Here is a 57,671-nt window from a genome sequence, read left to right on the forward strand (position 1 = left end):
GGGCTGGCGGGTGTGACCGCAGCCCAAGCGCCGACGGTGCGCGAAGCGGCGCGCACGTTAATCCGCTTTGAGCCGTTGTATGGCTCAAACTATCGCGGCCAATCGAGCCTGCACGAAGACGCTCAGGGCGCCTGGCTGCGTTTTTACTCCATTAGCCCGTACAACGCCTTCAACCGGTTTGTGGTGGACTCCATCATTGCTGGCTGGCTGCAACAGTTGTCGTCAGTCGCCGCCCGCCCCTTGCACTGTGAACAGATCGACATCGAGTTCAGTGAGCCGGAGTATGGCGAGCACTACAGCGCGCTGAGCCACGCTCTGATCAATTTCCGGGCAGAGACTAACCAGTTGCGCCTCACCCACGCGACGCTGGATCTGCGCAACCCCGTGCACTGCCCAAGCACGTGGGCGTACCTGCTGCACATGTGCGAACGCGAACTGGAACAACTGACACGCACCCGCAGCCTGCGCGAACGCATTACGCAATTGTTGGGGCCATTGCTCAATGGCGGTCGAGAGCCCGACCTGGAAGAAGTGGCGGCACGTCTGAAATTGCCGACCTGGACGTTGCGTCGCAAGCTGGCGGAAGAAGGCACGCAGTTCCGCGCAATTCTCAATGACACGCGGCGAGACCTCGCCATGACCTATATCCGTGATACGGAATTGGCCTTTGGCGAGATTGCTTATTTGTTGGGGTTTGCCTCAGCAGAGGCGTTTCAGAGGGCCTTTAAGCGCTGGAACGCGCAGACTCCAGGAGAGTTCCGTCGTCGCCAGCGTCAATTGGCCTGAATCAAAGCTCAGTCGCGTCGTCAGCAGGTTCTAGAGGGTCTAACTCCGATGCCTGATACTCCAGCAGTTCTTCTTGATAGTCATCCATGGCTGCATCCTCTTTAGGTCTGTTCGTTCACGTCATGCCTGAGTGGCGCTGGGTATGAGCTTAAGGTGCCCACATGAAGGTTAAATGACACCTTCGCGGGCACGTCTAGCACTGACTTTTAAACGTAGCAGACGGCAGAAATTTAGCACACCCCTTTATTTTGGTGAGACAGGCTCTACAACGGCCGGTACAGGGGTAATTGCCGAGTCAGTCGCCGGGGTCGTGGCCGGTTCTGTCTCAGGCATTGCCGCTTCAGGTTTCTTCTCGGCAGTAGGCGAAGTAGGCGTCGGTGCAGTCGCGGGCGTAGCGACGGGTGTTGTAACCGATGGCACAGCAGGCGTAACGGGCACGGCGGGCGACACAATGGGCGTCGGGGCCGTCTGAACGTCAATCGGCATGATGGCTGGCGCTTCGGCTGGCGGCACGACCGGCTTGGACACTTCGTGCTCTGTGGAGGTCGGCGCAACGGCTGGCGTCGCAGCGGAGGCAGGCGTAACCGGAACGACTGCAGGCGCTACCTGAGGTTTGACTGCGGCCGCCTCTGGCACACCCAGGTCAGCCTTGGGCTTTTCTACGATGTGGGCGTCTTTTTTCACTTCTTTGGGCAGGAACACTTCGACCAGAGAAAAAAAGCGATCGTAGAACTCGGGCGACGACACGGTTTCGCTGGCCACCTTGACCATCGAATCGTCAGAGGAACCAATTGGCATCGAGACCGAGCCCAGCACACCGACCCCAAGACTTGCCGAGTTATTGACCTTCTTCAGTGCGTAACGGTCCTGCAGCGCATTGGCAAACATGGTCGCGTGGTGCGCTGAACCGCCGTCATCGGCGCACACCACGTTAAAACTGATCTCCAAATGATTCTCGCCGGTTTGCTGGAAGCTCTTATGGCCGCTGATCAGTTTGGGGTCGTTGCTGGTGATGATGTAGCCCTGACTGAGCAATGCCCGACGCGCAGCTTCGCAAGAAGTCTTATCGGTAACCGGGTAGTTACGCGAGAACGTGCCTGAATCGTCGAAGTTTTCATGTTCGTAAATCGCTGTCTTCTTCGACGAACAACCTGCGAGGCCGGCGAGCAAAAGGGCCACTACCACGGTACGCAAGGGGAATGACTTGGGCATTGAAAATCCTGAAGAGAACGGAACGGGGCGTATTGTGCATCAGTTCGTGATTTATGCGCGCAGTTTGATTGGATGAAAGCTCTGGCAGGCTCGTCGACCGCGCCGCGCGCAACCACACACAGGGACCAGACCTATTTCAATCCGCCATCGAATAGACAGTAATAGCCATATCAATCCCTAATGCCTGCATGCGCGCAAGGGTACAAACAGAAATCGCAGACACCACATGAGCCGGTGCAGAGCCACTCCTGTAGCCAATATCGACAGTCCTCCGGGAGCAAGCCTGCCAGACAGCTCGCAATGACTCAGGAAGCTTCTCAATGGCATCCAGCAGTGCATTTATGCTTTCTTCAGGCGTTTCGTAATGCCCAACAGGGCCAAACGCTTCAAAATTCGCGTAGTGCTCCAGGGTTTCACTACGGCCAACGGACAGACAACTGATCGGAGCATCCTGAACATGCTCAGGCGCCATAATCCGCGCCAGCGAGGTCAGCTCGATGGGAGCTGAGAGCAAAAGATCGGTGTTGATGTAATGAGTGTTTTTTTCAAAATCCATCTGCATCGACTCAAAAAGCAGGAACGGCCAAAGGTAATACCCGTCATTTAACGCAGAAACCGGTGAGAGCGGGCTTGCCCGAGATGGCATCGGCGCGATTTAACAGGGAAACCGCATCGCCTGTATCGCTGGCAAGCCGGGCTTACACAGGTTCCTCGCTGGATTTGGTTCACATGACCGGCCAGCGTTAGGCTGCCGAGGGTGTTATGGCGCCCCATTTTCGTCAAGACGTGCTGGTGTAACCCTATGTGTGCCTGCAGGGAATCGCAGGCACAAAAAAAGCGACCCAAGGGTCGCTTTTTTTGTAGTTTCAGAGAGTTCAAGGGCTCTGAAGCAAATATGGCGCAGCGGACGGGACTCGAACCCGCGACCCCCGGCGTGACAGGCCGGTATTCTAACCGACTGAACTACCGCTGCGTATCGCTCGGACTTGCGTCCGTTTGAATCTTTTAAAACCGTGATCGAAGAGCTTCGGTGCTTTTCAATCGCAAGCCAAGCTAGCCTGACTTGTACAAATATGGCGCAGCGGACGGGACTCGAACCCGCGACCCCCGGCGTGACAGGCCGGTATTCTAACCGACTGAACTACCGCTGCGCGTCGGTTGGTTGCTTCATTAAAAGCGACCTTCTCTTTCGAGAAACTCAAGAAGTGGTGGGTGATGACGGGATCGAACCGCCGACCCTCTGCTTGTAAGGCAGATGCTCTCCCAGCTGAGCTAATCACCCTTTGCTTCGTTGAGGCCGCGAAATTTACGCACCTATCGAAGCTAAGTCAAGGGGATTATTGAGTTTTTTCAAAAACAGAGGAAAACAGTTGCAAGCTTCAAGCTGCAAGTCAGGGCAAAAGCAACCAAAGACCGACGCTTACTTGCCGCTTAAAGCTTGAAGCGTGCAGCTGCCTCATTCCCCATAAACCATTTTTTTGCTCATGCCACCGTCGACAACAAACTCCTGCCCTGTCACAAATCCGGCATTACGTGACAGCAGCCACGCGACCATGGAGGCAACGTCTTCCACGGTGCCCACACGGCCTGTGGGATGCTGCGCGTGATCAGCGTCTGTTAATGGCTCTGCACGCCTGACAGAGGGGTCACGCGCATCAATCCAACCCGGACTGACGGCATTGACCCTAATCTCCGGCCCAAGGCTAATTGCCAATGCATGGGTCAGCGCCAGCAAACCACCCTTGCTCGCCACATACGCCTCAGTATCAGGCTCTGATTGGCGGGCACGGGTAGACGCCAGATTAACGATCGAACCGCAGTGGGCACGTAAATAAGGCGCGCAGTGCTTGGCCAACAGCATCGGCCCCGTCAGGTTGACCGCCAGCACGCGATTCCAGTGCGTCAGGTCGAGACTTTCGAGGGTCATGTTGTGCGGATCGGCAATCGCGGCATTGGACACCAGAGCGTCCAGTCGACCGAATTGACCCAGCACTTGTGCCACGCACTGGATCACGTCCGTCTCGACCGACACATCCATGGCCACAAACCAGGCGCTATCCCCCAGCGCCTTGACCACTTTAGAGCCTCGCGCACGGTCAATGTCGGTCAGCACCACTTGCCAGCCTTCGCTGATCAGCCATGCTGCAATCCCTAGGCCAATACCCCGCGCAGCGCCTGTTACCAGGGCTACACGGCCATTGCCTTCAATCGGTGCTTGAGGAGCCCATTCGGTCACAGTGCGGCCAAGCCTCGCGCCAGGTCTGCTTGCAGGTCAACCACATCTTCCAGACCGACCGCGATGCGGATCAGGCTGTCACGAATGCCTGCGGCTTCACGCTCTTGCGGCGCCAAACGACCATGGGAAGTGGTCCCCGGGTGGGTGATGGTAGTTTTGCTGTCGCCCAAGTTGGCTGTGATCGAGATCAGGCGCGTGGCATCGATAAAGCGCCAAGCGCCTTCTTTGCCGCCTTTAACCTCAAAACTGACCACTGCACCAAACCCGCGCTGCTGGCGTTGGGCCAAGGCATGCTGCGGATGGCTCTTTAGGCCTGCGTAATGGACTTTTTCGACGCCGTCCTGCTGCTCCAGCCACTCAGCCAGGGCTTGAGCGCTGGCGCAGTGAGCGCGCATGCGCAGGTTCAAGGTTTCCAGCCCCTTGAGGAAGATCCACGCGTTGAACGGGCTGAGGGTTGGCCCGGCTGTACGCAGAAAACCGACGACTTCTTTCATCTGCTCGTTGCGACCGGCAACCACGCCGCCCATGCAACGACCCTGGCCGTCGATGAACTTGGTGGCCGAGTGCACAACGATGTCGGCGCCCAACTTGACTGGCTGCTGCAACGCAGGCGTGCAAAAGCAGTTGTCGACCACCAGTAGGGCACCTTTGGCGTGGGCGATTTCGGCCAACGCACTGATGTCTACCAGCTCAGCCAACGGATTGGATGGAGACTCGACAAACAGCAATTTGGTGTTGGGCTTGATCGCCGAATCCCAGCCCGCTAGTTCGGCCAGAGGAACGTAATCGACCTCGACGCCGAAACGCTTGAAGTACTTTTCAAACAGGCTGATGGTCGAACCAAAGACGCTGCGCGAGACCAGAATGTGGTCACCGGCGCTGCACAGGCTCATCACCACCGACAAAATAGCGGCCATGCCTGTTGCCGTGGCAACAGCCTGCTCTGCCCCTTCCAGTGCCGCGATGCGCTCTTCGAACGCACGCACGGTGGGGTTGGTGTAACGCGAATAAACGTTGCCTGCCACCTCACCCGAGAACCGCGCAGCTGCATCGCCAGCTGTGCGGAACACGTAGCTTGAGGTCAGGAACATTGCATCACCGTGTTCGCCTTCTGGCGTACGGTGCTGGCCGGCACGCACAGCCAAGGTGTCGAACGCTACGCCCTCAAGGTCGCTATCCAGCCGACCGGCATCCCAATCCTGACTCATGCTGCCTTCTCCTTGCCTTGTATTGATGACGTTGTATCAGCTTGCTTTTGATAAGAGCAATGCAAACCGGCCCATCAGGGCCGGTTTGTTAAACGCTTAGTTGTTGTACAGGCCTATCGTTGCGCCGACACCCTGAGCAACCACCTTGGAGGCATCGTTGCGCGCACGCTCGATACGGTCCAGGTAGTTCTCGTCGATGTCACCCGTCACGTACTTGCCGTCGAACACTGCGCAATCGAACTTCTCGATCTTGATCTTGCCACCACCGACCGCTTCGATCAGGTCTGGCAGGTCTTGGTAGATCAGCCAATCAGCGCCGATCAAGTCAGCCACGTCCTGGGTCGTACGGTTGTGTGCGATCAGTTCGTGGGCGCTTGGCATGTCGATGCCATATACGTTCGGGTAACGCACAGCCGGGGCTGCCGAGCAGAAGTACACATTCTTGGCACCCGCTTCGCGAGCCATTTGAATAATCTGCTTGCAGGTGGTGCCCCGTACGATCGAGTCATCGACCAGCATCACGTTCTTGCCACGGAACTCCAGTTCGATGGCATTGAGCTTCTGGCGCACGGATTTTTTACGTGCAGCCTGGCCCGGCATGATGAAGGTACGGCCGATGTAGCGATTTTTTACGAAGCCCTCGCGGAACTTGACGCCCAAGTGGTTCGCCAGTTCCAGCGCCGCAGTCCGGCTGGTGTCAGGAATCGGGATAACCACGTCGATGTCGTGATCCGGGCGCTCGCGCAGGATCTTATCAGCGAGTTTCTCGCCCATACGCAGACGCGCTTTGTAGACCGAAACGCCATCAATGATCGAGTCCGGGCGCGCCAGGTACACGTGCTCGAAGATGCACGGAGTCAGTTGCGGGTTTACTGCGCACTGACGGGTGTGCAGTTTGCCGTCTTCGGTGATGTAAACCGCTTCACCCGGTGCCAAGTCGCGAATCAGGGTGAAGCCCAGTACGTCGAGCGAAACGCTTTCGGAAGCAATCATGTACTCAACGCCTTCGTCGGTATGACGCTGGCCGAACACGATCGGACGGATGCCGTTTGGATCGCGGAAACCGACGATGCCGTAACCGGTGATCATCGCTACCACGGCATAACCGCCACGGCAGCGGTTGTGCACGTCAGTGACCGCAGCGAATACATCTTCCTCGGTCGGCTGCAATTTGCCGCGCTGCGCCAATTCATGGGCGAAGACGTTCAGCAGCACTTCCGAATCAGAGTTGGTGTTGACGTGACGCAAGTCAGATTCGTAAATCTCCTTGGCCAGTTGTTCAACGTTGGTCAGGTTGCCGTTGTGCGCCAGGGTGATGCCATACGGCGAGTTGACGTAAAACGGTTGAGCCTCAGCTGAAGTCGAGCTACCAGCAGTCGGGTAGCGCACGTGGCCAATGCCCACGTGTCCGACCAGACGCTGCATGTGACGCTGATGAAACACATCACGCACTAACCCGTTGTCCTTGCGCAGAAATAACCGGCCGTTATGGCTGGTTACAATACCGGCAGCATCCTGGCCGCGGTGCTGGAGGACGGTTAGCGCGTCATACAGCGCCTGATTGACGTTCGACTTACCGACGATACCGACGATGCCACACATGCGACGCAACCCCTACTTAATGGATCTGAACTGAACACCACTCACTTGGGCTGGGTAGCCGGCAAGAGATGCTCCTTGAACGGAATATCAGCGGGTACGCTGATACCGCTGGCCAACCATTGACTACTCCACCCCAAAATGAGGTTTTTCGACCAATCGGCAACCAATAGAAATTGTGGCATGAGCCTCGACTCTTGCCACCACGAGTCTTGCTGTACCGGCCCAAGGCTCAAGAGCCCGACTGCCACGACCACCAGCAGCGCGCCACGCGCAGCGCCGAAGACCATGCCAAGAAAACGATCGGTACCGGACAGGCCAGTCACGCGAATCAGTTCGCCGATAAGAAAGTTGATCATTGCGCCGACCAGCAAGGTGGCGACAAACATGATGGTGCACCCGGCGATAACACGGGCGGAAGGTGTTTCGATGTATCCGGCGAGGTATTGGGACAGTGAACCGCCGAACATCCAGGCGACGACTCCAGCAATGATCCAGGTGCACAGCGACAGCGCTTCTTTTACGAAGCCGCGCTTTAAACTGATCAAAGCGGAAATGGCGATAATTGCAACGATCGCCCAGTCAACCCAGGTAAATGGCACAGTTCAGCCTACAGACGGATAAGGCGGCGCATTTTAGCAGAGCGCCGCCTCTCAAGTCAGGCGATTTATCAGCGCTTTGGCGATCAACTATCACCTTTTTATGCGCTTAACCGCGTTCAGGCTGGAAGCGCACCACAAAACCTTTGAGATTCTGCTGTTTATCGAGCACGTCACGTAGACGATCGGCCTCGGCGCGCTCAAGCAGTGGACCCACGAAAACCCGATTCATTCCGCCCGACGATCGGACGTAAGCGTTATAACCTTGATTACGAAGGGTTTTTTGCAAGGTGTCAGCGCTGGCGCGATTGGACAGGCTCACCAACTGGATCGACCAACTGATGGGCAAACCGTTAGGGTCTACCCGCTTTTGCGTGGTATCCAGCTTGGCCGGAGCCTGCGCAACGGCTTGCGCAGGCGTGACAGCCGGCGGCTTGGTCGCCGCGACTGCAGGCTTGCTCACCACAGGAGCAACTGGCGCTGTTGCCGGTTTGTGCGGCGCCACCACTTCAGGCTCAACCGGTGGCACCGGTTCTTCGGCAATTACTTGCGGCTCAGGCACAGGGACGGGCTCAACCTTGACCTCAGGCATTACCGGCATCTGTGGCGCCGTGGGCACATCGACCTGAATCTGGCGTTCTTCGTCCTGACGCGAAAACAGCATTGGCAGAAAGATCACCGCCAATGCGATTAACACCAGCGCACCGACCATTCGCTGCTTGAATACTTTATCCAGCAATGCCATTTGCAGACTCCTCCGTGGCACGCCGCTCCAGCCACTCTAGCGCCTGGGCGACACAAAAAAACGATCCAAACAACAGAATTTCATCGTGCGCCGTAGCGCGCTCGCACTGCGCCTCAAGCGCTGCATCAAGGCTGTCGTAAGACGTAACAGAAGCGTTCAAACGTTGCAACGCGGCCTGCAACTCAGCCACCGGACGCGTACGCCCGGTGTTCAGCGGCGCTACAGCCCAGTGATCAATAACGTCGGCAAACGGTGATACCACACCGTCCAAATCTTTGTCTGCCAACAGGCTAAACACCGCCAGGCGCTTGCCAGCCGCCGGACGCTGCTGCAGACGCTTCAGCAAATATTCGGCTGCATGGGGGTTATGGCCCACATCAAGCAGCAAGTTCACGGCTTTGCCGCGCCAGTTAATCTGGCGACGATCCAGGCGACCGGTAATTTTAGTCGCCAGTAACGCCTCGACAATCTGCTCAGGTTGCCATGGCAATTCAGTCAGCGCATAAGCCTGCAGGGCCAGCGCTGCGTTCTCCATCGGCAAATCCAGCAACGGCAGGTCACGTAATTCAAGCGCCTGCCCTTTTGCGTCCCGCCCCTGCCAATGCCAAACCGAACCGGCAAGGCTCAAATTGAAATCGCGCCCGCGAACAAAAAGCGGGCAGCCTAATTCATGAGCCTTGTCGAGCAAGGGCTGGGGTGGATTCAGATCACCACACAGGGCAGGTTTGCCTGCGCGGAAAATTCCGGCCTTTTCATAGGCCACGGATTCACGGGTATTACCTAGGTACTCCACGTGATCCACGCCAATGCTGGTGACCAGCGCCAGATCAGCATCGACCAAGTTGACCGCATCTAGCCGCCCACCCAATCCAACTTCCAGCACGACAACATCGAGTTGCGCACGCTCAAACAGCCAAAACGCCGCCAGTGTGCCCATTTCAAAATAAGTCAGCGAAGTGTCGCCACGCTCTGCATCCAAGGCCGCGAAAGCCTCGCAGAGCCGCTCGTCCGACACTTCGGCACCGTCGATCTGCACACGCTCGTTGTAGCGCAGCAGGTGCGGCGAGCTATAAACCCCAACCTTGAGACCCTGCGCCCGCAGCATGGATGCCACAAACGCACAGGTAGAACCTTTGCCGTTGGTGCCCGTCACCGTCACCACCCGAGGCGCGGGCTTTTGCAAGCCCATGCGGTTCGTTACCTCTCGTGCGCGATCCAGCCCCATGTCGATGGCAGATGGATGCAACTGTTCAAGATAGGCGAGCCACTCGCCAAGGGTGCGCGGGGTCATAGGTTCACAGGAGCCGGTGGAACAACAATGGCCTCAACAGGCGCAGCAACAAACACCGGTGTCGGCAAGTTCATCATTTGTGCAAGTAGGTTACCCAGACGCGGACGCAGCTCCTGACGGGAGATGATCAGATCGATGGCGCCATGCTCCAGCAGGAACTCGCTGCGCTGAAAGCCTTCTGGCAACTTTTCACGAACGGTCTGCTCGATGACACGTGGACCGGCGAAACCGATCAGCGCCTTTGGCTCAGCCACGATCACGTCGCCAAGCATAGCCAAACTGGCCGAAACGCCGCCGTAGACCGGATCGGTCAACACGGAGATAAACGGAATGCCTTCTTCACGCAGACGCGCCAATACGGCAGAGGTCTTGGCCATTTGCATCAGCGAGATCAGCGCTTCTTGCATGCGAGCACCGCCGGAAGCGGCGAAGCAGATCATCGGGCAGCGGTGTTCGAGGGCGTAGTTGGCGGCACGTACAAAACGCTCACCGACGATGGCACCCATCGACCCACCCATAAAGGAGAACTCAAACGCCGAGACCACAACCGGCATGCCCAGCAGAGTGCCGCTCATGGAAATCAGTGCGTCTTTCTCGCCGGTTTGCTTTTGCGCGCCGACCAGACGGTCCTTGTACTTCTTGCTGTCGCGGAATTTAAGACGGTCAACGGGCTCCAGATCAGCGCCCAACTCGTTACGACCGTCAACATCTAGGAAGATATTGATGCGAGCACGTGCACCAATACGCATGTGGTGATTGCACTTCGGGCAAACGTCCAGGGTTTTTTCCAGCTCTGGGCGATAAAGCACAGCGTCGCAAGACGGGCATTTGTGCCACAGGCCTTCAGGTACCGAACTCTTTTTGACCTCGGAACGCATGATCGAAGGAATCAGTTTGTCTACCAACCAGTTGCTCATGCTTTCTTTCTCCAGTACCGGTGACCTAAACACTGACGTTCAGGCCCCGTGTATGCCCTTGAGCTAAATTCATTAGGTGTGCGGCGATGATTAGGGGAGCAGCGGTCTGCACAGAGCAAACCAGCGTAAATCCCGAAACCCTCAGCCCTCCCGGCAACACGCTGCATAGCGCTTGCCGCTTTAATTTCTGCCCGTCAAACCACCGGGCCCGCATGCTTCACACAGCGGTAAAGATGGACGGTGGCAGGCTGCCAACCGTCACATCCAGCATCAGTTTGTTGCGCGTACTGCCTGCATAAAGGTCCGAATCTTATCGTGATCCTTGATGCCTTTGCTCTTTTCTACACCGCCACTCACATCAACGGCGTAAGGCTGCACCTGAGCAATGGCCTGCGCCACGTTCTCGGCGCACAAGCCGCCAGCCAAAATAATCGGTTTGCTCAGCCCCTGAGGTATCAATGACCAGTCAAATGCCTGGCCAGTTCCACCCGGCACACCTTCAACGTAGGTATCGAGCAAAATCCCGCTCGCACTGGCGTAGGCGTCACATGCTGCTGCTATGTCATCGCCGGCCTTTACTCGTAGCGCCTTGATGTAGGGCCGGTGATAACCTTCGCATTGCTCCGGCGTTTCATCGCCGTGAAATTGCAATAAGTCGAGCGGCACGGCGTCCAGCGTTTCGTTCAGTTCACAAGCGCTGGCATTCACAAACAAGCCAACGGTAGTCACAAACGGCGGCAAAGCCGCAATGATTGCTCGCGCCTGCGCGGCGGTTACTGCACGCGGGCTTTTTGCATAAAACACAAAGCCAATCGCATCTGCTCCGGCCTCAACTGCTGCCAGTGCATCATCTATGCGGGTAATACCGCAGATCTTGCTGCGAACGGCTGACATGTCAACTACACCCCAAGGCTAGCGTGTGAAAGTTCAGGATGGTAACAAATGCTTGTCGGGGCGTCAGCCGTCGAGTTCGCTAAACCCGGTCAAGAAATGTGGCCCGATATAACGCTGCGGCAGCGCAAACTCGTCGCGGTATTCAACCTGCACCAGATACAAGCCATATGGATGGGCGGTCACGCCCCCTGAGCGGCGCTCACGGCTTTGCAGCACTTCCTTGATCCATTCAACTGGACGCTCGCCCGAACCGATGGTCATCAGTACACCGGCGATGTTTCGCACCATGTGGTGCAAAAACGCACTGGCGCGAATATCCAGCACGATCATTTGGCCATGCCGCGTGACGCGCAGGTGGTGCATTTCTTTGATTGGAGACTTGGCCTGGCATTGCCCGGCCCGGAACGCGCTAAAGTCATGCACACCCAGCAAATATTGGGCGGCCTCGGCCATGCGCTCGACGTCCAGCGGGCGATGGTTCCAGGTGATTTCCTGATTCAGGTGGGCTGGGCGAATCGGATCGTTATAGATCACATAGCGGTAACGCCGGGCAATAGCCTTGAAGCGCGCATGAAAATCCGCGGGCATGACCTTGGCCCACGTGACGCTGATGTCATGGGGCAGATTGATATTAGCGCCCATGACCCAAGCTTTAAGTGAGCGCTCGGCCTGCGTATCAAAGTGCACCACTTGCCCGCAGGCGTGAACACCCGCGTCAGTACGCCCGGCACACATCAATGAAACGGGTGAATCGGCTACTTTTGAGAGCGCGTTTTCCAGGGTTTCCTGAACGGTCAGCACGCCATTGGCCTGACGTTGCCAGCCGCTGTAGCGCGAACCTTTGTATTCCACGCCCAGCGCGATTCGGAAAAAGCCTTCGGCGGCCATTTCGGCTGCGGGGTTATCTATATTTGCCAAGGAGTTACAGCCTGATGATGAGCGCAAAAGCGGCCATTATAAGGCGCACCGGCCAAGACGCCATGCATCAATGGGCTTCATGCGCAAATTGCAGGTGCCGTTTAGGAGCGAGCTGGCTCGCGATCTTTTAAAGATCAAAAGATCGCGAGGTTAAGTGTGAGCGCGGGTATCACGCCAGACGCGTGATCATTTCCAGCGCTTCAGCCTGTTGCTCTGGGCTGCCCTCGCCCATGACTTCGGTCAGGATATCGCGGGCGCCTTCGTCGTCACCCATGTCGATGTAGGCTTGGGCCAGGTCAAGCTTGGTCGCTGCTTCGTCCGTACCCGACAAGAAGTCGAACTCCGGCTCGTCGTCAGCTTGCGCAAATGGCTCGGCCATCGCTGGCTCTTCTAGGCTCTGCGACAAGCGCTGCAACTCGGCATTGACCTTGTCCAACTCTACCGAAAAGCTGTCCGGCGCCTCCGGTGCAGGTGCCTCTTGCGCCAGAGACAAGTCAAAGTCGGCTGGCAAGTCCAAGTCCAAATCAAAGGCATCTTCGAGCGCTGATTGTGTTTCAGCTTGCTGCTCGAGCACCGCCTCAAAGCTTTGTTCATTCTCGCGAGCCAGTTTATCGACGCTCTGCTCAGACGACACCACGGTCGGTGACGCGGCTTCGAGGTCATCAAGGCTCAAATCAAAATCGTGATCGAACGCTTCAGCCGCAGGCGTCACGACCGGCTCTGGCTTCACTTCAGGCTGCGGCGTCACCACACGGTCGTCACGCATCATTTCCTTGACGAAGTCAGCCTGAAATTGAGAGGCCACCGCGGCGGTCACAATCCCGGCCGCAACCGCCACCATAGCTGGATAACGAAGTTTGAGCTGCGCCACCTCGGAGTAGTTTTTGCCATTAGCTATCAGTTGGCGCTCTTGAGCGATAAAGGCATCGCGCTCGCCCAGCTCGCCGTACACCTGCATCAACTTCAAACGCAAATCGCTGCGCTGTGGCGACTGGCGAACCGCACCCTCAAGTAAGCCGGCCGCTTCATGAAATTGCTGTTGTTCGATCAGTTGCTCGGCTTCGACCAGCACCTCGGCACCAGACCTGGCTACCGACACCGGGGCTGCCGGAGCAACCAACGGCGCAGGGGTCGGAGCGGTGTCGAGCTTGACACTCGGCGGCGGTACTTCAAGGCCCTCAAAGCTGCTGTCCGGCATGTCCAGATCAGCCGAAAACTCTGGCTCTTCTTCAAGCGCCCGCGCCATGCGTGCGTGTCGCTCAGCGGCTTGCTGCGCCTTGCGCCGACGAAGCAGCAGCAACAAAAGCAACAGCAACAACACCGCAGCGCCGCCCACCAACGCGGTCATTAGCGGACTGCCCAGCAAGTCCTGAATTCTGCGCTCGTCACTGGGTGTTGCGCCGCCTTCAGGTGTCGGCGGGATAGCGGTTGCTGGCGCACCTTCGACGGCACCGGCAATATCCGCTTCTGGGGAATCAGCTGCCTCGCTCGCCAACTGCGCAGGCAGCACGGCCGCCGTTTCACCAGGCACCGAAACATCGCCCTGCAACTTGGCCAACTGGTTGTTTTTCAATTCAATCAAGCGTTGCAACTTGTCGACCTGGCTTTGCAGGTCTTGTACGCGACTTTGCAGTTCGGCACTCTCACGACGGCTGGTGTCCAGGCTTTCCTGGGTCATGGCCAGCTTGTCATTGAGATTCTTGGCGTCTGCGCCAGCCCCTTTGCCCGCCTTCCCCGCTACCAAACTCAGACCATCCGCGGCCACAGGCTTGGCCTGCGTCACGGTGGCCGGCTTGCGGGTACTGGCATCCAACTGTTGAGCTCGCGGTGCGGTGCGACGGCCACTGCGCCAGTCGGCGTTCTGCGCGGCAACTTCAGACACAGCCTTAGCCTGAGGCAACTCGACACTCTGGGCCGCGTCCGGCAAGCGCAGCACTTTGCCGGTCTTCAGACGGTTGATGTTGCCGTCGATAAAGGCATCAGGGTTAAGGGCCTGAATCGCCAGCATGGTCTGTTGGACAGAGCCGCCATTACGCGCCTTCGCGGCGATTTCCCACAAGGTGTCGCGGGACGTCGTGGTGTGTTGCGTCGGAGCACTGGCACCCGTAGCCGCAGCAGCCGTTGCAGTGGTCGCCGAAGCCGCCGAAGCCGCCGCTGCGGTTTGCGGCGAGAACTTGGCAGGGTCCAGCAACACGCTGTAATCGCGCATCAAGCGGCCGTTGGGCCACATTACTTGCACCAGAAACTTTACGAAAGGCTCTGTCAGCGGCTGGCTGGAGGTAACGCGCAGCACGCTTTTGCCATTGGCGTTGATCACCGGGGTAAAACGCAAGTCATTCAAATAGGAAGGACGCGGCACCCCGGCCTTGTTGAATTCGTCCGCCGGGGCCAGGCTCGGCACCACTTCGGCGGCACTCAGGTCCTTGACATCCAGCAACTCGATCTCAGCCAGCAGTGGCTGGTTCTGAGTCGACTTCAGGGTCAGCTCTCCGAGCCCAAGCGCCTGTGCCATACCGGATGACAGCGCCGAAGCGGCGGCTATTGCTAACACTAATTTGCGAACCTGAACCATAGCCTCTTCCTTATGGGTACAGACCTCGTCCCACGAGATCTGTAGAGCTGCTGCCTGATGACAGGTCCGGGGGCTTATATACCCCCGACACGCTGCCTCATTAAATCTGTAAGCCCTGACAGCAGCTTGACTGCGACGCCGGCTCTGGAGCCCTAATGAAAATTGACGCCAAGTATCTTTTACAGCTGGTCTTTTATCAACAACTCAGCCAGTTGCACGGCATTCAGCGCAGCGCCTTTGCGTACGTTATCTGACGTCAACCAGAGATTTAGTTCACTGGTGTCATCCACACCGTGACGCACTCGGCCGACATACACGACGTCCTGGCCGACTGCATCCCCTACCGCTGTAGGGTAGTCGCCCGCCTCCACCAGTTCGATTCCGTCGCCAGCTTCAAAGGCAGCATTCACCGCATCCAGGTCCACGGGCGCAGCCAGTTGCACCGATACACTATAGCTATCGCCAAAAAACACCGGAGCTTGAACACAGGTTACCGATACTTTTAAGTCAGGCATGCCCAGCACTTCGCGCAGCTCTGTGACCAAGCGTTTTTCCAACGGCACATGACCTTGCGTATCCGGCGTGCCAACTTGTGCCAACACGTTAAACGCCATCTGGCGATCAAAGAAACGTGTCTCCAGCGGGTGCAGATTCAGCAGTGCAGTGGTTTGACGGGCTAATTCGGATACAGCCTCACGGCCTTGAGCCGAAACCGCAAGACACGCCGTTACCGTCACTCGCTGCATGTCGACCAAGCCGCGCAATGGTGCCAACACCACGGCCAAGGCGGTGGCCGAAGGGCTTGGGCTGCTGATTTGTAGCGGCTGTTGCAAACCGGTCAAAACCTGCGCATTGGACTCAGGTACCACCTGTGGCGCCTGCACCGAAGGCAGTGCGCCCGACAAATCGATCACCGTGCAACCGGCCGCACTGGCTTTTGCCGCGAAGCTCAGGGTTACGTCAGGGCCGGCGGCAAAGAACACCAGTTTGGCTTTGCTGAAGTCGAACTCGTCGACCTCACGCACTCTTACGTTTTTACCTCTAAAAGGCACCGAACTGCCGGCCGACTCGCTACTGGCCAGCAGATGCAAGTCCGCAACCGGGAAGTCGCGCTCCTCAAGAATCTGCACAATGGTTTCGCCGACAGTGCCGGTGGCGCCAACAACGGCAATATCAAAGGACGGGCTCATGGATCTACCTCAGGCGAAACGTGGGGAGGCGCACTTTAACTGCCCGGCGTAAGCCAAGCAATTAAGCGATCGATGGTGTGACGCCATAGCCCTACGACTGACGTGCAATCGAGGGCTGCCAAGCCTTAATGATTATCAAGGGGCAAAAACCAGCGCTGTACAAGATCTTTGCCGATCACGCCATGATAAATATTGACTGTGGCCTGAGGGCTATTCGACTTGTTGAGCTGCGAATAGTAGCTTTCTCTGCGCTGGGATTTGAGTTTCAGATGGGCCACGCCGTAGTTTTCCTTTGGCGTATCTGCCGCAGCATAGTGAATGTGGGCGTACCAGAGCGGGGAACCATTCTTGTCATTGATGGCGTATTCCTGAATATAGTCCTTACGCTCGCCAGCCAGTTTTATCCGTTTGCCTAACCCCGCTATCTGCACACGGTCTTGGTCAAGCAGGTACTGAAGATTGCCGTGTGTAGGGGGCAGTTCAAGACTCAACTGGATGCGGAGTTCTTTACCTTTTTCGGTCAAACGCGTGGCGCCACTGCGCAAGTCCTCAACCAAGACCAGATCCGATTGCACCACTGCGTCTAGAGGCTGGGCATTTATGGCTTTGCTGAGTTCTGCTGCCAAGTGATTGAGGCGTTCTGCCTCATGCTGGAGAACCTCTTCAACTTCCTGCGGGTATCTGGAGATTTTTTTATATTCCTCGGCCCTGCGCAGATGCTTTTCGAGATCAGCGTAGCGTTTACGAGCCTCACCTTTGAGAATAGCGAGTGGCTGCGTGACGGAAGGCGCTTTGGGCGTTACTACTTTTATTTCGTCCCAGACCTCGCCGTGCTCTGAATAAGTACCGAGTAGTTGATCGTCTTCTTCAGCACGAACTTCGACAACCTCTATAGGCCACTCACCTCCCGCGGGTATTAATTTGCCAATCAGCCGCCCGCTATTGCGGGTTTTGATGATTCGTTTAGGTGCATCCGCTGTAGGCGCACGGTGAGGCGTGAGCGGCAATTCAGCCCGTTTGATACCCGGTTTAATCTCGGCAGCCATTTTTTTTGTGACGTCTTGGTAAAGCCCGTCCAGCATCGTGATGATTTTGTTGAAGAAAACGCTGTCCAACTCATCAGCGCTGATAATGCCCAAGCCTCGTAAGGAATCCAGCGACTGAGCATAGGAATCAACGAGACTACTCAATACTTCAAGGCTTTCACCGCTGCTGAAATCAAACGTATTGAGCTCTGCATGGGTACTGATAAGTTTTCTCACAGGCGAGACGAGGCTCTCCAGACTTTCAACCAACGCAGTATTAATGTGCCAGTCTTTAACGCTGGGTTTTATCAGCCAATTTAAATATGAATTCTTAATGGGGACATCAAAAAAATCGACGTTGGTTTTCTTCAAACTAACGTCTTTGAGAGAACTCTCATACCGTTGCATTCCCGCCTGATCCAGACGCTCCAGATAGCGAGTCCTGAGTTCAAGCGTGGCAATCATTTTTTCATAAATATCTAAATAGGCCTTAATGACTTGGTCAAACCGCAGATTGCCAGAATGGCTAGCCATCTTAGATATTCTATTTGGAACACCCTTCAAGTCGTGGTCATAAATAACCATAAGATGATTGCACTCAGTCGCAAGAGCCAATATTCGGCCATCAATATCGTATTTCTTTACATCCGGAAACAGGTTTTTAAACTCATCGAGATTCGTCAGCAACAGAAGGTATGAGTCGATCATCTGCTGAGTGGCACTCTCGGCTTTACGGCGATAAACACTGCGTTGTTCTTCAGTAAAACGCGGGTCTTTTTCAGCGCGCTCCATAACGGATATTGACACCTGGAATGTTGCGTTCAACTTCGGCGTTTCTTCGTTGAGCTTCACCCACTGGTCTAGCATCTCCGCTCTTCGCGCATCTTTTTGTTCGCGCAAAGCCTGTAATCGAGCCTTAGGCATGCCGCCAGATAAACGCAAACGCAGATCCAGGGACCATCGACCGTCCCCACTGGACTTCAAATAGGGGCCTAAATGTTTACTGTCAGTTGGGTCTACAATCACGACGCCTTCTGACCCCGCACTGACTTCATATAGCTTGTCCTCAACTAAGGCATGCCATTTATTGTGAATCACATATAGCCCCTTACGAGGCACATCAGCACTGGGGTTGTGCAAGACAGGCTGGGGCATTGGGTTGGGCTTCGTTACCTCGAAACGGGAGAGCATAATTTGTTGGCTGGATGTCAACCGATTCTGGGAACTGGCAAAACTGAAGTCCAGAGGCGTGCTCTGCATGTCGGGTAACTCACCTAGAAAGGCAACAGCTCCCGCAGTCACTTTAGGCGCCGGTAGCTCTGGCCACCGCTCAGCACTGCGCCCAGGCGCCCGAGGCTTTACAACCTGCTCCCTGACACCATCGGCTAGTGATGGCCGCACAGGAACCGACGCAGAGGGGGGGAACAGCACCATGACCAGATTAAGCAGCAAGTCAACCAATCCAAGCTCGCGCGTGGTCGGATCTTCACTGTTGAGTGACGGGATGTCCTTGATGGCAGCCAGCAACATGACTGATAGCCCTACCGTGAGCATTGTGGGAACACTCACAAACGGCAGCAGCACAAGATTGAATATCAAGTTGGTTCGTTCAAGCAACACACCCCAGCGACTCTCGGTGTTGGACACGGAGTCTCTTTCGGCCTGACTCACCAGCGCATTTGCATTGCTGTTGTAGAGAAACTGCACTAGCTTGCCGTTATGCACATATTGCAACAACTCGTCGCTGGCGCCATCGACGGACAACGTGGCGGGTGGCGGTACTTCAATGGGAGCAAACTCGCTGCCCAGTCCAAAACGTACGTAATGGGGTTCCTGAAAGCCACCATGGTCGTATATGGGCCGGGCGACGTTACTCAACCACACCAGCACACTGGTTTGCAGCTCTCCCGGCTGAGCAATAGCCTCCAGCAGTGCGGCGCGAGTGGCGAACTCATGCAGCGATTGATGGTAGAACGGCCGATATAGCAGGTGCGGGCCGACATTCACATCAACGTGTTCAATGATGAACATATTGTCGACCACATCCGGGGCTGCGCCAGACTTGCGCACCATTGCGAGATGCCGAATGACCACCGGAGCACCGTCAACCTGACGGTCAGCAGTGTTGCTCTGCATTAAGGCCGCGACGTAGCCTGCACCGCGTGGGCTGAGGCCGTTTTCTTTCTTAAGACTGAGCTCCAGCGCCTGCAAGGGCAAATACGCACTGATTTGGTCCGCAAACAATTGTTCACGCTTGCGGGCATCACTCGTAGCGCCCAACAGTAGGCTCTGTAGCCTCTCTGGATATGCCTTGCCGATGTTCACCCGCTCGATCAGTCCATTGCTGCGGATGATGTAGTCGGGCGTCAGCCAAGCAGGCAATGCCAACCCGTGCGAATGCTTTAGGCTCAACACCCCCGGCGGCCGCCCCACCAGATTTTTCAACGCAAGGTCGGTCAGGCTCATGATCACTTTTTCGGAGGCAGGTAGCGAAAAAGGGATACCGGCTGTGGAAAAAAACGTCAACTCTATATGGTCAGGGTTAAGCGCTTCGACAGAGAGATGACGGGATGAATCACGCTCCAAGCCTATCTGGTCAAGCTGCATCTGTTGCGTCAAGACATCGATGGAAAATGAGCGAATATCTGCAATACCGGTAAGGAAGGTACGGCCTTGGCTGCTTTTCTTGGCGCGGGCCAAGGCCAGGCTGTATTGGCGGTACTCGGACTGGTCGGCGGCAGATGCCCGCCTCAACCAATCAGGTAAATGCGTTTTAAGTGTACCGATGGCGCGGCCATTGACCGCAGACGAAGCGAGCATGTACTGCGCGGGGTCACTGAGCAACAGACACACTGTTTGCAGCGCCTCGACCCCAACGCGCGCAGGCAACTTCAGTGCTCCTAGGCTCTCCAACTGCCTACCCAATATGATCTCGGCTTGAATGTCGAAAACATTGCCCTCAAGCTCGTAACGCTTGATACAGATTTCATCAGCCAAATAGGATGCACCCATGCGCTGCCCACCGTATTCGATGACCGCGTCGATGGAGGGGAACACTCTGATAGTGCCATCGGGGCGACACATGAGAATCAGGTTGTCGCGTACCAGAACGATGAATGAACTGAGCCGGGTACTTCTGTGTTTCGCGTCGATGAGTGTTGATTCCAAGGCGTAAACCTGTACGCAGTTTTCGCCGTATTGGATTATTCGCCCTTCTCGATCAGGGCACAGAATCACTTGATTTACGGTTTCACGCGCCAAGTCACTCAAATCCTCTTGCCGGATCAAACCAATGCTCAAAGTGTCCTTGAGCACGTCACTGAACCAGCGCCAGCGGCTGACACCCGTATCTGCTGGGCCAGTCCAGTATTCGGCCAGCGCATTTTGAAAGCCGATAGGCACCGTCCAGGTTAATTCCCGGATCAAGGTGTCAATGACCTTCATATCCAGTAAATCAGGCTCCAGCCAATTGGGCGCGTCGTCGCACAGATAGTAAGACCGACCATTGAGCCTCTCTAAACTCAAACCATTGCCGTTGGCCAGATAATCCATAACCCGCGCCACGAAAGGCTGCAATTCCCAGCCACCTTCTGCCAGGGGTACGGCCAGTCGGGTGCGCGCCAGGTCAATCGTCAGGGAGGGATATTTTTGCGAAAGTGCCGCTGCAAGCAGTTGCCGGGTGACAGCTTCCAAGGTCGGGCGACCGGCAAACTGGGCCCTGACAGCATTTACCGCTGAAGCGAATGGTAAGGGCGTGGTGGGGGTTGACATAAAGAGTCCTCGCTAAATGATGATCGGTCGTGTGGCAGATCACGCATTTACGCCCGGACGCTACAAGGCGAGGTGTTAGATGGATATATCAGTCATGGCCCGGCTGAGACAGCAGGTGTAGTGAGGCACCAACGCGCACAAAAAAACCGTGCTTCTTTGCAAAAAGCACGGTTTTTTGTAATGCATCAGAAAATCAACGCTCTAGCAGAATCCGCAGCATGCGGCGCAACGGCTCAGCCGCACCCCACAGCAACTGGTCGCCCACGGTGAAAGCACCGAGGAACTGCGAACCCATGTTCAGCTTGCGCAGACGACCAACCGGCACATTGAGTGTGCCTGTCACTTTGGTTGGACTCAGCTCTTGCATGCTGATTTCACGCTGATTCGGCACCAGCTTGACCCAAGGGTTGTGCTGGCTGATCAGACCTTCGATGTCCGCGATTGGCACATCTTTGTTCAGTTTGATCGTCAGCGCCTGGCTGTGGCAACGCATCGCACCGATACGCACGCAGATACCGTCCACCGGAACCGGGTTTTTGAAGCGACCCAGAATCTTGTTGGTTTCGGCTTGCGCTTTCCATTCTTCGCGGCTTTGGCCGTTGGGCAGCTCTTTGTCGATCCACGGGATCAAGCTGCCAGCCAATGGCACGCCAAAGTTTTCAGTCGGGTAAGCGTCGCTGCGCATGGCTTCGGCCACACGACGGTCGATGTCAAGGATCGCGCTGGCCGGATCAGCCAGTTGATCGGCAACAGCGGCATGGGTCGCGCCCATTTGCTTGATCAGTTCACGCATGTTCTGCGCACCGGCGCCCGAGGCCGCCTGATACGTCATTGCGCTCATCCACTCCACCAGGCCAGCTTCAAACAAGCCACCCAAGCCCATCAGCATCAGGCTGACGGTGCAGTTGCCGCCGATGTAGTTCTTGGTGCCAGCGTCCAACTGCTGGTCGATCACCTTGCGGTTGACCGGATCCAGAATAATGACCGCGTCATCCTGCATGCGCAGGCTTGACGCTGCATCGATCCAGTAACCTTGCCAGCCTGCCTCACGCAGCTTCGGGAACACCTCGGTGGTGTAGTCGCCGCCTTGGCAAGTCAGGATCACATCGAGGGTTTTTAACTCTTCAATGTTGTAAGCATCCTTCAGCGGAGCAATATCTTTGCCCACGGACGGACCTTGTCCACCGACATTGGAGGTAGTGAAAAACACCGGTTCAATAAGATCGAAATCCTGCTCTTCCAGCATCCGCTGCATGAGCACGGAACCAACCATACCGCGCCAACCGACCAGACCTACACGTTTCATCGCAACGACACCTTTAACAAAAAGTGGGGTCGTTACTTCCACCAACAGGAAGTAACGGGCCCGAGAGATTACAGATTCTGTAGCGCCGCGACTACTGCGTCACCCATTTCCTGTGTTCCGACCTTGGTGCAGCCCGTCGACCAGATGTCGCCGGTACGCAGTCCCTGATCCAGAACCAGGCTTACGGCCTTCTCGATGGCGTCAGCGGCAGCCTGCTGATTGAAGCTGTAACGCAGCATCATCGAGACCGACAAAATGGTGGCCAACGGGTTGGCAATGCCCTGCCCGGCGATGTCCGGGGCCGAGCCGTGGCACGGCTCGTACATGCCTTTGTTGTGGGTGTCCAAGGACGCCGACGGCAGCATGCCGATAGAGCCGGTGAGCATCGAGGCCTGGTCGGACAGGATGTCGCCGAACATGTTGTCGGTCACGATCACGTCGAACTGCTTAGGCGCACGCACCAGTTGCATGGCCGCGTTGTCGACGTACATGTGGCTCAGTTCAACGTCCGGGTAGTCCTTGGCCACTTGCTCAACCACTTCACGCCACAGTTGGCTGGAAGCCAAAACGTTGGCTTTGTCGACCGAGCACAGTTTTTTGCCGCGCACACGGGCCATATCAAAACCGACACGGGCGATGCGACGGATTTCGCTCTCGCTATACGGCAGCGTGTCGAACGCCTGGCGCTCGCCATTTTCCAGCTCGCGGGTGCCGCGTGGCGAGCCAAAATAGATACCGCCGGTCAATTCACGAACAATCAGAATGTCCAGGCCCGAAACGATTTCCGGCTTTAGGCTCGACGCTTCGGCCAGTTGCGGGTACAGGATCGCCGGACGCAGGTTGCCGAACAGACCCAGTTGCGCACGAATTTTCAGCAGGCCGCGCTCAGGGCGAATGTCACGCTCGATGGTGTCCCACTTCGGGCCACCCACAGCGCCCAGCAATACGGCATCAGCGGCACGAGCGCGTTCTAGGGTCTCGTCTGCCAGCGGCACGCCATGCTTGTCGATGGCCGCGCCACCGATCACATCGTGGGTCAGCTCAAAGTCGAGCTGGAACTTATCATTGGCCAGCTCAAGCACTTTGACCGCTTGAGCCATGATTTCTGGGCCAATACCGTCGCCTGGGAGAATCAGAATCTGCTTGCTCATGTGTTCCTCTTTCTTGTCGGTTGATGCCCCCCGCGGGCGCACCCTAAAAATGTTCCGAATAACTGACCTGGATTACTTCTCAGCCCACAGCACCAGCACATCGGTACTGAACGAGCCATCTGCGGCAATTTCAAAGTACTCGCGCACTTCGGTCCCCATCGACTGCTGCAACTCGCGAATGGCCGCGCTCATCACCGGCGGCGTACGCATACGCTCGATCCAGGAGGTGAACTCTAAACGCAAACGCTGACGCTGTGTGCTGCGTACTTGCAAACCGGCTTCATTGACCTGACGCAGCCACTCGCCCGCCGAATAATCACGCACATGACTGGTGTCTCGCAGCACTTCAACGCTCTGCAAGTAGGTGTCAAACAACGGGCTGCCCGGCGACAACACATCTATAAAAGCTGCTGCGCCGCCCGGCTTGAGCACACGGCGCACTTCGCGCAGGGCCAGGCCGAGGTCGCTCCAGTGGTGCGCCGAGTAACGGCTGAGCACATAGTCGAACTCGCCATCGGCAAACGGCAAACGCTCGGCAGCACCACACACGGTGCTGATGTTGTTCAGCCCGCGATCAGCGGCGGCCGAACTGACCACATCGAGCATTTGCTGCGACAGGTCGTAGGCAACAACATCATTAACCAGCGCCGCAACGTGAAAACTGACATGACCCGCTCCGCAACCCAGGTCCAGCACTCGCGCAGTTGGCTTATCGGCCAACTCGGCCTTTAGCAAGCCGAATTCAGTGCCTTGCGCATGCACCGCGCTGCTCAGATAGGCCGCAGCCTGTTCACCGAATTGCTTTTGTACAACCTGACTGTGCTGGGCGGTGCGGGTCATGGTGACTTCCTTTGTGATCATTGATTACCCGTGGGAGCGCGCTTGCTCGCGCAGGTGATGCGATCGCGAGCACGCCCGCTCCCAGCGTTCAATAAATACGCTTATTTACGCGTCGCGAAACAACCATGGTTGGCTCGCTCGGTGCTTGCTTTCAAACGCTGCAATGGCATCGCCGTCTTGCAAGGTCAAGCCGATGTCGTCGAGGCCGTTGAGCAGGCAGTGCTTACGGAACGCATCGATTTCGAAGCTCAACACCTTGCCGTCCGGACGGGTCACGGTTTGCGCTTCAAGGTCAATGCTGAGCTGATAACCTGGCTCGGCTTCGACCTGAGCAAACAGTTCATCGACGTCGGCATCGCTCAAGATGATCGGCAACAAGCCGTTCTTGAAGCTGTTGTTGAAGAAAATGTCGGCGTAACTCGGCGCGATAATGCTGCGAAATCCGTACTCTTCCAACGCCCAAGGGGCGTGTTCACGGCTGGAGCCACAGCCGAAGTTCTCACGGGCCAGCAACACGCTGGCGCCCTGATAGCGTTCGGCGTTGAGCACAAAGTCTTTGTTCAGCGGACGCTTGGAGTTGTCCTGGTACGGCTGACCCACGTCCAAATAACGCCATTCATCAAACAGGTTTGGGCCAAAGCCGGTACGTTTGATGGATTTCAAAAACTGCTTTGGAATGATCTGATCGGTGTCGACATTGGCGCGATCCAAAGGTGCGACAAGCCCGGTGTGCTGGGTAAAAGCTTTCATGCTGCGCTCCTTAGATCAATTCGCGGACGTCGATGAAACGACCGTTTACAGCGGCGGCGGCGGCCATGGCCGGGCTTACCAAGTGAGTACGACCACCGGCACCCTGACGCCCTTCGAAGTTGCGGTTGGAGGTCGAAGCACAGTGCTCGCCCGACTCAAGACGGTCCGGGTTCATTGCCAGACACATTGAGCAACCCGGCTCGCGCCATTCAAAACCCGCTTCCAAAAAGATCTTGTCCAGACCTTCCGACTCGGCCTGTGCCTTAACCAGGCCCGAACCCGGCACCACAATCGCCTGTTTGATGGTCGACGCCACTTTGCGGCCCTTGGCAATCACGGCCGCAGCGCGCAGGTCTTCAATCCGCGAGTTAGTGCACGAACCAATGAACACACGGTCCAGCTGAATATCGGTGATCGCTTGATTGGCGTTCAAACCCATGTACTTCAAGGCCCGTTCAATCGAACCACGCTTGACCAAATCAGCTTCCTGCGCAGGGTCCGGCACGTTCTGATCCACCGCCAAGACCATTTCAGGCGAAGTGCCCCAACTGACTTGTGGCTTGATCTGCGCGGCGTCCAACTCAACAACGGTATCGAATTGCGCGTCGGTATCCGACACCAAGTCTTTCCAAGCTTCTACCGCCAAGTCCCATTCAGCACCTTTGGGGGCAAACGGACGGCCTTTAACATAAGCCACGGTCTTCTCATCAGCCGCCACCAGACCCACACGGGCACCCGCTTCGATCGACATGTTGCAAATGGTCATGCGGCCTTCAACCGACAACTCACGAATCGCGCTACCGGCGAACTCGATGGCGTGGCCATTGCCGCCCGCTGTACCGATTTTGCCGATCACGGCCAACACGATGTCCTTGGCGGTCACGCCGAACGGCAATTGACCCTCAACCAAAACCAGCATGTTTTTCATTTTTTTGGCCACCAAGCACTGCGTGGCGAGCACGTGCTCAACCTCGGAGGTGCCGATGCCGTGAGCCAGGGCACCAAACGCGCCGTGGGTCGAGGTGTGAGAGTCGCCGCAGACCACTGTCATGCCGGGCAAGGTCGCGCCCTGCTCCGGGCCAATGACGTGAACGATGCCTTGGCGCACATCGTTCATCTTAAATTCGGTGATGCCGTATTCGTCGCAGTTATCGTCGAGGGTTTGTACCTGCAAGCGGGACACCTGGTCAGCAATCGCTTCGATCCCGCCTTTACGCTCTGGCGTGGTCGGTACGTTGTGGTCCGGGGTCGCAATGTTGGCATCAATACGCCAAGGTTTGCGCCCTGCCAGACGCAGACCTTCGAAGGCTTGCGGCGAAGTCACTTCGTGAATGATATGGCGGTCGATATAGATCAGCGCCGAACCATCGTCGCGCTGCTTGACCAAATGCGAATTCCAGAGTTTGTCGTAGAGCGTTTTGCCGGCCATCAGACGGTTTCCTCATCAGCTACTTTCTGTGCCAATAACCACTTGGCTTGTGAGGTCGATCCTATGGGGTTACAGTGAATAACTCAAATTCATATTTTTTATGCTTTGGATAACCAACAGGAATTCGAATAGATGGATCTCGCGAATCTCAACGCCTTCATCGCCATTGCTGAAACCGGAAGCTTCTCCGGGGCCGCCGAACGGTTGTTTTTAACCCAGCCCGCAATCAGCAAGCGCATCGCCAGCATCGAGCAGCAACTCAAGCTGCGGCTGTTTGATCGGTTGGGCCGCGAAGTCAGTTTGACCGAGGCGGGCCGGGCGTTACTGCCACGGGCGTATCAGATTCTCAACGTGCTAGATGACACCCGGCGGGCGCTGAACAACCTCAATGGCGAAGTCAGCGGGCGCCTCACGCTGGCCACCAGTCACCATATTGGCCTGCACCGTTTACCACCCTTGTTGCGCGAGTTCACCCGCACTTACCCCAAGGTCGCGCTCGATATTCAGTTCCTGGATTCAGAAGTTGCCTACGAAGAAATTCTGCATGGCCGCGCCGAACTGGCGGTTATTACCCTGGCACCAGAGCCGCACTCGCTGATCCGCGCAGTGCCGGTGTGGGATGACCCGCTGGATTTCGTGGTCGCGCCCGAGCACAGCCTGACCCGCCAGGCCGCCGTCAGTCTGGCCGACATTGCGCACCATCCGGCAGTGTTTCCCGGCGGCAACACCTTCACCCATCATATTGTGCAGCGCCTGTTTGAAGGCCAGGGCCTGACGCCCAACATCGCCATGAGCACCAACTACCTTGAAACCATCAAAATGATGGTCTCTATTGGCTTGGCATGGAGCGTGCTGCCGCGCACCATGCTCGATGAACAAGTGGCATCGATCGCTTTGCCGGGCATTCAGTTGACACGCCAGCTAGGCTATATCGTGCACACCGAACGAACGTTGTCGAATGCCGCACACGCCTTCATGACACTGCTAGATGCTCAGGACGATACGCAGCACACCGAACACCCCTGAAAGAACAGGCCAAAACACGGACAGCTCTCAAGATTTTCATCTCAAGGATCGCAGTTCATGGCAAACACCGAAGACGCTGTGCTACCCACTTCAGGCTTGGCAAATGTCGACTTGCAAACGCAGGGACATAACTGGCTGAGTGCAAAGCATTTGCTGGATGCGCTGAACGCCGCGCAAATGGGGGCATGGAGCTGGGAACTGGAGAGTGGCGATCTACAGTGGTCGAGTGGTGCTCACAGCCTGTTCGGGCTTGATTCGCAAAAAGGGCTACCCACCAACCTTGAGGACTTGGGCACCCTGCCCTTTGACGACTGGCCCAAAGCCCAGCGGGCCTTCGAAGCGATCATCAACGGCGCACCGCTGCAAAAATTTATCCATCACCGCGTGCGCTGGCCCGATGGGAGCCTGCACTGGCTGGAAATCCGCGGCAGTTTGATCCCCTGTGAAAACAATAAGCCACGCATGATGGGCGTGATCCGCGAAGTCACCCAGCAACGCCAGCGCCAGCTAGCACTCAACAACTCTGAACAACGCTTTGCCACACTCTTTCAACTGTCTCCGCACATGGTGATGCTGGTACGTATCGAAGACGGGCTGATCAGTGAGGCCAACCATTTTTTCGAAAAGCTGCTGGGCTGGACCGCCGCTGAAGCCATTGGTCGCACCACCGTGGAACTGGGGCTTTGGCCTGATCTTGAGCAACGCCTGCAATTTATCAATGCGATTAACGAACACGCCACGCCAATCAACATGGAAGCTCAATTGGTGGGGCGCAATGGCCAACTGCATGACGGCCTCCTCAGCGCGCAAAAAGTCGAATTGGAAGGTGAGGCCTATATGGTCAGTACCTTCGTTGACAACCGCAATCGCAAGGAGGCCGAACAAGCACTGATCGACAGCCAGGAGCGCTTGGACCTAGCACTCGACTCCGCTCAGTTGGGCACCTGGGATTGGCACATCCCCAGCGGTCGCCTCTACGGCTCGGCCCGTGCAGCGCAATTGCATGGCTTGCCGCCCGAGCCGTTCAACGAATCATTCGATGCTTTTTTCGAGGGTGTGCCCGACGAAGTGCGTTTGAGGATGCGCAACGCCTATCGCTCATTGCGCGAAGGGCCCGCAGGCAATTACCAACTGACGTACCGCGTGCCGCTGGCAAACGGCACCTCGCGCTACCTTGAAAGCCGCGCCCGGCTGTACCGCGACGAGGGCGGCGCGCCCCTGCGCATGGCCGGAACCTTGCTCGACATCACCGACCAAGTGGAGCGCGAGCAACGCTTGAGCGCTTCGGAAGAAAAATTCGCCAGTGTGTTCCAGACCAGCCCCGACCCTATTTGCGTCATGCTGGCAGACAGCGAGCACTTCATCGAAATCAATACCAGCTTCACCCAGACCCTTGGCTGGACCGTGGTCGATCTGCAAGACGACGCCGACACCAGCAGTGCCCTCAGCGACACCAGCGTCCATCATTTACGCCAGTTGCAGCGCATTATTCGTGCCCCGGCGCAGAACAATACCGCCATTTCCTTGCACCACAAAAACGGCGAGCTGCTGACCTGCGTGATGTCCAGCCGCCACATTGAAGTCGACGGTCAACCGTGCGTCGTCACCACATTGCGCGACATCACCCAGCAACAGCGCGCCGAGGCGGCACTTAAAACCAGCGAAGAGAAATTCGCCAAGGCTTTCCACTCCAGTCCCGACGCCATCACCATCAGCGAGCTCGCCAGCGGCCGCTACCTGGAGGTCAATGACGGGTTCAGCCGTTTGACAGGCTACAGCAGCGCCGAAGTCATTGGCCGCAGCCCATACGAATTAGGAATTTGGGGAGACAGTTCAAAACGCGACGCGCTGCTTGATGAACTGCGGGAAAAAGGCCGCATCAGCAACCGGGAAGTGCTTGGCCGCTCCAAACGCGGAGACATGCTCAATGTCGAGATTTCAATCGAACTTATTACCCTCAACCGCATACCCTGCCTGCTGCTGACCGCGCGCGATATCAGCCAGCTGAAAACCGCGCAGGCCCAGGTCAGGCATCTGGCCTACCACGACCCCTTGACCAATCTGCCCAACCGCGCACTGCTCATGGACCGCCTGAGCCAGCAAACCTCGCTGCTTAAACGCCATGACCTGCGCGGCGCGCTGTTATTTCTGGATCTGGACCACTTCAAACACATCAACGATTCGCTGGGGCACCCGGTGGGCGACTCGGTATTACGCATCGTCACCGCACGCTTGGAAGCCAGCGTGCGCAGCGAAGACACCGTGGCACGCCTGGGCGGCGACGAGTTTGTGGTGTTGCTGACCGGCCTTCAGGGCTCACTGGAAGAAGTCACACACTCGGCATGCAGCATCGCCGACACCGTGCGTGAATTACTGGCCGAACCGATGTTTCTCGATGGTCAGCGCCTGCAAGTAACCCCGAGTATTGGCATCGCCTTAATTCCCGATCACGGCTCAACCCCGGCTGACCTGCTCAAGCGGGCCGATATTGCGCTTTACCGGGCCAAAGACTCGGGACGCAACACCACGCAACTGTTTCACTTTGATATGCAGACTGCGGCCAGCGAACGAATGCGCATGGAAAGCGATTTGCGCACAGCCTTGGCACGCGATGAATTCACCCTGCACTTTCAGCCGCAAATCGACGCCCGCACCAACCGCATCGTTGGCGCCGAGGCTTTGCTGCGCTGGCAGCACCCGCAATTGGGGCCACAGTCGCCGGCAGAATTCATCAAAATCCTAGAAGACAGCGGCTTGATTCTGGAAGTCGGCACCTGGATTCTCGATGAAGCCTGCCGCTCGTTCAGTGAGTTACTGCGCGAAGGACTGATCGACCCCGAGGATTTCAGCCTGTGCGTCAATATCAGCCCGCGCCAGTTTCTACAAAGCGACTTCGCCGAACGGGTGCAACGCAGCTTGCTGCATCACCATGTGCCCTACTCGATGCTCAAGCTTGAAGTCACCGAAGGCATCGTGATCCAGAACTTGGAAGACACCATCGACAAAATGCACCACCTGATTGCCTTGGGCGTCAGCTTTGCGATGGACGATTTTGGCACCGGCTACTCTTCGCTCACTCACCTCAAGCGCTTGCCGGTCGACACTTTGAAGATTGATCAATCGTTTGTGCGCGAAGCGATTCATGACCCCAACGACGCTGAAATCGTCCGCGCGATTGTCGCCATGGCGCACAGTTTGGGCCTGACAGTGGTGGCTGAAGGGGTTGAGAAATTGGCGCAATTGACGTTTTTACAGACGCTGGACTGCCATTTGTACCAAGGCTATCTGCACAGTCGGCCAGTGCCTTTGGCGCAATTTCGGATGTTGTTGCAGGAAATACCAAAAACGACCTAAGCAAACGTGGCCCCCTTTAGGAGCGAGCTTGCCTCGCGATCTTTGGATCGTTTAAGAGATCGCGAGGCAAGCGCGGTTTACAAGGTTACATCCGCCCGAATTTACCCGACTGAAAGTCGACAAAGGCCTGATGAATCTCGGCATCGGTGTTCATCACAAACGGGCCATGACCCACGATGGGCTCGTCAATCGGCTCTCCGCTGAGGATCAACAGCATCGCGTCGTTATTGGCTTCAAGGCGTACCTGTGAGCCATCACGTTCGAACAATGCCAATTGCCCTTCGCGTGCCACTTCCTTGCCGTTGATCTCCACCACACCACGCAGCACCACCAATGCGGTGTTACGGCCTTGATGCAGATCAAAGACGGCTGACTTGCCCGCGTTCAAGCGAATGTCCCACACGTCGATGTCGCTAAACGTACGCGCCGGGCCACGTTTACCGTCGAACTCACCGGCGATCAAACGTAACGTGCCCGCATCGTCCTTGAGCGCCAGCGCAGGAATGTCGCGGTCCAGAATACCTTGATACCCCGGCTCGGCCATTTTGTCCTTGGCCGGCAGGTTGACCCACAACTGAACCATTTCTAGCGTGCCACCACTGCGGGCAAAGGCTTCGGAGTGGAACTCTTCATGCAGGATGCCCGCCGCCGCGGTCATCCACTGCACATCGCCAGGACCGATCACGCCGCCATTGCCGGTGGAGTCACGGTGTTCAACTTCACCTTGATAAACGATCGTCACGGTCTCGAACCCGCGATGCGGGTGCTGCCCCACACCGCGACGCTCAGTGGTCGGTGTGAATTGGGCGGGGCCTGCGTAATCGAGCAAAAGAAACGGGCTGACGTGCTTGCCCATGTTGTCGTAGGAAAACAACGTGCGCACCGGGAAACCATCGCCGACCCAATGGCCTCGTGGCGCGGTGTAGATACCCAAAATATTTTTCATGCTGCACCTCCTGTAATGCATGGTGACAATTCTAGATTCGCACCACCCATAAGACTAGATGGCATTTATGAATCTGAGCGTTCCACACATAGAACAATCATGACCGCTTAGAAGCGAGCTTAAATTATTCAGCGTGCTCCTCGTCCTCTCCTGATAGCAAAGGCCGTACCCCGGCGGATTTCTACTGAGATGGCGATGACTAAACCACGCACTAAAAAAGCCCTGTTGATCGGTATTCCTCTTGCGCTGGCCGTGGCCATCGGTGGCGGATTTCTGGTCTGGGACACGTTTTTCAAGGGTAATGCGGGCTACCCGCTGAACATCGTCCAGCAAGCCAATGAGCTGCAAGACCACCTACTGTCATTCGACAGCCACATCACCGTGCCACTGGAGCTCGGCAGCGCGGGTAATGAGGCGGATAAAGACGGGCCAGGCCAATTCGACCTCGCCAAAGCGGCCAAAGGTCGTCTCTCCGGCGCGGCCCTGACGATTTTCGGCTGGCCCGAAATCTGGAACGGCCCCAACGCCCCGCACCGCCCAACAGCCGGCTTTGTCGAAGCGGCGCGCAATGAGCAGGAAGTGCGCTACCAAATCATCAGCGGCATGGTTCGGGACTTTCCCGAGCAAGTGGCGATTGCCTACACGCCGGATGACTTTCGGCGCCTGCATGGCGAAGGCAAGTTTGCGATTTTTATCAGCATGCTTAACGCCTATCCGCTGGGTAACGACCTGGACCAGCTCGACAAATGGGCCGCCCGCGGCATGCGTATGTTTGGCTTCAGTTATGTCGGCAACAACGACTGGGCCGATTCCTCGCGGCCACTGCCGTTTTTTAATGACACCGCTGACGCCCTCAATGGCCTGTCCGAGACCGGAAAACAGGCTGTGCAGCGCCTCAATGACCTCGGTGTGATCATCGACGTCTCGCAAATGTCGAGCAAAGCGCTGGAGCAAGTCAGCCAGCTTAGCCGCACGCCCATGGTCGCCTCGCACTCGGCGCCACGGGCACTGGTAGACATCCCGCGTAACCTCAGCGACCCAGAAATGCAATTGATTAAAAACAGCGGTGGCGTGGTGCAAATCGTTGGTTTTTCGACCTACTTGCGGCCGCTGAGCCAGGCCAGTCAAGACAAGCTCAACACCTTGCGCAGCGAGTTCGACTTACCGCCTTTGCACACTCTGGAAATGGCCCTGATGCCCGGCGACGCGATCATTACCGTGTGGCCGGAACAACGTTTCGGCCAGTACGCCAGCGGCCTGTACGGCATTGTCGAGCAAGAGCCCAAAGCCACACTCAAAGACTATGGCGATGCGATTGACTACGCCGTAAAAAAAATCGGTATCGACCATGTCGGCATCAGCTCTGACTTCAACGATGGCGGCGGCCTGAATGGCTGGAAGGACGTGAGCGAAACACGCAACGTGACTGCCGAACTGCTGCAGCGCGGCTATTCGCAGGCGGACATCGCCAAGCTGTGGGGCGGCAACTTCCTGCGGGTCTGGGACACCGTGCAAAAAGCCGCCAAACCTACCTCATAAGTGAACTCTTCGACCATGCCGACGCTAAAACTGCTGTTTAGCCTGCCCTTCGCCGCACTGCTCTGGGCCTCGCCAAGCGCTGCGGCCGAGCCAGGCAAGGTGTTCAAAGACTGCAAAAACTGCCCGGAAATGGTGGTGCTGCCCACCGGCAGTTTCACCATGGGCACGCCCGACGATGAAGTCGGCCGTGAGCCCGATGAAGGCCCGATGCACACGGTGACGTTCAGCAAGCCGATTGCCATCAGTCGCTTTCAGATAACGGCGGCTGAGTTCGATGCTTACATAAGGGAAACCGGGGCCAAGATTGCCGACGGCGATGACCGGCCGGGACGCGCATGCACCGCCAGCAAACCCAGCTATCCGCAAGGGCCGCGCCAGCCTGCGGTGTGCATGGACTTTGAAGACGTTAAGCACTACGTCAACTGGCTGGCGAAAAAGACCGGCAAGCCCTACCGCATGGTCAGCGAAGCTACCCGCGAATACGCGGCACGTGCTGGATCGACCGGGCCTTTTCCATTCCCGATGGACGAAGGCAAGGAGTACAGCATCGCCAAACACGCCAACACCTATGGCCCGGCAGATGGCTACAGCTATACCTCACCGGCGGGCAGCTACCCGGCCAATGCCTTTGGCGTGTATGACATGCACGGCAACGTGTACGAATGGCTGGCGGACTGCAAACACGACAACTATGTGGGCGCGCCAAGCGATGGCAGCGCGTGGGTGACTGATTGCGCCAGTGAGTTAATGCAAATTCGCGGCAACGACTGGGGTGAAGCTCCCGTGTTTTCACGTTCGGGCAATCGCAATGACATCTACCCGCAAACCCGTGGCGACTGGATCGGCTTTCGGGTTGAGCGTGATTTATAACCCAGACCTGAACTCATTGTGGGAGCGGGCTTGCTCGCGATGCAGGCAACTCGGTATGCCCGATTAACCGTGTTGATGTTATCGCGAGCAAGCCTGCTCCCACAGGGTTGTGAACAACCGGCCCAAGCAGCTAAATCCCCGCGTCAATAACTCGTTCACAAGAGACTGCCTTTCCCTTGATCCAAGGAACTCTTGTTTATGAGCCAGCCCGCTACGCCCCGCACGTCCCCGGGGGTTCTTCGAGAACTGTTCATCCTGCTCAAGCCGTTTCGGCTGATCGTCAGCCTGTCGGTGTTGCTGGGCATGATCGGCGGGCTAAGCGTCACGGTGCTGTTGGCCACCATCAACAATGCCCTGCACGACGAAAACGGCCTGACCCAGCACGTTGTCGCGCTGTTTGCCGGGTTATGCGTTCTGGCACTGATCAGCAGTATTTGCTCTGACATCGGCAGCAATTATGTGGGCCAGCACATCATCGCCAAGCTGCGTAAAGAACTCGGAGAAAAGGTGCTCTCGGCGCCCATTTCGCAAATCGAGCGTTATCGCAGCCATCGGCTGATTCCGGTGCTGACCCACGATGTCGACACCATCAGCGATTTCGCCTTCGCCTTCGCCCCGCTGGCTATTTCGCTGACGGTGACCTTGGGCTGCATGGGGTATTTGGCCATGCTCTCGTGGCCGATGTTTTTGATGATGCTGGTGGCGATTGTGATCGGCACGGTGATTCAGTACATCGCTCGCGGCTATGGCCTTAACGGCTTTGCGCAAGCCCGTGAAGCCGAAGATGACCTGCAAAAGCATTACAACGCCATTGCCGAGGGCGCCAAAGAACTGCGGATCCATCGCCCGCGCCGCCAGCGCATGTTCGTCTCGGGGATCCAACACACGGCGCAAAAAATCTGTGACATCCAGGTGCGCTCAATCAACACCTTCGTCATTGCCAAAAGCCTCGGCTCGATGCTGTTTTTCGTGGTCATTGGCCTGGCGCTGGCTATGCAATCGTTATGGCCCAGCAACAACCCCGGCGTGATCAGTGGCTTCGTGCTAGTGCTGCTGTACATGAAAGGCCCGCTGGAACATTTGATCAGCACCCTGCCGATCATCAGCCGCGCGCAAATCGCCTTCCGGCGTATTGCCGACTTGTCCGAACAATTCAACTCACCCGAACCGCACCTGTTGCTCAGTGAACACGGCGCGCCGCACAAAACCGTCAATAGCTTGGAACTGCTGGACGTTAGTTACAGCTTCCCACCTGTGGACGGCAATGCGCCGTTCCGTCTGGGGCCGGTGAACCTGACGATCAAACAGGGCGATATTGTGTTTATCGTCGGTGAAAACGGCTGCGGCAAAACCACCCTGATCAAGTTACTGCTAGGCCTGTATGCCCCGCAACACGGCGAAATCCGCCTCAACGGCCAGCCAGTGACGGCCGAGAGTCGCGATGACTATCGGCAATTGTTTACCACCATTTTTGCCGACTACTACCTGTTCGATGACGTGGTGCAAGGCGACATGCACATCCCGCAGGACGCCGAGGAGTACCTCAAGCGTTTGGAAATCTCGCACAAGGTCAGCATCACTGACGGCCGGTTCAGCACCACCGACCTTTCGACCGGGCAGCGCAAGCGCCTAGCACTGGTCAACGCCTGGCTCGAAGAACGCCCGGTGCTGGTGTTTGACGAGTGGGCGGCCGACCAAGACCCGACCTTCCGGCGCATTTTCTACACCGAACTGCTACCGGACCTTAAGCGGCTGGGCAAAACCATCATCGTGATTTCCCACGACGACCGTTATTTCGACATCGCCGACCAGTTGGTGCGCATGGACAACGGCAAGGTCAGCACCGCGCTGGATGTCGCGTAACGCCAGCCCTTCCCACCCTGTAGGACCGAGCTTGCTCGCGATCTTTTAACGATCACAAGAGTGCAAGGCAAGCTCGCGCCTACCGGTTTATCTGACGCATGACATTAATTTCAAATAATTCAGGAACTTCTTTCCGGTTTCTCAATCGCGCTGCGTCTAATAACTATTCCCATTAACAAGAACGAAATTTCTTACGGAGCCTAGGCACGCAATGCTACGACCAAACTTGAGCCGGACCCCTCTTTCGATCGCTACCCAGCGACAGACTGTTCGCCGCACCCTGTTATCCAGCGCCCTTGTGGCATCGGTTTTACTGGGTTCTTCCATGGCTATGGCTGCTCCGGTGGCTTTGAATATTCCGGCACAGTCGCTGGCCAGCGCTCTCAATGAATTTGGCAAACAGGCCAATCTGCAAATTCTCTACAGCCCTGATCAAGTTCAAGGCATCAAGTCGCATTCGGTTTCCGGCTCTCTGGAGCCCGTCAAGGCGCTCGAAGCCCTGCTGCAAGGCAGCGGCGTGTCCTATCAGCTCAACGGCGACACGGTGATTATCAACACGCATCAGGGCAAAGGTTTGGAGTTGGGCGCAACAACCATTTCCGGCCAGAACCTGGGTAACACGCTGGTCACCGAAGACTCCGGTTCCTACACCACCAGTGCCACGGCCAGTTCGACCAAGCTGCCGCTCTCGATCCGTGAAACCCCGCAAACCGTGACGGTGGTCACCCGACAGTTGATGGACGATCAGGCCGCCCAGAGCATTGGCGATGTGCTGCGTAACGCACCGGGGATTTCAACCCAGGCCTACGACAGTGACCGCATGGAGTACTCAGCGCGTGGCTACGCCATCACTAACTACCAGTACGATGGGGTTAACAGCAAATACGATGGCGTTTTCGATGAAGGGGCGACCAAGGTCGACATGGCCTTGTATGACCGCGTCGACATTGTCAAAGGCGCTACCGGCCTGCTTTCCGGCTCGGGCGAACCGTCGGCAACGATCAACATGATTCGTAAAAAACCAACCCGAGAATTTAAGGCCTCTGTCACCGGCAGCGTCGGCTCATGGGACAACTACCGCACCGAAGGCGATATTTCCGGCCCGCTAAATGACGATGGCAGCGTGCGCGGGCGCTTGGTGGGGGTTTATCAGGACGCCGATTCGTACTTAGATCACTACTCCAAAAAGAACGACGTGTTCTACGGCATCATCGAGGCTGACCTCACGCCGGACACCCTGCTGACCTTCGGCATGGACTACCAGAAGATCAAGCCACGCGGGTCGTCTTGGACCGGCAACCCTTACTATTTCTCGGACTTCAGCAAGACCGACTTCAGCCGTTCGTTCAACCCGGCCACCGACTGGAGCCGTCGCGATGTCACGGCACAAACGGTCTTCGCCTCCCTTGAACACCGGTTTGACAACGAATGGAAAATCAAAGGTACGCTGAATCAGCAAACCAACGACCACGACACCCAACTGGGCTCGGCCAGTGGCGGCAACCCGGACCCGGTAACCGGTGACGGCATGTTTTTCTACTGGGGCCGGTGGGAAGGTCATCGCGTACAAAACACCGCAGACATCAACGCCTCCGGCCCATTTACCCTGTTCGGCCGCGAACATGAACTGGTCGTAGGGGCCACCTCGCAGTCTTCAAGACTCACCGGTGCAACCTATGACGCCAGCCAATTTGGTCTGGTGCCCGGCAGTATCTTTGACTGGAGCGGTAAATACCCGAAGCCGGACTTCCCGAAAAACGGCAAATACGAAGAGAACTCCAATCAGAACAGTGCCTACATTGCTGCGCGCTTCAAGCCGGTTGATGACCTGGCGGTGATCCTCGGCAGCCGCGTCAGCGACTTCCAGTACAACGATACCTACAGGTACTACGTGCAGTCATCGACGTTCAGCGACAACAAGACCAATTCCAAACAGCACGGCAAGGTCACGCCGTACGCAGGCGTGGTGTATGACCTGAACGACACCTACTCGACCTACGCCAGTTACACCTCGATCTATAAGCCTGTTACCGAGAAAAACCGCTCTGGCAGCGCCCTCGCCCCCACAGAAGGCAACAGCTACGAAATCGGCCTGAAAGGTGAGTACTTCGGCGGCCGATTGAATGCTAGCGCGGCGGTCTTTCATACCGAACAGAAAAAGCTGCCAATCTATGCCGGTATCGATGGCGCCGGTAATACCTACTATGAGTCGGTTGACGGTGCCAAGACCAAGGGCATCGAGTTTGAACTGGCGGGTGAGTTAATGCCTGACTGGAACATCATGGCGGGTTACACCTATGCCCAGACCAAAACCGATGATGGCGAACGTCTGTATGGCTTCCCGCTGGAAACCACCAAACCGGAAAACGTGGCGCGGGTGTTCACCACGTACCGCCTGCCGGGCGTGCTCAACAAGGTTACCGTCGGCGGTGGCGTGAATTGGCAGAGCCCGTTCTACGGCAAGATTTACAACGACTCGAAGGGTGACTACGACATCATCGAACAGGACAAGTACGCGCTGGTTAACCTGATGACCCGCTACGAGTACAACGAACACCTGACGTTCAACCTCAACGCCAACAACGTGTTCGACAAAAAGTACCTGTCGGGCCTGGGCAACTTCAGCACCGTTTACTATGGCGAACCCCGCAGCCTGACGCTGACCACTAAGTACGCGTTCTAACCGCCCCCTGAAGGAGTGAGCTTGGCGCACGATCTTTTTAACCAGCAAAAGATCGCGCGGCAGGCTCGCCCCGGCAAGCAGTCAGCCCCTGTGCTTTTCAGCCAATACCCTTACACTGACCGCCCCTGACACACTGGCGCGATCATGGACCTCGACCTGGCCCGTACCTTCCTCGAAATCGTTCGCTACGGCAGCCTTGCGGCAGCCGCTGAAAAACTCTACATCACCCAGACCGCCGTCACCGCCAGGGTGCAAAAGCTCGAAAGTCTGCTCGGTACAGGCCTGTTTGTGCGTAATCGTGCCGGGGCCAGATTAACCCCCGACGGCGAAGCTTTCGTGGTCTATGCCAACCAATTGCTGCAAACCTGGGAAGCCGCCCGTCGCGATGTGCCGCGCCCCGAAGGCCTGCACAAGATGCTTCACTTGGGCGGTGAAGTCAGCCTGTGCAACCCGCTGATGCTGAGCTGGGCCAAAGCCCTGCGCCACCACCTCACCACGCACGCCTTGCGGATCCAGATTCGCGATGGCGAGCATTTGTTGCGCCAGATCGAAATGGGCTTGATGGATGCCGCGCTGGTGTATCAACCGGCCTATTGGCCGGGGATGCAAGTGGAGCAGTTGCTCGAAGAAAAACTGATTCAAATTCGCCGTCCCGCGCTGCCCGATCCTTACGTGTACGTGGACTGGGGCGAAGATTTCCGCCGCCAGCATGACGCTGCCCTACCCGACAAGGCCCGAGCGCCCATCAGCTTCAACCTAGGGCCGGTGGCGTTGCACTACATTATGGAAAACGGCGGCAGCGGCTACTTCCGCACCCGGGTGGTCAAAAGTTACTTGGACAGCGGCGCACTGGAACGCGTGCCCAAAGCCCCCGAATTCAACTACCCAACCTATCTGGTCTATTCACGCGAGCGCGACAGTGCGGCCTTGCAGCATGCGATCGAACTGCTGCGCGAACTGGTTAAAGAAGACGGCGACTGGTCGCAGCGCTGGGGACCGGAAATTTAACATTTGTGCATGGATGAAAGCTTTCAGCTTTAAGGCCAATCCCTTAGTCTGCGAACGCTTAATAACAAGAACCCCACAGGTGGCCCATGACCGATCTCACGCGTGCCAGCGACAGCTGGTTGACCTCCACTTCCCATCAACGGTGGTTGCACGATCAAGGCCAAGTGCTGGTGGACTTCGCCAAAGCCGCCCGTCTTCCGTTCGGTTTTGCCAGCCTCGACCGCTTTGGCAAACGCCCGAACGATGCACAGACAGACACCGTAACCACCGCACGCATGGTTCACAGCTTCGCCCTCGCCCATATTCAAGGCCTGCCAGGCTGTGCGCCGCTGGTTGATCACGGCCTCGCGGCCCTGGCCGGCGCATTACGCGATACCACCCACGGCGGCTGGTTCGCCGCCCCTGATGCGCAAGACGGCAATCGACGCAAAGCGGCCTACCTGCATGCCTTTGTCGCGTTGGCCGCCAGCTCCGCCGTGGTTGCGGGACGTCAGGGTGCTGCCGAGTTACTGACCGAGGCGGTGGGGGTTCTTGAGCGGCATTTCTGGTCAGAAGACGAAGGGGCATTGCTGGAAAGCTTTGCTGAAGACTGGAGCGACTGCGAGGCGTATCGCGGCGCCAACAGCAATATGCATGGCACTGAAACTTTTCTGGTACTGGCAGATGTGCTCGACGAGGACCTGTGGCTTGACCGTGCGCTGCGCATCGCACAACGGGTTATTCATCAACACGCGGCACAGTCCGATTATTTGCCCATAGAACACTTCGATGCACAGTGGCAGCCGCTGCCCGACTACAACCGCGACAATCCGGCGGACCCCTTTCGACCTTTCGGCAAAACCCCAGGCCATGCATTCGAATGGTCACGCCTGTTGCTGCACCTTGAGGCAGCGCGCAAACAACGCGGCATGCACAGCCCTGACTGGCTGCTAGAAGCTGCGCGGCAACTGTTCCAGAGCGCATGCCGCCATGGCTGGAACGTCGATGGTGAGGCAGGGATTGTTTACACCTTGGACTGGAACCATCAACCAGTGGTGCGCGAGCGCTTGCACTGGACACTCGCTGAAGCGGCTGCGGCAGCCGCAGCGTTAGTGCAACGGACCGCCGAGCCTGAATATGACGCGTGGTATCAGCGTTTCTGGGACTACATCGACCTGCACCTGATAGACCGTCAGAACGGCAGTTGGCACCACGAACTGGGGCCAGACAACCTGCCCTCTGACAACATCTGGCCCGGCAAGCCGGACCTTTACCATGCTTACCAGGCCACATTATTGCCGCGCTTGCCGCTGGCGATCAGCTTGGCCAGCGCACTCAAGCTACGCCGCTGAAGACAGGCGCACAAAACCTCGTAGCAGTTGCCGAGCCTGCGAGGCTACGTCCGATTGCGCAGCGATCGTAAACGCTAAGTGCAAGATTGAACTGACAAACCGCGGTGCTTGATCTTACGACTGCTACGCAGCCGGACGTAGCCTCGCAAGCTCGGCAACTGCTACAGAATCGGTTAATTGAACATCACCAGTCGTATTTAACCTCCAGGGCTGCCGTGCGCTGTTGGCCGTAGTAGCAGCCAAAGCTGTAGTTACAGGACGACACGTACTCACGGTCAAATAGGTTTTGTACGTTCAGGCTGGTGCTAACGCCTTTAAAGCTGGGGTCGAGTGCCGCCAGGTCATAGCTCAACGTGGCGTCGTAGATCACAAATGACGGGGTTTTAAAGGTGTTGGCCGCGTCGCCATTGTTTTTACCGGTGTAACGCGCACCACCCCCCAAGGTCAGGCCATGCAGCGCCGCACCCGTGAAGTGGTAATCAGCCCAGACGCTTGCCGCCCATGGCGCTTGGGCCTGGCTACGATTGCCTTTGTCGCTGTAATTGGACTTGCTGTAAAAGGCGTCCAGATACGACAGCGAAGCGATCAGGTCGATAGCGTTGAAGCTGCTCTTGGCTTCAAGTTCAACCCCACGCGAGCTTATCTCGGCGTCCTGAACTTGATATTCCTGGTTCTGCAAGTCGCCAGTCAGCACGTTTTGTTGCTTGATATCGAAGACCGATGCTGTGAGTAACGTACTGTCATTCGGCTGGTATTTAACCCCCACCTCGTATTGCTTGCCGGTCACCGGCACAAACGCCTTGCCTCCGCGTTCCGGGGCCGTTGTGCCCACAGACGGCAAGAACGATTCGGTGTAGCTGATGTAGGGCGCCAAGCCGAACGAGGTGACATAGGTCAGACCCACGCGTCCGGTAAATTTGTTGTCGTTTTGCGCCACCCGCGAGTTGGCCAGCAAGTCATTGTTTTCAACCTTGGCCCAATCCTGGCGACCGCCAATGGTCAGGATAAAGTTGTCCAGCTTGATCTGGTCCTGCACATACAGACCGGTTTGCTTGACCAGGTTGTCCCATTTCGTGGTCAGGGTCGGCACACCCGTGGTGCGGTAGTTCGTTGGGTTGTACAGGTCGATGACTTCGCTGCCATACAGGTTGTAGCCCTGGTACTTACGGGTGAAATGCCGGTAGTCGAGCCCCACCAGTAAGGTGTGTTGCAACGACCCGGTAGCGAAGTCGCTTTGCAGGTGGTTATCGAAGGTGTACGAACTGTTTTGCTGACGCCAATCGAGCTTGGTCCGGCTGGCATGGGTGTCAGCGACTCCGCCTACTGTGACAAAGCGATTGAGGTAAAACCCCTTGTAGCGGTCATCGACGTCGATATAGCTCAAGCTTTGGCGGTAGGTCATGACGTCATTAAACGCCTGCGAAAACTGGTAACCGAGCACGTATTGGTCGCGCTTGTAGTCGTTCCATTTCGAGTCACCCAAGAACGCATCGCGATCAACCTTGTTGCCCTGAGCGTTGCGGTACAAGCTGCCCACGGCAGGCAGTGCCTGATAATCGGCCAGGCCATCATCGCGCTGCAATTGCGCGTAAACAGTCAGTTCCGTGCTGTCATTGGGCGCCCAGCGCACGCTTGGCGCCAGCAGCTTGCGTGAATCCTCGGTGTGATCCACTTGCTCGCTACCCGTGTTGCCGACCCCCAGCAGCCGGTAGCTCAGGGTTTTGGCATCATCCAGCGGCCCAGTGAAGTCGAAGGCCAGGTTGTAGCGATCAAAACTGCCGGTGCCGACCTTGATTTGATGCTTAGCATCGGTGCTGGGGCGCTTGGAGACCAGGTTGATCATGCCCCCCGGCTGATTTTGCCCATACAGCACCGAAGACGGGCCTTTGAGCACTTCGATGCGCTCCAAGGTGTACGGGTCGATTTGCGGCGCACCGCCCAGGCTGCCCGCCGAGGGCAAGTAGGCGCCATCGAGATAGAGCAAGGTGGGAGCAAATCCGCGGCTGGTGATCTCGTCAGCAATGGTGTTGCGATCTGTAAAGCCATTGGTGCTCAGGCCGGGCGTGTAACGCAATGCTTGGGTCAGGTCGCGGGCGCCCTGCACCTCCACTTGATCTGCCGTGACTACGTTGATGGTCTGCGGAATTTCCAGGATCGGCGTGTCAGTTTTGGTCGCGGTGGCCGAACGCGTGGCCACAAAGCCATCAACCGGGCCACGGCCTTCCTCCGCTTGATGCGCCGAAACCGTGGTCGCACCCAAATTCAATGCACCCGTTTCAACCAGCGGGTAAACACTCAATGCACCGTTGTCAATCACGCTCAAGCCTAGGCCACTGCCTACCAAAGCGCGCTCGGCGGCTTGCTGCGGGGTGAACATGCCGTGCACCGGTGCCGAGGTTTTGCCCTGCAGCAGTGCTGGCGAAATGGACAGGGTCAGGTTGCTGTCACGGGCAATTCGGCTCAGGGTTACGCCCATCGGGGCGGCTGGCAGATCATAGGCACGAGCGATGCCTTGTTCGGTGGTCACCGACGCGGCCACCGCACTCAACGGGTAGCCAGCAATGCTCAGGGTGATGGTCAGTGCCAGCAGGCACGGTCTTAGCGGGGCATACGACATGGGGGATCCTTTCTCGTTGTAGTGTTGGCAGTTGTAACCTTGACCAACGAGCAGAATTTTCCCCTCACACTCTGTGTAAATAGTTCTTATTGGCTGGTTTTTAACGACGAACATCAATGACCGTCAGCCACGGCCCATAGCGCGTGATCTTGATCGGCAGGGTTTGCGCCAGTGCACTCAAGGTGTGTGCGGTGTTATCCAGTGGGAACACCCCAAACACCCGGACCCGCGCCGCTTCAGGGCTAATACGCAACATGCCGGTCTGATAGGGGCGGAGCGCATCGACCAAGGCCGACAACGGTTCATCGTGCAATTCGACCCGACCTTCGAGCCAATCGGCCTGGCTGCGTGACGTCAGGGTTTGCGGATCAATCTGGTGGGTGGTGAACGACACGGCCTGACCGCTTTCAATCCGCCGTTGCAAACCGCCCAAGGTATCGAGTTGAACGCTGTGCTGTTGCACGCTGGCCAGGCTTTCGTCTGCGCCTTGGCGGACCATAAAGCGCGTGCCTAGGGCTTTGACCTGGCCTTGCGCGGTGGCGACGACAAACGGACGCTGGGCGTCGGCGGCGACATCGACCTGTAGTTCGCCTTCGCGCAGCCGAACGCGGCGCTGCCCGGCGCTGAACTCAATATCGACCGCGCTGCGAGCGTTGAGGGTCAGGCGGCTGCCATCCGCTAATTCAATGGTTTTGCGTTCGCCCGTGCCGGTGTGTTGATCGGCCATAAAACCCGCCAGAGGCGTAACGCGATCAACCACACCGGCAACGCCCAAACCGAGCAGCAACAACAACACGCCGCCTTGCAGTGTTTTTTTGCGTGAAGGCGACGTTGTTTCCAGCAGTGCCTTGCTAGCGGCTTGCAACTGCCCGGGGCTGCGTCGGTCAACCGACTGCAAATCGGCCAGCGGATTTTTCAGCAGCCCGGCAACGCGCTGCCAAGCGGCCATGTGCTCCGGGCTCTCGGCCAGCCAGGCTTTAAATACCTGCCGTTCGGAGGGGCACGCATGACCGGACTCCAGGCGCAATATCCAGTCGATGGCTGCGCGGGTGATGGGATCGACCTTGGTTTTGCTCATAAGGGCTCCGCCGTTTGAGACAAGCAATGAACAAAGGCGCGGCGTAAATCACGTTCCACCGTGGCCAGCGAGACACCTAACTGATCAGCGATGGCTTGTTGCGGCATGCCGTCGAGGCGATTCAGCAAAAAAGCCCGTTTTACCCGCTGTGGCAGGCCTTCGAGCACGCGGTCAATGGCGTCGATAGCTTCTCGCACCAAGGCAATGTCTTCAGCGGAGGGCGCATAGCCTTGCGGCAGATCGGCCAGTTGCTCCAGATAAGATTGTTCCAGTTTGCGTCGGCGCCACAGCGAACACAGCAAGCGTCGGGCCACGGTGCTGAGGTAGGCACGGGGCTCCTGAATACGGTCCAGTTGTTGCGCGTCGAAGGCACGTAAGAATGTGTCTTGAGTCAGATCGGCCGCATCCTGTGGGCAGCGCACCTGTCTTGACAGCCAGCCGCGCAGCCACGTGTGGTTATCGTGATACAGGCTTGCCAGCAGGGCTTTAGGATCCAGAGGAGACGACACGATAGATAACCAGACTCAAATAGCAATAAGTCGCATTATCGGCAGATCGGAAAGAATTGCAATGGTGATGTTTAGAACCAGCATCTTCAAAAAACCGACGGCTTCGTAGCAGTTGCGGAGCCTGCGAGGCAACTGCTACAGAAACGTCTATTAATCGTTAACGCCCGCCTCCCAAATCGAGGAAGGTCCCGGTCGTGTAGGACGCCTTGTCCGACAGCAGCCAGATGATGGCTTCGGCGACTTCTTCCGGGCGACCGCCTCGGCCCATGGGAATAATTGGCTCAAGCCTGCTGACGCGCACAGGATCGCCGCTCAGGGCATGAAAGTCAGTGAAGATGTAACCGGGGCGTACAGCGTTGACCCGGATGCCTTCACCTGCCAGTTCTTTTGACAAGCCCAGGGTGAACGTGTCGAGCGCGCCTTTGGAGGCGGCGTAGTCAACGTACTCACCCGGTGAACCCAGGCGCGCAGCAACCGATGAGACGTTGACGATATTGCCACCCTGCCCGCCGTAGCGCGGTGACATGCGCTGCACCGCATGTTTGGCACACAAGATAGGGCCCAGTACATTGGTTTTCAGGGTGTGCAAAATACGAATTTCCGACATTTCGTCGACCCGAGACTTTTGCCCCACCGTACCCGCGTTGTTGACCAACGCCGTGACCGGCCCCAACTCCATGTCAACCCTGGCGAACAGGCGGATGACTTCGTCTTCGTCGCTCACGTCAGCCTGCACGGCAATCGCTTGAGCGCCAAGGGCGCGGACTTCTTCCAAGACTTCGTGCGCCGATACGTCGTCAGACTGGTAGTTGATGCAAATCCGGTAGCCCTGTTGTGCAGCCAATAACGCCGTAGCCGCTCCGATGCCGCGCCCACCACCGGTGATCACGATGACTTTGTCCATAAATACGTGCTCCCACTCTCAGCGGTGTCAATGTGAGCGCCAGAGTAACCGCGATGGGAGGGGTTTGTCAGGCCGGTGTCGATTTGCTGCAAACGGGGTGCTCGGCACGTTGAATGTCGACCATAAACTGCTCGGCCGGCAACGGCTGCCCCAGTAGAAAGCCTTGCAAGGAATCACAGCCCAAGGTGGTCAAGAAACTTTGCTGGGTATCAGTCTCCACGCCTTCGGCCACGATCCGCAAACCCAATGCCTGGCCTAACGCCACAATCGCCGAGACAATCGCGGCATCATCGCTGTCATGCTCCAGGTCTCGTACGAATCCACGGTCGATTTTCAGCTCATTCGCCGGCAACCGCTTGAGGTACATCAGGCTTGAGTAGCCCGTACCAAAGTCATCGATGGACAGGTCAACGCCCATCTGCGACAGCTTTTGCAGCACGGTCATGCTCGCGTCAGCATCGCTCATGGCAGTGGTTTCAGTGATTTCCAGGGTCAGGCTGTTGGCCGGTAACTGGTGACGTTCTAACGCCGAGAGAACGCTGTCGACCAGCCCGGAATAGCAGAACTGCAATGACGACAAGTTGACCGCGATGCGCCAGTGGCTGTAGCCCTCGTCAAACCATACGCGCATTTGCCGGCACGCTTCGTTGAGCACCCATTCACCGATTGGGATGATCAGCCCGGTCTTTTCCGCCAATTCGATGAAGTTTTCCGGCATCAATAAACCTTGCTGCGGATGCTCCCAACGTAACAAGGCTTCGGCGCCTACAGGCTTGCCATTGCTGGCGTCAAATTTGGGCTGGTAGTGCAGCCGAAACTGCTTGTGCTCCAGTGCCTGACGCAGGTCTTGGAGCAATTGCAATTGTTTGCGGGCGTTGGTGTTCATCGAGACATCAAAGAAGCTATAGCTGTTTTTACCGCCGCCCTTGGCGTGGTACATCGCCGCGTCCGCGTTCATCAGCAGTTCTTCGGCGGTCTGGCCATTGCCGGGATACAACGCAATGCCGACGCTCGCAGAGATCTGTAGATCATGCTCCATCACCCGGAAGCCTTTAGACAGCAGCCTGACCTGACGCGCAGCAACTTGTGGCGCATCGTCTGGCTCGGTCAAGCGCACCAGCAGCACAAACTCATCGCCACCAATGCGCGCCAAGGTGTCCTGACTGCGCAACTGTTCGCGCAAACGCATGGCCACTTCGCGCAGTAATAAATCACCCAAATGGTGGCCAAAGGCATCGTTGACCGGCTTGAAACCATCTAGGTCAATAAACATCAACGAGAAACAACCGCCCTGCTCTGTGACTTTGCCGATGGCCTGCTCAATCCGGTCAGCCAGCAGGATGCGGTTAGGCAAACCGGTCAGGGTGTCGTGCAGGGCAAGTTTGGTGAGTTCTTCGTTGGCCAGAGTCAGTGAGTCCGCCAACGCCGCCGTACGGGCGTCTAGCCGCGCATCGAAAATAGAGGTCAGCAGGGCAATCACCAACACCGCTAAGCTGGACACCAGCACCAGATTGTCGAGACCTCTGCCACTCAAACCGGTTGCAATCGCGCCACAATAACTGCCGATCGGAAAACTCGCCGCGGCCATGCCGGTGTAGTGCATGCCGACAATCGCCAGGCCCATGATGACCGATGCCCCACCCCGTGCCAGGCGGACGTAAGGGGTTTGCTTGCGCAAGCGAAACGCTATCGACAGCGCGGCCGCCGACGCCCCGACGGCGATCACCAGCGACAGGCCAAACAGGGTCGGGTCGTAATCAATGCCCGGCTGCATGCGCAAGGCGGCCATGCCGCTGTAGTGCATGGCGCTGATCCCGGCGCCCATGATCAACGCGCCGAACAGCAATTGCAGCGCCGGCAAGCTCGATTGGCTGACCAGCCACAAAGCAAAACCGCAGGACAACACCGCCACCAGCAACGACCACAAGGTAAGCCCCACGTCGTAGCCCAGTTCTAGCGGCAACTCCAGCGCCAGCATCCCGATGAAGTGCATAGACCAGACGCCAAAGCCCATGGCCAAGGCTCCACCTGCCATCCACAGGTAGGCCGTACGACCTCGAGAAGTCGCGATTCGCCCAGTGAGGTCAAGAGCGGTATACGACGCCAGAATTGCGACGCAAAGAGAAATAAAAACCAACGCGGGAGAGTACGTTGCAGCAACCATGGGCCTTCTCTTGAGCGAATCCGAACAGCATCCATGCCCGGTAGAAAATGCGCGATTGTACTGCTTCCTCAGGCGAACGCACGCTAATGCGAATACCTGCCATCAATCAGGCCGTTTGGGTTCGGGTGTCGAGTCTGATTTTCTCGATATAACGCACCACAGCAGATGATTTTTCAAATCGACGATAGATCAAAGACAGCCAGGACGTGGCGTCACTGCCTTCAATTTTGCGGTACGCCACATTCGGCAGGCAGATATGCCCCACCACTGACGCCGGAACGACTGCCACGCCCTGATTCAAGGACACCAGCGCAATCACCGCCACCAGGCCGCCTGGCTGCGCCCCCAGTTTCGGCGCATAACCACCCTGTGCCGCTACCTGCAACGTGCCGCTGATTTGCTCGGGCAGAATGAACGTCTCGTGTTGCAAATGTTCGGCGTTGATGTGTTTGAGCCGCGTTAGCCAGCTATCGGCGGCCAACGCTAGGACAAAACCCTCACCATTAAGCCGAATGGCTTCAAGTTCCGGGGGCAGCGCCATTGGGCACCGCACGTAGCCAAGGTCGAAACGCCCTTCGGCTACCTGTGATGGCAAGCTGGCCATGGGCGCTTCACGCACGCTGAGGCAGACCTGCGGCGAGTTGTGCAAGTAGGCCTGTACCTGACGTTGCAACACGCCTGAATACACCGCCGAGGCCACGTAGCCCAATTCAATATGCCCGGTTTCACCGCGTCCGGCACGTTGCGCATGGCGCTGCGCACGCTCGAACTGACGTACCGTCGCGTCGGCCTCGGGCAGCAGCGCATGACCGGCCTCGGTCAGGCTGACCTGACGCTGCTCGCGCACAAACAGGCGTACCCCAAGGGCGTTTTCAAGGTCCTGAATTTGCCGGCTCAACGTGGGTGGTGCAATGCCCAGCACCTCGGCAGCGCGGGTGAAATTGCAGTGCTGTGCAACGGCCAGAAAGTAGCGAAAGTGACGTATATCCATAGCAGCGTTAGCTCAAAGGTAATGAACATCGGGCAGTCAGCTAACGCACCTCGGCCTACGCAGCGATACCCTGTCAGCACCGCCACACTAGAGACCTGCGAACATGTACGTCAACCCGATTAGTTACAAAGTAATAGCCTTTTCTGGCACAGGTCTGCACCGATGAAAACAGTCAGCCCGCGCCTGACCCTGCTCACCGCCAGCGGGGTGTGTTCACTAATCGTGCTCGACACCAATATTGTCGCGGTCACTCTGCCGACCATCGCCCGCGATCTGGGGGCCAATTTTGTCGACATCGAATGGGTCGTCAGCGCCTATATGCTGGCGTTTGCCGCCCTGCTGCTGCCCGCAGGGAGCATTGCCGACCGTATTGGGCGCAAAACCACACTGATCTGGGGGCTGTGTATTTTCATTCTCGCCTCACTCGGCTGCGGCGCTGCGCCCAACAGCCTACTGCTGGAAATCGCTAGGGCCGTTAAAGGGGTCGGCGCGGCATTGTTGCTGACCTCTGCGCTGGCCTCCATCGGGCATGCCTTTCATGACGAAGTCGAACGTGCCAAAGCCTGGGCTTTTTGGGGCGCATGCATGGGTGTGGCCATGACCGCCGCACCGACCTTGGGCGGGTTGATTACCGAATACCTGGGCTGGCGCTGGATTTTCTACCTCAACCTGCCGGTCGGTTTAGTGTTGCTGGCGCTGGTCCGGCATGCCATCAGCGAGTCTCGCGACCCGCAATCGGCACGGCTCGATCCGTGGGGCAGCCTGGCCTTCAGCGCCAGCTTGCTGTGCCTAATCTGGGGGTTGATCGAAGCCAACCGCATTGGCTGGGACAACCCACTGACCTACGCTCGCGTGTGCGGCGGTGTGTTGCTACTGGCGCTGTTTGTGTGGGTTGAATCGGTGCAACAACGGCCGATGATCGACCTGCAACTGTTTCGTCATCCGCGCTTTATCGGTGCCCTGCTAGGTATGTTTGCCTATGCCGGTTGCGCCCAAGTGATGATGACGCTGCTGCCGTTTTACCTGCAAAACGGCTTGGGTTTCAGCGCCATTGTTTCGGGGTTGGGCATGCTGCCCTTTGCCCTGACCATGTTGATATGCCCGCGCATCGGTGCTCGCCTAGCGTCGCGGTTCACTCCCGCGAGCATGATGGCCGCAGGTTTGACTCTAGTCGGTTGCGGCAACCTGTTAAGTGCCTTGGCGGTCGACCATGGCGACTACCTGAGCTTTGCCCTAGCCACGGCAGTAACGGGCGCGGGCGCCGGATTGCTGAATGGCGACACACAAAAAAACATCATGGCGTGCGTTCCGCGAGACCGCGTGGGCATGGCTTCCGGCATGAGCACCACCATGCGCTTTAGCGCCATCGTGCTGGCCATCGGCGTATATGGCGCGCTGCTGGGCGGCCACACCGAGCAGAATCTGCACGCAAGCCTTGCGCAAGACGCCAATCAATGGCTTGGGCAAAGCCACTTTATTGCCTCACGCGTGGTTGCCGGCGATATGCAGGGGGCGCTCAGTCAGTTGCCGCTGGCGGTGCAAACCCAAGTCCAGCCGCTGGCGACGCAGGCGTTTATGGCGGGTTTCAGCAGTCTGCTGTGGGTGGCCGGAGTTTTAGCATTACTGGGTGCGCTGCTGGTGGGAACGCTGATGCGAAAACCGATTCCGCAGTTCACTTAGGCGTTGCGCACGGTCAGCGATATCAGCATCTGCCAGCTTGCAGGCGCTGCAATTCACGGCGAACCATGCTTGCGTATTCAGCGGGGCGTAAGGTGTAGAGCTGCCCCGCCACCCAGGTCAGCCAAGCACCTTTCAATACGGGCTGTTGGGCAAACAATTCGGCAGCCTTGGCTTGGGCTTGCGCAAGGTGCTGCTGATGAAACTCGCTGCGCGTGAGTGTCACTCTTTGCTGGCCTTAAACGTGAGTTCACCCTTGCGCCATTTGGCAGCTTTGGTGGTCACTGCTTTCAAAGTTTTGCTCAAACCGCCTTCGAGTTGCTCGATGGCTGCAAACACCAGCATCACGGTTTGGCCTTCTTTGAAGACGATACCTTCGCCCAAAGGCGAACTGACGTAGGCATAGTCACCGATGCCATACACCGTCATTTTGATTTCGCGAAACTTGATATCCAGCTTGCCGCCTTCACGGCTAGGCATTACTGCGGCGCTGAAATGATCGCCAACCTTTAACTTCAGGCCTGGCTTGTCGTCTACCACCAACGCTGTTTCTGTGTCGATTTCAGCGATGTAAATACCTTCTGCCGTTTGTTCGGTGACATACACAAAGCGAGACTGGAACATCTTGACCAACCGCGCCCGCAAGTCACCTAACACAAATAATGCATGCATCTCCAAATTGCTGACTGCCAACGAAAAGTCCTCGGTATTAGAAAGTTAAACTGCCCGCCAAAAAACAGGCAGCAGAAAAAAAGCCTCAGCCACCTAGCTAAAAACCCGCGTGCGACAAGGTGACCTGACTGCTGGAGTCAGGGGTGGCAAGTGACATCGAGATAATGGATTCCCGCCTGAACTATCCCGGCAAACAAGCACCGGGGGCTTGAAAGAAAATAACCAAGGCCGTGTTCGCGTTGTTCGGCTTACACACAGTCGGGCGCGCTATTCTACCGACTCATCCCCAAGGATGGGTATACACATCCGCTGTTCAATTGGGTAAACATTTATTTTCTGCCTGATTGCGTCTGTATTCAACAAGGCTTTCGTCGCCCCGATGCGTTAACTGCGCCACGAGCGGCCAACTACTGCCATACTTGCGCAAAATTTGGCCTGGCCCATGCCGCCAGGTTGGCTGGACTTTATTACTTGCAAGGGATAGTGACACGTGACTGAATTTGATATTGGCGAGTATTTTATCCGCGGTGACTTCAAAGAAGTCGATGGAGAATTTCAGGCAGTGATCGTGATGCGGCCAAAACCACCCCTGACCAAGGTCACCTACCACCAAGTCGAAAAAGACCGGTGGTTCAAGACCTCCGAACTGGCAAAAATTGCCGGCATGGAGTCTGCCCTGGAATTGAAAGCAGCCGTCGACGCAGGCGCTCTTAACATTTGACGCGACTCGTCTCGTTTCCAATTGAGCTAGGCTGGTCTCGAACTCTTTACGCTCCAAAGCCTCAGATGGACAGACCCGGCCCATTTACTAAAGGAAATGAACATGGACGACACACCTATCAGCTTGCAAAGCCTGTTTGAACAATTGGGATTATCGTCTGACGAGGCTTCGATTACCGCCTTCATTGACTCCAACAGATTGCCTGAAGACGTGAAATTGGCCGATGCCGACATTTGGACAAAGGCTCAATCCCAGTTATTGAAAGAAAAACTACTAGCAGATGACAATTGGGCGATTGTTATCGACGAATTGAATGTCCGCCTGCATCAAGCACGCTGAGCATGCATTCGCACTGCTGAACGGTTGGCGCTTAGCTGCGCCAGCCAGACGGCACGACACTCCTCAGCGTCTACGCGACTGGAAAAAGCAGTGCCACGTTGCTCGCCATTTACCAGCACAACCCAGCAAGCCCTTTTGCCGATAGCACGCAAGCTTTCAGGGACACCGCTGCCGATCATTACTGCCACATCAACCTGATTGGTCATGATGCTGACTCCACGCATTTAGTTAGCCACCTAACGATGTTGGCTATCTTAGTGGCTAACTGCATGCGGAAAAAGCGATGCACCGCATAGCTGCGTTGCATTGCGTGTAACAATCCGCGTGTCCGTCTAGGCGAAAGCCGTCTCGTGTTGCTCATACACCAGGCGCCCACCTTCTTGGGGGCGGTTGAAAAAAGCCTGGTCTATCAAGCCCTCTCCCGCGCCAACCGCAGCGTTCCAATTTGCCGATTGATGGATGTAACGCTGGCGCAGCAGGCGCTCTTCTTGCGAAGTCAATGCAATGACACCTTCACGCACCTGAGCCTGAAGCCTAGCTTCAATGGGTTGCAGTTCGTCGGGTAAACCGGCATCAGCCTCAGTCAAGGCGGTGAACGGAACACCCTGCTCACACGCCAGGCGGTGCATGATGCGCAGGTAGACACGCGACAATTGGCCAAACATCCGACGTTGCATATAGACCGCCGCCTGTACGTGTTGCATCGGATCTTCGCGACTGCCCTCGCGACGTGCAGTGCTGCGCACTTCCAGCAGACGATTGGGATCGCTGGGGTCCAGCAGATCCTTGGCTTGCCACTGCGCAAGCTCAGCGGTCGCGCTTTGCCAAGCGTGGGTCAGAATGAGCGGCGTGGAAGGTTTGACCCGATTGGTTTGCCAGCGAGTCAACAACACTTGCTCGCTCATTTGCCCCGGGTACCCACCGCCTACGTCGGCATGTGCGCCGGGCACTGCGACCTCCATTGGCCACTGCGGGGCGATGCGGCTCAATGAGTAATTGCGCCGCTGCTCGTCGCGCGCTGTCAGATGCACGACGTGTTGTGCGCTGTCAGGGCTGAGATACAGATTCAAACCGGGGTTGATGTCATCGCTGATGTCGCCCAAGTCTGCCACTCCCCCCATGGCGGCGACGGTGTCTAACAAGCCGATAAAATCGATCACGCATTCAAAATCAGGCGCCAGCGCAAATTGCGATTTAAAAGAGCTGTTATTGATCCGATTAGCGAAGTGACGGGCCGCCGCCGCACCGCGGCTGAAACCAAAAATATCCAGTTGCAAACGGCAGATGGACGATGGCGCCACACCTTGTAAAAAATGCGTCAGACACTCCAAGAGTTGGGCGTAGGCCTGTTCTGCCTTGCCCAGCACCCCGCTGCTACCACGCCCGTAAGTCTGCGCTGGAAAGCGCGTATCAGCGCCACCCGTCGTCGTGCCGATACCACTGATGTAGAGCGACGTGACAGCGTTGCCATCAGCATCGAACGCCTGCTGCGCAGGGTAATGCTGATGCAGTACAGCGATATTGGTCATGACGTTGGCGTAGCTGCTGTCAGCCTCCACCCTCAGGCCGCGTGCTAGCCGCGCCTGTCCCGCTGCGCTGTTGAATTGATTATTGGCCGTTCCATCAATGAAAACACCAACGCGCAACACGTGTCCTGTGTTGCTTGAATCACCCATGAATTTCACCCTTGATCAAATCGGCCACGCAAAAAAAAGCCGCGTAACTATAAGGGTGCTCATACGAGGTCACCAACTCAACGCTGGCAATGTGTAAGACGGGGTTTTACAACGAGGGAGATGGCAGCAAGGCGAACGCTTGCAGGGGCCAACAGCACCGGGACCGCTTGGCGCGGCCCCGGCAAGGTCAAACGATTAGGCTTGACGCTGATGCTTGTCGATTTGCTCGTGACGCTCTTGAGCTTCGATGCAGTACTTGGTGGTCGGACTGATCAGCAGGCGCTTAAGGCCAATCGCATCACCGCTGTCATCACACCAGCCAAAGTTGTCTTCTCTGATGCGATCCAGCGCTTGTTCCAATTGAGGCAGCATGCGTTGATCACGATCGATGGAGTTCACCAGCCAAGTGCGCTCTTCTTCAACCGAAGCGGCGTCCGCAGGGTCAGCCGGAGTGTCCAGACTTTCGATCGCAACGCGGTTTTGCTCAATACGTTCGTGGGTCTCAACCTTCATGTTTTGCAACAGCTCAGTGAAAAAAGCCAGTTGCTCGGCATTCATGTAGTCATCCGCCGGCATGGCCAGCAACTTATCCTTTGTCATTGATTTCTCTATAAAAAATACGTGCATTAAGGCGAATTAGGGAGCGTTCTGACCGATCTTCATCCAAACCAGTTAGGTGCCATCTATTTCAAGCGCCACCCGGCACTCAATTTACGAGGGGCGGCAGTCTAAGGCCGACTTATCGAGTCAGCAACTGAAATGACAGCTATTTGTCCAGCAAAACATGGAAAAAGACGAAAAGCAGCCTTCTCAGGCGTCAGTGGAGTGCGTTTATAGCAAGAAATTCAATGGCGCAGCTGAAATATCGATTCAGCGAACAGGCCCTTAGATGGCTGGCCAGGATTTTTTAAACGCCTACGCTATAGACTGCATTCGCCAAGCTGTGACCTGCCCTGCAAGCGCCATCCTAAGGACGCACTGATGTCAGCCACCGATCAACCTGCCCAAACGCCCGGAAGCGAACAAGCCAGTCCACCGGACAATGCCGGGCAGCTGTTGCAACTTATTACCGAGGAGTACGAGAGCCTGCCGCGCCAGCTCAAGCGTATTGCGGGTTATATAAGCCAACAAAGTGACCGGATCATGGTTGATCGAATCAGTGATATCGCCCGCGAGTGTGAGGTGCACCCGTCAGCCATCGTGCGTTTTTCGCAACGTTTTGGCTTCAGCGGTTTCAGTGAAATGCAGGCGCTGTTTCGCGAGGCGTACACCCACAAGGCAACCCCGGTCCAGAACTATCAGCAACGTGTTCGCAGCATGATTGCCGACAAATCGCAAAAAGCCAGCAGCGGCGACCTAGCCCGCGAATGCATCAATGCCACACTGTCAGGTATTGAGCGGCTGGGACTGGAACTCGACGAGCAGGCCTTCGAGAAAGCCGTGGACCTGGTGGTCAACGCCGATAACATCTACGTGGTCGGTGTGCGCCGGTCTTTCGCGGTCGCCGATTACCTGGTGTACAACCTGCAGCACACCCACAAGCGGATTCACATGGTTTCGGGGCTAGGCGGCAGTTACCGCGAACAAATGCGCAGCGTTCGCGCCAACGACTTGGTAATTGCGATCAGCTTTACCCCGTATGGCAAAGAAACCCAGCATTGCTTGCGCCTCGCCCAGTTACATCAGGCTAAAACCCTAATCATCACCGACAGCACTCTGTCGCCGTTGGCTAAAAAAGCCAACACGGTATTGCTGGTGAATGAAGGCAGTTCGTTTGCGTTCCGCTCTTTGAGCGCAACCTTGTGCCTGTGTCAGGCATTGTTTATAGCCGTGGCAAATCGGTTGAAACTAAAAGTGGACGACATACACGAACAAGTCGGTTTTGACGATTAGCCCCAATCGTTGAGCCCTCACCAGTTCGTCACAAAAAATACGTCGCTTTATTACGCTGATGTCCAAATCGGTAAGAATTCGCATCGGTAAACGTGAGCTTCAAGCCCTGTTTATGTGCGATTTAGCGGCAACAGGACTCCCGCTGCCTATTCTGAAAAGTCCCACGAATTTCTGCGTAAATCTTATCTTCACTTACGCTCTGCCTGACAATACTGCGCGGTTTACGCACTCTACAATTGCTCGCACAAATCCCAGATCCCAAGCCAAGTAAATAATCGATATGTCACTGCTTGTATCACTGCGCAAATACTGCTGAACCCAGTTGTCTGCATCGCAAGATATTCAATAGGCTTTCTATAGGGGCACGACGTGATGAGTTATTCCTTGTTTGCTAGTAATAAGCCGATGCTTGAGCAAAGCCCTTCAGTCGCAGCTCCCGCGGATGATTACGACCGTGAAGCGTGCTTTCCAGAATTGGGCCGGTTGATCAGGCTGCGCGATGCACTGCTGTTGCTTAAGGTGCCATTGGCCAACAGTGGCGGCTTGCGCAAGCCCATTGAACACCGCCTGTTGAGCGATGACGTTTATGAACGCGTACTGGGTAAACTCACTGCGGGCCTGACGGACACGACGGAGGCACTTGCACAAGCTCACTCATCAACGACTGCACAGCCTTTAAGATCAAATTAAATGCAGTTAAACATCATTATTATGAATTTGCAGACTGTTTAGGAGCTGGGCACACTGCGCACGTTCCTCCCCCAATGAAGGAACACTTTCAAGGGCTTGCCGGGAAACCCGCATAGCCCTTTTTTTATCTTTTTGTTACCCAATACCGGATTCTCCCACCATGCAAAACCGCTGGATCACCCGCCTGTTACCTGCGGCCACAAATACCCGCCCCACAGAATGGAGTCGTGCCGCGATTGGCGTATCACTAGGTACACTGCTCTGCGTCTGGGTGTGCAGTGTGTTCTTTGGCCTGCCCGTGGCCATGCATTTAATTGGCCCTTTGGGGGCATCGGCCATTTTGCTGTTTGCCGTGTCGTCGGGCGCGCTGGCGCAACCTTGGTCAATTGTCGGCAGCTATCTTTGCGCAACGGTGGTGTCATTGAGCGTGGTGCACTTTTTGGGGCGCAATCTGGACAGCGCGTGTCTGGCCGTAGGTTTGACACTGCTGGTCATGTGCCTGCTGCGCTGTCTCCATCCGCCAGCCGGTGCGCTGGCCTTGCTGGTGGTACTGGCTGATCCGGACAGCGCTCGTTTGGGCTGGGGCATGCTCGCCCCCGTGATGCTCAGCGCTGTGTGCATGTTGCTGAGCGCCTTGGCTTACAACAACCTGACACGGGTGCGTTACCCGAAAAAAACCGC

At 56.9% G+C, this 57,671-nt stretch carries 46 protein-coding genes and 3 tRNA genes (1 of these 49 running past the window's edge); 15 read left to right on the forward strand and 34 right to left on the reverse strand.

Annotated elements, in window-relative coordinates; all coding sequences use genetic code 11:
- Positions 1-786, forward strand: a 786-nt coding sequence (locus tag B347_RS0102415) for a helix-turn-helix transcriptional regulator (RefSeq protein WP_019408118.1), incomplete at its 5' end; no start/stop codon positions are given.
- 243 nt (positions 787-1,029) lie between these two features.
- Here B347_RS0102415 and B347_RS0102425 read toward each other — a convergent pair.
- From B347_RS0102425 to leuC, 22 genes are all read right to left on the reverse strand, one after another.
- Positions 1,030-1,998 carry a DUF2242 domain-containing protein gene (locus tag B347_RS0102425; RefSeq protein WP_019408120.1) on the reverse strand — a complete coding sequence of 323 codons (969 nt, stop codon included), beginning with the start codon at positions 1,996-1,998 and terminating at the stop codon, positions 1,030-1,032.
- 136 nt (positions 1,999-2,134) lie between these two features.
- On the reverse strand, positions 2,135-2,554 hold the full coding sequence (locus B347_RS0102430) for a hypothetical protein (protein ID WP_026013943.1): 420 nt from the start codon (positions 2,552-2,554) through the stop codon (positions 2,135-2,137).
- A gap of 340 nt (positions 2,555-2,894) precedes the next feature.
- Positions 2,895-2,971: transfer RNA gene (locus B347_RS0102435), tRNA-Asp, on the reverse strand.
- A 101-nt stretch (positions 2,972-3,072) separates the two neighbouring features.
- Positions 3,073-3,149, reverse strand: a tRNA-Asp gene (locus B347_RS0102440).
- Positions 3,150-3,204: 55 nt separating this feature from the next.
- Positions 3,205-3,280, reverse strand: a tRNA-Val gene (locus B347_RS0102445).
- Positions 3,281-3,454: 174 nt separating this feature from the next.
- Positions 3,455-4,234: an SDR family oxidoreductase gene (locus B347_RS0102450; protein WP_019408122.1), complete on the reverse strand. Its 780-nt coding sequence runs from the start codon at positions 4,232-4,234 to the stop codon at positions 3,455-3,457.
- On the reverse strand, positions 4,231-5,442 hold the full coding sequence (locus B347_RS0102455) for an O-succinylhomoserine sulfhydrylase (protein WP_019408123.1): 1,212 nt from the start codon (positions 5,440-5,442) through the stop codon (positions 4,231-4,233). Before B347_RS0102455 ends, B347_RS0102450 begins: the two co-directional genes overlap by 4 nt.
- Positions 5,443-5,538: 96 nt before the next feature.
- Positions 5,539-7,044 (reverse strand): amidophosphoribosyltransferase, encoded by a 1,506-nt coding sequence (gene purF / locus B347_RS0102460; RefSeq protein WP_019408124.1) that lies wholly within the window; start codon positions 7,042-7,044, stop codon positions 5,539-5,541.
- Positions 7,045-7,085: 41 nt separating this feature from the next.
- Positions 7,086-7,643: a CvpA family protein gene (locus B347_RS0102465; protein ID WP_019408125.1), complete on the reverse strand. Its 558-nt coding sequence runs from the start codon at positions 7,641-7,643 to the stop codon at positions 7,086-7,088.
- 106 nt (positions 7,644-7,749) lie between these two features.
- A complete protein-coding gene (locus tag B347_RS0102470) occupies positions 7,750-8,385 on the reverse strand; it encodes an SPOR domain-containing protein (RefSeq protein ID WP_019408126.1) in 636 nt (211 codons plus the stop codon).
- Positions 8,369-9,676 carry a bifunctional tetrahydrofolate synthase/dihydrofolate synthase gene (gene folC / locus B347_RS0102475; RefSeq protein WP_019408127.1) on the reverse strand — a complete coding sequence of 436 codons (1,308 nt, stop codon included), beginning with the start codon at positions 9,674-9,676 and terminating at the stop codon, positions 8,369-8,371. Before folC ends, B347_RS0102470 begins: the two co-directional genes overlap by 17 nt.
- Positions 9,673-10,593, reverse strand: coding sequence for an acetyl-CoA carboxylase, carboxyltransferase subunit beta (gene accD, locus B347_RS0102480; protein ID WP_019408128.1), 921 nt, complete (start codon positions 10,591-10,593; stop codon positions 9,673-9,675). Before accD ends, folC begins: the two co-directional genes overlap by 4 nt.
- Before the next feature lie 270 nt (positions 10,594-10,863).
- The gene (locus tag B347_RS0102485; protein ID WP_019408129.1) at positions 10,864-11,487 is read right to left on the reverse strand and encodes a phosphoribosylanthranilate isomerase; all 624 of its coding nucleotides are present in this window, start codon (positions 11,485-11,487) and stop codon (positions 10,864-10,866) included.
- A 63-nt stretch (positions 11,488-11,550) separates the two neighbouring features.
- On the reverse strand, positions 11,551-12,375 hold the full coding sequence (truA, locus tag B347_RS0102490; protein WP_019408130.1) for a tRNA pseudouridine(38-40) synthase TruA: 825 nt from the start codon (positions 12,373-12,375) through the stop codon (positions 11,551-11,553).
- Between the two features lie 199 nt (positions 12,376-12,574).
- Positions 12,575-14,977 carry a FimV/HubP family polar landmark protein gene (locus B347_RS0102495; RefSeq protein ID WP_019408131.1) on the reverse strand — a complete coding sequence of 801 codons (2,403 nt, stop codon included), beginning with the start codon at positions 14,975-14,977 and terminating at the stop codon, positions 12,575-12,577.
- Between the two features lie 179 nt (positions 14,978-15,156).
- Complete coding sequence (locus B347_RS0102500) at positions 15,157-16,167, reverse strand: aspartate-semialdehyde dehydrogenase (RefSeq protein WP_019408132.1); 1,011 nt, start codon at positions 16,165-16,167, stop codon at positions 15,157-15,159.
- 125 nt (positions 16,168-16,292) lie between these two features.
- Complete coding sequence (locus tag B347_RS0102505) at positions 16,293-20,963, reverse strand: dermonecrotic toxin domain-containing protein (RefSeq protein WP_019408133.1); 4,671 nt, start codon at positions 20,961-20,963, stop codon at positions 16,293-16,295.
- 193 nt (positions 20,964-21,156) lie between these two features.
- On the reverse strand, positions 21,157-22,269 hold the full coding sequence (gene asd, locus B347_RS0102510) for an aspartate-semialdehyde dehydrogenase (RefSeq protein WP_019408134.1): 1,113 nt from the start codon (positions 22,267-22,269) through the stop codon (positions 21,157-21,159).
- A gap of 68 nt (positions 22,270-22,337) precedes the next feature.
- Positions 22,338-23,420, reverse strand: coding sequence for a 3-isopropylmalate dehydrogenase (gene leuB, locus B347_RS0102515; protein WP_019408135.1), 1,083 nt, complete (start codon positions 23,418-23,420; stop codon positions 22,338-22,340).
- Positions 23,421-23,492: 72 nt separating this feature from the next.
- The gene (locus B347_RS0102520) at positions 23,493-24,260 is read right to left on the reverse strand and encodes a class I SAM-dependent methyltransferase (RefSeq protein WP_019408136.1); all 768 of its coding nucleotides are present in this window, start codon (positions 24,258-24,260) and stop codon (positions 23,493-23,495) included.
- Positions 24,261-24,365: 105 nt separating this feature from the next.
- Positions 24,366-25,010 carry a 3-isopropylmalate dehydratase small subunit gene (gene leuD, locus B347_RS0102525; protein WP_019408137.1) on the reverse strand — a complete coding sequence of 215 codons (645 nt, stop codon included), beginning with the start codon at positions 25,008-25,010 and terminating at the stop codon, positions 24,366-24,368.
- Between the two features lie 10 nt (positions 25,011-25,020).
- The gene (gene leuC, locus B347_RS0102530; RefSeq protein ID WP_019408138.1) at positions 25,021-26,439 is read right to left on the reverse strand and encodes a 3-isopropylmalate dehydratase large subunit; all 1,419 of its coding nucleotides are present in this window, start codon (positions 26,437-26,439) and stop codon (positions 25,021-25,023) included.
- A gap of 132 nt (positions 26,440-26,571) precedes the next feature.
- On the opposite strand from leuC, the gene B347_RS0102535 reads away from it, so the two are divergent.
- Together B347_RS0102535 and B347_RS0102540 are read left to right on the forward strand one after the other, a co-directional pair.
- Positions 26,572-27,465, forward strand: coding sequence for a LysR family transcriptional regulator (locus tag B347_RS0102535; protein ID WP_019408139.1), 894 nt, complete (start codon positions 26,572-26,574; stop codon positions 27,463-27,465).
- Positions 27,466-27,522: 57 nt separating this feature from the next.
- Positions 27,523-30,819 (forward strand): bifunctional diguanylate cyclase/phosphodiesterase, encoded by a 3,297-nt coding sequence (locus B347_RS0102540; RefSeq protein ID WP_019408140.1) that lies wholly within the window; start codon positions 27,523-27,525, stop codon positions 30,817-30,819.
- Between the two features lie 85 nt (positions 30,820-30,904).
- Here the strand turns inward: B347_RS0102540 and B347_RS0102545 are convergent, their stop codons facing one another.
- A complete protein-coding gene (locus tag B347_RS0102545; RefSeq protein ID WP_019408141.1) occupies positions 30,905-31,765 on the reverse strand; it encodes a pirin family protein in 861 nt (286 codons plus the stop codon).
- A gap of 195 nt (positions 31,766-31,960) precedes the next feature.
- On the opposite strand from B347_RS0102545, the gene pvdM reads away from it, so the two are divergent.
- The 6 genes from pvdM to B347_RS0102575 all read left to right on the forward strand — a co-directional run bounded on the left by pvdM (position 31,961) and on the right by B347_RS0102575 (position 41,059).
- Entirely contained in the window at positions 31,961-33,304 is a 1,344-nt protein-coding gene (gene pvdM / locus B347_RS0102550; RefSeq protein ID WP_019408142.1) for a pyoverdine-tailoring dipeptidase-like protein PvdM, read from the forward strand.
- Positions 33,305-33,319: 15 nt separating this feature from the next.
- Positions 33,320-34,174, forward strand: a complete 855-nt coding sequence (locus tag B347_RS0102555; RefSeq protein ID WP_019408143.1) for a formylglycine-generating enzyme family protein — start codon at positions 33,320-33,322, stop codon at positions 34,172-34,174.
- 198 nt (positions 34,175-34,372) lie between these two features.
- Positions 34,373-36,037: a cyclic peptide export ABC transporter gene (locus B347_RS0102560; RefSeq protein WP_019408144.1), complete on the forward strand. Its 1,665-nt coding sequence runs from the start codon at positions 34,373-34,375 to the stop codon at positions 36,035-36,037.
- Between the two features lie 211 nt (positions 36,038-36,248).
- Entirely contained in the window at positions 36,249-38,720 is a 2,472-nt protein-coding gene (locus B347_RS0102565) for a TonB-dependent siderophore receptor (protein ID WP_033386995.1), read from the forward strand.
- Between the two features lie 144 nt (positions 38,721-38,864).
- Positions 38,865-39,728: a LysR family transcriptional regulator gene (locus B347_RS0102570; RefSeq protein ID WP_019408146.1), complete on the forward strand. Its 864-nt coding sequence runs from the start codon at positions 38,865-38,867 to the stop codon at positions 39,726-39,728.
- Positions 39,729-39,814: 86 nt separating this feature from the next.
- Positions 39,815-41,059, forward strand: coding sequence for an AGE family epimerase/isomerase (locus B347_RS0102575; RefSeq protein WP_019408147.1), 1,245 nt, complete (start codon positions 39,815-39,817; stop codon positions 41,057-41,059).
- A gap of 184 nt (positions 41,060-41,243) precedes the next feature.
- Here the strand turns inward: B347_RS0102575 and B347_RS0102580 are convergent, their stop codons facing one another.
- From B347_RS0102580 to B347_RS0102605, 6 genes are all read right to left on the reverse strand, one after another.
- Positions 41,244-43,676 carry a TonB-dependent siderophore receptor gene (locus B347_RS0102580; RefSeq protein WP_019408148.1) on the reverse strand — a complete coding sequence of 811 codons (2,433 nt, stop codon included), beginning with the start codon at positions 43,674-43,676 and terminating at the stop codon, positions 41,244-41,246.
- 100 nt (positions 43,677-43,776) lie between these two features.
- Entirely contained in the window at positions 43,777-44,754 is a 978-nt protein-coding gene (locus B347_RS0102585; protein ID WP_019408149.1) for a FecR family protein, read from the reverse strand.
- Positions 44,751-45,251 (reverse strand): sigma-70 family RNA polymerase sigma factor, encoded by a 501-nt coding sequence (locus B347_RS0102590; protein WP_026013946.1) that lies wholly within the window; start codon positions 45,249-45,251, stop codon positions 44,751-44,753. The genes B347_RS0102585 and B347_RS0102590 overlap by 4 nt, the downstream gene beginning before the upstream one ends.
- A 169-nt stretch (positions 45,252-45,420) precedes the next feature.
- A complete protein-coding gene (locus tag B347_RS0102595) occupies positions 45,421-46,167 on the reverse strand; it encodes an SDR family oxidoreductase (protein ID WP_019408151.1) in 747 nt (248 codons plus the stop codon).
- Positions 46,168-46,234: 67 nt separating this feature from the next.
- Complete coding sequence (locus tag B347_RS0102600; protein WP_026013947.1) at positions 46,235-48,331, reverse strand: putative bifunctional diguanylate cyclase/phosphodiesterase; 2,097 nt, start codon at positions 48,329-48,331, stop codon at positions 46,235-46,237.
- Positions 48,332-48,437: 106 nt separating this feature from the next.
- Positions 48,438-49,322 (reverse strand): LysR family transcriptional regulator, encoded by an 885-nt coding sequence (locus tag B347_RS0102605; RefSeq protein WP_019408153.1) that lies wholly within the window; start codon positions 49,320-49,322, stop codon positions 48,438-48,440.
- A gap of 162 nt (positions 49,323-49,484) precedes the next feature.
- On the opposite strand from B347_RS0102605, the gene B347_RS0102610 reads away from it, so the two are divergent.
- Positions 49,485-51,002: an MFS transporter gene (locus B347_RS0102610; protein WP_019408154.1), complete on the forward strand. Its 1,518-nt coding sequence runs from the start codon at positions 49,485-49,487 to the stop codon at positions 51,000-51,002.
- Positions 51,003-51,024: 22 nt separating this feature from the next.
- Here the strand turns inward: B347_RS0102610 and B347_RS0102615 are convergent, their stop codons facing one another.
- Positions 51,025-51,225: a hypothetical protein gene (locus B347_RS0102615; RefSeq protein WP_019408155.1), complete on the reverse strand. Its 201-nt coding sequence runs from the start codon at positions 51,223-51,225 to the stop codon at positions 51,025-51,027.
- Positions 51,222-51,692, reverse strand: a complete 471-nt coding sequence (locus tag B347_RS0102620) for a hypothetical protein (protein WP_026013948.1) — start codon at positions 51,690-51,692, stop codon at positions 51,222-51,224. The genes B347_RS0102615 and B347_RS0102620 overlap by 4 nt, the downstream gene beginning before the upstream one ends.
- A 469-nt stretch (positions 51,693-52,161) precedes the next feature.
- Here B347_RS0102620 and B347_RS0102625 point away from each other — a divergent pair, with 469 nt between their 5' ends.
- The gene (locus B347_RS0102625) at positions 52,162-52,392 is read left to right on the forward strand and encodes a hypothetical protein (protein WP_019408157.1); all 231 of its coding nucleotides are present in this window, start codon (positions 52,162-52,164) and stop codon (positions 52,390-52,392) included.
- Between the two features lie 102 nt (positions 52,393-52,494).
- Positions 52,495-52,731 (forward strand): DUF2789 family protein, encoded by a 237-nt coding sequence (locus tag B347_RS0102630; RefSeq protein ID WP_019408158.1) that lies wholly within the window; start codon positions 52,495-52,497, stop codon positions 52,729-52,731.
- Here the strand turns inward: B347_RS0102630 and B347_RS0102635 are convergent.
- The 3 genes from B347_RS0102635 to B347_RS0102645 form a co-directional block, all read right to left on the reverse strand.
- The gene (locus tag B347_RS0102635; protein ID WP_019408159.1) at positions 52,719-52,937 is read right to left on the reverse strand and encodes a hypothetical protein; all 219 of its coding nucleotides are present in this window, start codon (positions 52,935-52,937) and stop codon (positions 52,719-52,721) included. The two genes, B347_RS0102630 and B347_RS0102635, sit on opposite strands and share 13 nt — an antisense overlap.
- Before the next feature lie 126 nt (positions 52,938-53,063).
- Positions 53,064-54,407, reverse strand: a complete 1,344-nt coding sequence (locus tag B347_RS0102640) for a T6SS phospholipase effector Tle1-like catalytic domain-containing protein (protein ID WP_019408160.1) — start codon at positions 54,405-54,407, stop codon at positions 53,064-53,066.
- A gap of 195 nt (positions 54,408-54,602) precedes the next feature.
- Positions 54,603-55,007, reverse strand: a complete 405-nt coding sequence (locus B347_RS0102645) for a TraR/DksA family transcriptional regulator (protein ID WP_019408161.1) — start codon at positions 55,005-55,007, stop codon at positions 54,603-54,605.
- A 381-nt stretch (positions 55,008-55,388) separates the two neighbouring features.
- Between B347_RS0102645 and B347_RS0102650 the strand changes: the two genes are divergently transcribed.
- The 3 genes from B347_RS0102650 to B347_RS0102660 form a co-directional block, all read left to right on the forward strand.
- On the forward strand, positions 55,389-56,300 hold the full coding sequence (locus B347_RS0102650; protein WP_019408162.1) for a MurR/RpiR family transcriptional regulator: 912 nt from the start codon (positions 55,389-55,391) through the stop codon (positions 56,298-56,300).
- Between the two features lie 372 nt (positions 56,301-56,672).
- Positions 56,673-56,990, forward strand: a complete 318-nt coding sequence (locus B347_RS24580; protein WP_019408163.1) for a hypothetical protein — start codon at positions 56,673-56,675, stop codon at positions 56,988-56,990.
- Between the two features lie 160 nt (positions 56,991-57,150).
- Positions 57,151-57,671: the 5' portion of an HPP family protein gene (locus B347_RS0102660; RefSeq protein ID WP_019408164.1), read on the forward strand. Its footprint extends 196 nt past the window's final position; only the first 521 of its 717 coding nucleotides appear in the window; it begins with the start codon at positions 57,151-57,153; its stop codon lies off the right edge, out of view.

The sequence above is a fragment of the Pseudomonas psychrophila HA-4 genome (assembly GCF_000282975.1).
Taxonomy (GTDB): domain Bacteria; phylum Pseudomonadota; class Gammaproteobacteria; order Pseudomonadales; family Pseudomonadaceae; genus Aquipseudomonas; species Aquipseudomonas psychrophila_A.

Bases quoted from the DNA above. Each gene is read 5' to 3' on its own strand.
- B347_RS0102425 (WP_019408120.1), bottom strand. From the start codon at position 1,998: ATGCCCAAGTCATTCCCCTTGCGTACCGTGGTAGTGGCCCTTTTGCTC.
- B347_RS0102430 (WP_026013943.1), bottom strand. From the start codon at position 2,554: ATGGATTTTGAAAAAAACACTCATTACATCAACACCGATCTTTTGCTC.
- B347_RS0102455 (WP_019408123.1), bottom strand. From the start codon at position 5,442: ATGAGTCAGGATTGGGATGCCGGTCGGCTGGATAGCGACCTTGAGGGC.
- purF (WP_019408124.1), bottom strand. From the start codon at position 7,044: ATGTGTGGCATCGTCGGTATCGTCGGTAAGTCGAACGTCAATCAGGCG.
- B347_RS0102470 (WP_019408126.1), bottom strand. From the start codon at position 8,385: ATGGCATTGCTGGATAAAGTATTCAAGCAGCGAATGGTCGGTGCGCTG.
- folC (WP_019408127.1), bottom strand. From the start codon at position 9,676: ATGACCCCGCGCACCCTTGGCGAGTGGCTCGCCTATCTTGAACAGTTG.
- accD (WP_019408128.1), bottom strand. From the start codon at position 10,593: ATGAGCAACTGGTTGGTAGACAAACTGATTCCTTCGATCATGCGTTCC.
- B347_RS0102485 (WP_019408129.1), bottom strand. From the start codon at position 11,487: ATGTCAGCCGTTCGCAGCAAGATCTGCGGTATTACCCGCATAGATGAT.
- truA (WP_019408130.1), bottom strand. From the start codon at position 12,375: ATGGCCGCCGAAGGCTTTTTCCGAATCGCGCTGGGCGTGGAATACAAA.
- B347_RS0102495 (WP_019408131.1), bottom strand. From the start codon at position 14,977: ATGGTTCAGGTTCGCAAATTAGTGTTAGCAATAGCCGCCGCTTCGGCG.
- B347_RS0102500 (WP_019408132.1), bottom strand. From the start codon at position 16,167: ATGAGCCCGTCCTTTGATATTGCCGTTGTTGGCGCCACCGGCACTGTC.
- B347_RS0102505 (WP_019408133.1), bottom strand. From the start codon at position 20,963: ATGTCAACCCCCACCACGCCCTTACCATTCGCTTCAGCGGTAAATGCT.
- asd (WP_019408134.1), bottom strand. From the start codon at position 22,269: ATGAAACGTGTAGGTCTGGTCGGTTGGCGCGGTATGGTTGGTTCCGTG.
- leuB (WP_019408135.1), bottom strand. From the start codon at position 23,420: ATGAGCAAGCAGATTCTGATTCTCCCAGGCGACGGTATTGGCCCAGAA.
- B347_RS0102520 (WP_019408136.1), bottom strand. From the start codon at position 24,260: ATGACCCGCACCGCCCAGCACAGTCAGGTTGTACAAAAGCAATTCGGT.
- leuD (WP_019408137.1), bottom strand. From the start codon at position 25,010: ATGAAAGCTTTTACCCAGCACACCGGGCTTGTCGCACCTTTGGATCGC.
- leuC (WP_019408138.1), bottom strand. From the start codon at position 26,439: ATGGCCGGCAAAACGCTCTACGACAAACTCTGGAATTCGCATTTGGTC.
- B347_RS0102535 (WP_019408139.1), top strand. From the start codon at position 26,572: ATGGATCTCGCGAATCTCAACGCCTTCATCGCCATTGCTGAAACCGGA.
- B347_RS0102540 (WP_019408140.1), top strand. From the start codon at position 27,523: ATGGCAAACACCGAAGACGCTGTGCTACCCACTTCAGGCTTGGCAAAT.
- B347_RS0102545 (WP_019408141.1), bottom strand. From the start codon at position 31,765: ATGAAAAATATTTTGGGTATCTACACCGCGCCACGAGGCCATTGGGTC.
- pvdM (WP_019408142.1), top strand. From the start codon at position 31,961: ATGACTAAACCACGCACTAAAAAAGCCCTGTTGATCGGTATTCCTCTT.
- B347_RS0102555 (WP_019408143.1), top strand. From the start codon at position 33,320: ATGCCGACGCTAAAACTGCTGTTTAGCCTGCCCTTCGCCGCACTGCTC.
- B347_RS0102560 (WP_019408144.1), top strand. From the start codon at position 34,373: ATGAGCCAGCCCGCTACGCCCCGCACGTCCCCGGGGGTTCTTCGAGAA.
- B347_RS0102565 (WP_033386995.1), top strand. From the start codon at position 36,249: ATGCTACGACCAAACTTGAGCCGGACCCCTCTTTCGATCGCTACCCAG.
- B347_RS0102570 (WP_019408146.1), top strand. From the start codon at position 38,865: ATGGACCTCGACCTGGCCCGTACCTTCCTCGAAATCGTTCGCTACGGC.
- B347_RS0102575 (WP_019408147.1), top strand. From the start codon at position 39,815: ATGACCGATCTCACGCGTGCCAGCGACAGCTGGTTGACCTCCACTTCC.
- B347_RS0102580 (WP_019408148.1), bottom strand. From the start codon at position 43,676: ATGTCGTATGCCCCGCTAAGACCGTGCCTGCTGGCACTGACCATCACC.
- B347_RS0102585 (WP_019408149.1), bottom strand. From the start codon at position 44,754: ATGAGCAAAACCAAGGTCGATCCCATCACCCGCGCAGCCATCGACTGG.
- B347_RS0102595 (WP_019408151.1), bottom strand. From the start codon at position 46,167: ATGGACAAAGTCATCGTGATCACCGGTGGTGGGCGCGGCATCGGAGCG.
- B347_RS0102600 (WP_026013947.1), bottom strand. From the start codon at position 48,331: ATGGTTGCTGCAACGTACTCTCCCGCGTTGGTTTTTATTTCTCTTTGC.
- B347_RS0102605 (WP_019408153.1), bottom strand. From the start codon at position 49,322: ATGGATATACGTCACTTTCGCTACTTTCTGGCCGTTGCACAGCACTGC.
- B347_RS0102610 (WP_019408154.1), top strand. From the start codon at position 49,485: ATGAAAACAGTCAGCCCGCGCCTGACCCTGCTCACCGCCAGCGGGGTG.
- B347_RS0102630 (WP_019408158.1), top strand. From the start codon at position 52,495: ATGGACGACACACCTATCAGCTTGCAAAGCCTGTTTGAACAATTGGGA.
- B347_RS0102635 (WP_019408159.1), bottom strand. From the start codon at position 52,937: ATGACCAATCAGGTTGATGTGGCAGTAATGATCGGCAGCGGTGTCCCT.
- B347_RS0102640 (WP_019408160.1), bottom strand. From the start codon at position 54,407: ATGGGTGATTCAAGCAACACAGGACACGTGTTGCGCGTTGGTGTTTTC.
- B347_RS0102645 (WP_019408161.1), bottom strand. From the start codon at position 55,007: ATGACAAAGGATAAGTTGCTGGCCATGCCGGCGGATGACTACATGAAT.
- B347_RS0102650 (WP_019408162.1), top strand. From the start codon at position 55,389: ATGTCAGCCACCGATCAACCTGCCCAAACGCCCGGAAGCGAACAAGCC.
- B347_RS24580 (WP_019408163.1), top strand. From the start codon at position 56,673: ATGAGTTATTCCTTGTTTGCTAGTAATAAGCCGATGCTTGAGCAAAGC.